Source organism: Blastocatellia bacterium (assembly GCA_035275065.1).
GTDB lineage: Bacteria > Acidobacteriota > Blastocatellia > UBA7656 > UBA7656 > DATENM01.
On sequence record DATENM010000142.1, the window covers coordinates 1 to 57,671 of the forward strand.

Genomic DNA, 57,671 nt, shown 5'->3' on the forward strand with positions numbered 1-57,671 from the left:
GCGCACTACCTGCGGGGGCAGGGGGCGGGGCCGGAGGCGGTCGTCGGCATCTGCCTGGAGCGCGGGGTGGAGCTGGTGGTGAGCCTGCTGGGGGTGCTGAAGGCGGGGGCGGCTTACCTGCCGCTCGACCCGGCTTACCCCACCCAGCGGCTGGTAGGTATTGCCCAGGCTGCGCGGCTAAAACTAGCCATTGCCAACGCCGAGACGGCCCGCGTACTGGTTACCTGTGTAAAGGACGTCATCGACCTGGAAGAGCGAGACGCGGCGATTGCTGCTGAAGATTCGACCAGCCCGATTACCTCGCCGGTGCCGCAGAATCCGGCTTACGTTATTTTCACCTCGGGCACGACGGGCAAGCCGAAGGGGGTGACGATAGAACATCGACAGTTGGTCAATTACGCGCTTGCCGCGGTCGAACGCCTGAACCTTCGACAGATCACTCGATTCGCTACCGTTAGCACGCTAGCAGCTGACCTCGGCAACACGGTCATTTATGGCTCCCTGATTACGGGCGGAACATTGCACCTGATCAGCGAAGACCTGATTAGCGACGGCGAAGCGATGGGCGAATACGTCGATAGGGAAGCGATTGAGTGCATAAAGATAGTTCCGAGCCACCTGGAAGCCCTCGTCGGCGTGAGCCGCAAAGCCGTGGCGACCAGGAAGGTCATCCTCGGAGGCGAAGCCGTGGAGTGGGAGCTGGTCGAAGCCCTCAGAGAAGCCAGAGAAGGGGTGGAGATATATAATCACTACGGGCCTACAGAGACCACTGTGGGGGTCATTGTCGGAGAAATCGCGGCGGACGAGGGCAGCCGGGAGGGATCGCCAAGAGAGCGCATCACGTTAGGCAGGCCGCTGGCGAACCTGCGGATGAGCATCCTTGACGAGGCGCACAGCGAGGTGACGGTCAGTGTCATCGGCGAGCTGCACATCGGCGGGGCGGGAGTCGGACGGGGTTACTTGAACGAGCCCGGGCTGACTGCCGAACGATTTGTGCCGGGCAACAATGGCCGGGCCGGCGAGCGGCTCTACCGGACGGGCGACCGCGCGAGATGGCGTGCCGATGGCCGAATCGAATTTTTCGGACGCTCCGACGGCCAGGTGAAGCTGCGAGGCTATCGCATCGAGCTTGGCGAGATCGAGTCGGCATTGATACAGCACGAAGCGGTGCGGCAGTGCGCCGTGGTCGTGCGCCAGGATGAGGCGGGCGAAAAGTATCTGGCTGCCTACGTCGTGGGTCCGGCCGAAGCGCGCGAGGTCGCGGCGACCTTACGCAGGTATCTGCGAGAAAAGTTGCCCGCCTACATGGTCCCGTCGAGGTATGTGGCGCTGGAGGCCCTGCCGTTGACGCCTAATGGCAAGCTGGACGTGCGAGCCTTGCCCGTCCCCGGCCCCGAAGGCGGCGGCCTTGCGACCGGCAAGCAGACCCCGCGCACGGCGACCGAGGAGGTGCTGGAAGGAATCTGGTGCCAGGTGCTGAAGCGCGAACGCGTTGGCGTCGAAGACAACTTCTTCGAAATCGGCGGCCACTCGCTGATTGCCACGCAAGTCATCTCGCGTGTGCGGCAAGCCTTTCAGATAGAGCTGTCCGTACGCCGCATATTTGAATCGCCGACGATAGCCGGGCTGGCCCAGGAGATCGAAGCCGCTGGCCGCGAACAGCAACCACATGCGCCGCCGCTGCTGCGCCGCGCTCCTCACCAGGGGGCCATGCCTCTGTCCTTCACCCAGAAAGGGCTCTGGTTTTTTCACCAACTCGAACCGGAAAGCAGCTACAACAGTCAGGTCGCCATTGGCTTCACGGGGCGACTCAACCTCCGTGCGCTGGTGCAGAGCCTGAACGAAATAATGAGGCGGCACGAGACACTGCGCACGATCTTTCCGGCCATCGACGGCGAGCCTGTACAGTTCATACAGCCCTACGACGCCGCCGCGTCGTTCCCGCTGATCGACCTTGGCGGGCTGCCCACGCCACAAGCGGAGGAGCTTGCTCAATCTCTGCTCCGACACCAATCCTCTCTGCCGTTTGATCTCGCGAAGGGGCCGCTCGCGAGAACCTTCATCGTGCGGTTAGGGGAAAGCCGGCATCTGCTGCTGCTGACCATGCACCACACCGTGTCGGACGGCTGGTCGGGAGGGGTTTTATTTCAGGAGCTGTCGGCGCTCTACTCCGCCTTCGTTGCCGCGGAACCGTCGCCGCTCCCGGAGCTGGCCCTTCAATACGCGGACTTCGCTTGCTGGCAGCAAGAATGGTTACGGAGCGAAGCGCATGACAACGACCTTCGGTACTGGCGGGATCAACTCGGGGGCATCCCGGCTGAATCGGGTTTTCCCACCGACCGGCCCCGCCCGGCCGTTCTGGATTCCCGCGGCGCACTTGAACCCCTGAAGCTCTCGCACGAATTGAGCGACGCCCTGCGCGACTTGAGTCGGCGCGAGAACGTCAGCATGTATATGACGCTGCTGGCGGCCTTCAAGGCGCTGCTGCATCGCTACAGCGGCACGACCGACATCGTCATCGGCTCGCCTATAGCCGGGCGCAACCGGGCCGAGTTGGAGCCGCTGATCGGTTTCTTCATCAACACGCTGGTGCTGCGGAGCGACCTGTCGGGCGACCCGAGTTTCAGTGACTTGTTGAAGCGGGTAAGGGAGGTGACGCTGGCGGCTTATCTGCACCAGGACATGCCATTTGAAAAGCTGGTCGAGGAGATGGAACCGGAGCGCAGCCTGAGCCGCACGCCGCTGTTCCAAGTGATGTTCGCCTTACAGAATCTGCCGGCGCGGACGCTTCAACTCGCCGGCGTTACGGCCGAGCGGCTGCTTTCCGAACCCGCCACCGAACGTTTCGACCTCAGGCTGGTCATGATGGAAAGGCCGCGGGGGTTGGTAGGGGTAATCAGTTACAACACTGCTCTCTTCGAGTCCTCGACCGTTCGACGGATCATACGCCACTACACGCGCCTGCTTGAGGCGGCCGCAGCCGCGCCGCACCTGAAGCTGTCGCAACTGGCCTTGTTGAGCGAGTCGGAAGAGCATCAACTCATAAGGGAGTGGGATTCTGCCGCCGTGCAAGGCCGACACTCAAGCGCACTCATACGGCGGGAGGAGGAACGAACGCCAGAAACGCTGGCGGCGTTGTTCGCCGACGCGCGGGTGTATGTGCTGGATCGGAACTTGCGCCCCGCGCCCATCGGCGCCGTCGGCGAGGTCTACGTCGGCGGCATCCGCTTCGGCGGCGGCCATGCGGGCGACGCGGCGTTGGCGGCGAACCACTTCATCCCCGACCCGCTGGCCGGGCCCGCTCGCGCCTGGATGCGAGCGACCGGCGTGACGGCACGGTATCAGGCGACCGGGGCCATCCAGCCAGTAAGTCATTCGGGCCAGCCTGGGCAGCCGCAAGCCTGCATGCCGGAGGCGCAGGGGCTGGCGGATTGCGCGGCCAGTGCGGCCGGCGCGCCTGTCTCTCGCACGGGCATGGCCGAGCGGCGGGCGCAACTCGCCAGCCGGCGGGCCAGGCTCACGACCGCGAAAGAAGATTTGCTTAAACAGTGGTTACAAGAGCCGCGTTGATTGACGCGCCGGAGCGACCGCTCCAGGAAAAGGAGTCATCATGGAAAACGAATTACTCTATCTGCGGCCCAACATCCAGGTCGAACCGCTGTTCGACCACTGGTACGCCTGGTCGTATTTGATTCCGCCGGCGACCGCCGCGCGCTACCTGACCGAACGCCACCTGAAGATCATGAACTCCTACATCAGCGCGCCGCAGGTACACGCGACCGCCGTCAAGAATCCCAGACTGCTCGGCGGCCCCTTTATCGATTACGGCGGTGGCAGGGTCGAGGAGATCGAGAGGCTGCGAGAGCAGACCAAACGCCGCTACCCGCACCTGATGGAACTGTCTGCCGCCATCGCGGCGCTCGAAGAGATGCTGCGGACCCTTGCGACAGGCTATTCGCTTCACCCGCTCTATGACAAAGTGCCGGACATTCTCAAGGGCTATGTCGAATTGGGCTACGACCTCAACAATCATCCCGGCTATCGGCTGATCGAACCGCTGCTTTACAAGAGCAAGTATTATGACCGGTCCGCCCAGAGCCTGATGTTATCGACGATCAGCGGCGACGACCGCCCGTTCGTCTTCAGCACCCCGCGACTGGAATCGGATTCGCTGTTTCACCTGCGCGTTCCATTCGACGACGAGGTCGTTGATCGTCTATTTGAATTGAAATCGTCGCCGCGGCCCTGGGGCGAGATTGCCGAGATGTTGAAGGTGCCGCAAGCCGCCGCGCCGCTTGTGCGCTCCTTCTTCACGCCCAGCCCGCCGCCGCCCTTTTCGCCTTATCGCGGCAAAGGCGTGCGCTGGCGCTATTTCGGCCACGCCTGCATCCTGTTAGAGACGCCGGAGGTCAACATGCTGTTCGACCCGGTGCTGAGCTACACCTACGAGTCGAACGTCTCGCGTTACACCTACATGGATTTGCCCGACCGCATCGATTACGTCATCATCACGCACAACCACCAGGACCATGTGATGTTGGAGACGCTGCTGCAAATCAGGCACAAGGTCAAGAACATCATCGTGCCGACGAGCTCCGGCGGCTCGTTGCAGGACCCCTCGTTGAGACTCACGTTGAATAACATCGGCTTCAAGAACGTCATCGAGCTGGATGACCTGGAAAGCATCAGTTGGGAAGATGGGGCGATCACGGCCATCCCCTTCCTCGGCGAGCACTCGGACCTTAACATCCGCTCGAAGACCGCGTACGTCGTCCGGCTCGGCAGCCGCTCGATTCTATTCGCCGCCGATTCCTGCAACATCGAGCCGCGCATGTACGACCACCTGCAACACGAGTTCGGCGACCTCGACGCGCTGTTCTTGGGGATGGAGTGCGACGGGGCACCGCTGACCTGGCTCTATGGCCCGCTCCTGACCAGGAGCCTGGACCGCTCGATGGACGAATCGCGCCGGCTCAACGGGTCGAACTTCGAGCAGGCGATGGACCTGGTTCGACGCTTCAACTGCCCGAACGTTTACGTCTACGCGATGGGGCAGGAGCCTTGGCTCGGTTACGTCCTGAGCCTGAAGTACACGGAGAAATCGCGCCCCATCGTCGATTCAAATCGGCTTCTGAGCGAGTGCTGCGCGCTGGGGATTGCAGCCGAGCGGCTCTTCGGGGAGAAGGAGATTCTCATCGAAGAGACCTACTCGCCGCTCTACGAAAGGCCGGCCAGCCGCGCCCGCGGGGATGGTCAGGCCACCGCCGGGCTTGAATGACCGGCCTTCACGATTACACAACGGCTCAAGGTTGGCCGGGAGGTGTTTGATGAGATTAGAGACTATCGGCGTGATCGGCGCTGGCGTCATGGGCGTAGGGGTGGCGCAGAATCTGGCGCAGTCCGGGTTTGAGGTCATCTTAATTGACATCAGCCGTCAAGTTCTGGATGAAGCCAAGGCCCAAATCAGGCAGAACCTGCGGCTACAAATGCTGCTCGGCAAAGAGGCCGCCCAAGCCTCAAGCGGCGAGGTCATCAAGCGCATAGACTTCTCCGAAGAGCTGTCCCGGCTCGAAAGCGCCGACTACGTTATTGAGAATGTGACCGAAAAATGGGAGATCAAGCGCGAGCTCTACAAGCGCATCGAGGCGGTCTGCCCGCCGCCGTGTGTATTCGCCGCCAACACGTCGGCGATACCGATCACGCGCATTGCTTCGGCCACCGGGCGGGCCGACCGGGTCATCGGCATTCACTTCATGAACCCCGTGCCGATGAAGAAGACGGTCGAAGTCATTCGCGGCTTCCACACCAGTGACGCGACCATAGCGACGACCGCCCACCTGCTCGCCGCCATGGGCAAAGAATGGGTGATGGTCAACGACGCGCCGGGGTTTGTCTCCAACCGCGTGCTGATGCTGACCATCAACGAAGCCATCTATCTGGTCCAGGATGGCGTGGCCACGCCCGAAGCTGTGGACCAGATCTTTCGCGACTGTTTCGGTCATAAGATGGGGCCGCTTGAGACCGCCGACCTGATCGGCCTGGACACCATCCTGTTGTCGGTCGAGGTCCTATACGAGAGCTTCAGTGACAGCAAGTACAGGCCCTGCCCGCGCCTGCGGCAGATGGTTGACGCCGGCTTGCTGGGTCGCAAGAGCGGCAAGGGATTTTACACCTACGGGCCCGGACAAGGGCTGGGCTGACGTTCAAGGAGGACGGCACGGCATGGACAATAAGGCCAGGATCAAAGAGTTTCTCGCCAGATTTTTCCGCGTCGCCGAGTTGCGGGATCAAGACGACATCTTCGCCTTGGGCTTTGTCAACTCACTTTTCGCCATGCAACTGGTTATGTTCATCGAAAGCGAGTTCGGCGTCGGGGTCGAAGACGAAGACCTTGAGATCGCCAACTTCAATACGGTCGATCATATCAACGCCTTTGTCGCGCGCAAGCGCATGGCCGCCGGCGCTTGAGGGGCGGCTTCGGAACCGGCGGCGAGGTGGCCCGATGGATTTACAACTCAGCGATCAGCAGGAGCAACGGCGGGAAGACGTCCGGCAGTTCTGCCTTCAGGAGATCGTCCCGCATGCGGATCAGTTCGACCGCCAACAGAGGCTGCCGCCTGAACTCATCGACAAGCTGGCAGGCCGGGGCTACCTTGGCTCTTTCCTCGCCGAGTCGTGGGGCGGCAGCGGATTGGACCTGCTCACCTATGGCCTGTTGACGGAGGAGATCGGCAAGGCGTGCTCCTCGGTCCGAAGCCTGCTGACGGTCCACGACATGGTGGCGACGGCCATCCTGCGTTGGGGCAACCAGGAGCAGCGCGCGGCCTGGCTTCCCCTGCTCGCCAGCGGGCAGAAGGTCGCCGCCTTTGCGGCCTCCGAGCCTGATGCCGGCAGCGACCTGCGCAGCGTCCAGACCACTGCGGTCAGCACGGCGAACGGGTATGTGCTGAATGGCCTGAAGAAATGGATCACCTTCGGCCAGGTGGCCGACCTCTTCCTGGTGCTCGCCCGGCTCGACGACAAGCCCTCGGCCTTCTTAGTCGAGCGCCACCGTTCCGGCCTTTCGACGCGGCCCATCGGCGACCTGCTCGGGGTAAGGGCCTCTATGCTGGCCGAGGTGGAATTGACGGACTGCCGCGTGCCGGCGAGCCACCTGCTTGGCCGCGCGGGCTTCGGGCTGGCTTCGGTGATCTCTACGGCTCTGGGCATGGGAAGGTACAGCGTGGCCTGGGGCTGCGTCGGCATCGCCCAAGCTTGCCTGGACGCTTGCGTGCGGTACACGAGCCAGAGAAGGCAGTTCGGCGCGCCATTGAAAGAGCATCAGCTCATCCGGCAGATGATCAGCGACATGGTGGTCAACGTCAAGGCCGCGCGCATGTTGTGCTGCCGCGCCGCCTGCCTGAAAATCAGCGGCGACCCGCGCGAGGTGATGGAGACGCTGATCGCCAAGTATTTCGCCTCGCAGGCGGCCATGAAGTCGGCGAGCGACGCGGTGCAGATTCACGGCGCGAATGGCTGCGGCGGCCAGTATCCCGTGCAGCGTTACATGCGCGACGCCAAGATCATGGAGATCATCGAAGGCAGTAACCAACTCCAACAACTCCTCATTGCGGATTACGGATACCAGGAAGGCACCCGCTGACCGGGCCGCGCGCCGGCCTCAGGCGAGGGCCATTCCTCCCGCTCTGGCTTAACGGCACAATCCGATGAACGTGAAAAACGACGCGAAGAAGCCGCTTATCAAGTGCGTGGTTTGGGACCTGGACCACACGCTGTGGGATGGCGTGTTGCTCGAAGGCGACAGCCTGGCCTTGCGACCGGGCGTGCTGGAGGCCATTACCGGCCTCGACCGCCGGGGCATACTGCAATCCATCGCCAGCAAGAATGACCACGACCTGGCTATGGCGCGGTTGGAATCTTTCGGCATCGCCGAATACTTCCTCTACCCGCAGATCAACTGGAAGGCCAAGTCCGCGTCCATTCAGGCCATCGCCGAAGCGATCAATATCGCGACGGATTCGCTGGCCTTCATCGACGATCAGGCGTTCGAGCGGGACGAGGTGCGCTATGCCCACCCGCAGGTGCGCTGCATCGACGCGAGCGCGGTTGGCCGGCTGCTAGAGATGCCGGGGATGAAGCCGCGATTCGTCACCGCCGATTCGCAGGCCAGAAGGAAGATGTATCTGAGCGACGCGGCCCGCAAGGCCGCCGAGGCCGACTTCAGCGGCGCACACGAGGAGTTCCTCGCCGGCCTCGACATGCGTCTGTCGATTGCCCCAGCCGGGCCGGAAGACCTGCGGCGGGCCGAGGAGCTGACCGTCCGCACACACCAGTTGAACACCACGGGCTACACCTACTCCTACGAGGAGTTGCATGGCTTCGTCCAATCCGACGGCCATGACCTGCTGATTTGTGAATTGCAGGACAAGTACGGGACGTATGGCAAGATCGGCCTGGCCTTGATCGAGCGCCGACCGGATCAACACTTGCTAAAGCTGCTGCTGATGTCCTGCCGTGTGATGTCGCGTGGCATCGGCACGATCATCCTAAACTACCTCATGGCGAGAGCCCGGGCCGCCGGCGTCAGGCTGTTGGCGGAGTACGTTGCCAACGACAGAAACCGTATGATGTACATCACCTTCAAGTTTGCCGGCTTCCGCGAGCTTCGGCGCAACGGCGACGCGGTCATACTCGAAAGTGACCTGAGCCGTTTGCAGCCGTTCCCCGCCTATGTCCAGGTCAACGTCTCGCAGGGGGCGTACGGGTCGCCTCACGACTGTCTGCCATCAATCTAGTGCCAAGGCGACCGCCGCAGGCCGTGCGGCTCAGGGCGGTCGGCCGTGCATTGAAGGGCTGAGCTCACGCCGGCAGGTAATCAATCTTGCGCGAAAGTATCTTAAACGCAATTGGCCGCACGCCGCTTGTTCGGCTCAGGCGCTTTTTCGGTGACGATGGCTTGCAATTATTCGCCAAGCTGGAGACGCTCAACCCCGGCGGCAGCATGAAGGACAGGCCGGCGCTGGCCATCCTCCAGCAGGCGCTCGCCAGCGGGGCCATCGGCGCTGATTCGGTCGTCATCGAATCAAGCTCCGGCAACATGGGCATAGGCTTGGCGCAGGCCTGCTCATACTTCGGCCTGCGCTTCATCTGCGTGGTCGATCCCAAGACGACCTTGCAGAACCGCAACCTGCTGAAGGCTTATGGCGCTGAAGTCGATATGGTCGAATGCGCGGACGGGGAAGGCCGCGGTTATCTGCAAGCGCGCCTTGATCGCGTCCGCGCCCTGTCGCAGTCGATTGAGAATAGTTTTTGGCCGAACCAGTACGCCAATGAGGCCAACGCCCTGGCGCATCGGCAGACGATGGCCGAGATCGTCAGCGACCTGGGCGATAGCCCCGATTACCTGTTCTGCGCCGTCAGCACATGCGGCACCTTGAGGGGCTGCGCCGAGTATGTCGCCGCGCAACAACTGAAGACCCGAATCTATGCCGTCGATGCCATCGGCAGCGTCATCTTCGGCGGCGACAAAGCCAAACGGCTGATCCCCGGTCACGGGGCCGCCATCCGGCCCGGCCTCTTTCGCGAGGGGCTTGCCGAGCGCCACGTTCAGGTTTCGGATAAGGACTGTGTGATCGGCTGCCGCCGCCTGGCCCGCCGCGAGGCCATTTTGGCCGGCGGCTCGTCGGGCGCGGTGCTGATGGCCATCGCCCGCGTCAGGGAAGAGCTGCCGGCGCACTCGACCTGTGTGGCCATACTGGCCGACCGCGGCGAGCGTTACCTGGACACGATCTACTGTGATCGGTGGGTGCGGGATCATTTCGGAGAGATCGACTACCTATGGCAATAGCCGGCGGGGGATTGCGACGACGGCAATCAGGCCGCGCCTCCATGATCCATCAATGTGTCAGCCAAACTTCGACCCGATGTCAGAGATTATAGATTCATACGATCTATCGCCGATGCAGGCCGGGATGTTATTCCACAGCCTGTATCACGAGCACACGGGCATCTATGTTCAGCAGATGGTTGCCACGCTCGACCATGCACTGAACGCCGCCAAGTTTCTCGAAGCCTGGTCGCGGCTGGTCGAGCGCCACGCGCTGTTTCGTACAAGCTTCCACTGGGGCAGCGAGGGCAAGCCGGAGCAGCGGGTCCACCGGGCGGCAACGCTCGATTGCCTGCAAGAGGATTGGCGAGGCCAGCCGCCGGCGGAGCAGGCCCGCCGGCTGACCGCTTACCTGGACCATGATCGCGCGCGCGGGTTTGACCCGGAGACGCCGCCGCTGATGCGGCTGGCCCTCTTCAGGCTGGACCGCAACCGTTACAAGTTAGTCTGGACCGGCCATCACGCGCTTTTCGATGGCCGCTCGCGGGTGCTGGTGCTCAAAGAGCTTTTCGCCATCTATGACAGCCTGGCAGGCGGAAAAGTGCTCGCGCTGGATGATCCGCAGCCGTTTCGTGACTACGTTGACTGGCTGAAAGGGCTAGACCTGGCGCAGGCCGAAGAGTTTTGGGGGGACCTGCTAAAGGACTTTGGTGCGCCGACGCCGCTGCCGTGCGCCTGTGGGCCGGGCCGACCCGACCACCGCGGGTCACACGCGGAAACGACCTTCCATCTGTCGGAAGCGTTGACGGCCCGGCTGTCGAGCCTGGCTAGACAGGAAGGCTTTACGCTCAACACTCTGCTCCAGGGCGCTTGGGCGCTGCTGTTGGCTGCTTATAGCAATCAGGATGATGTCGTCTTTGGCGCGACGCGGGCGTGCCGGCACTCGGCCCTTGAAGGGGCGAAAGCGATGATCGGGCTTTTCATCAACACCGTGCCGGTGCGCGTGAAGATAAGGCCCGAAGCGACGCTTTCGGAATGGCTCAGAGAACTGCGCGCCCAGCACATCGCGGTGCGAGCCTTTGAGCATACGCCGCTGGTCTCCATAAGCGGATGGAGCCGGATGTCAGGCGGCACCAGGCTTTTCGACAGCATCGTTGTATTCGAGAACCATTCGCTCGACGCCGCCATGAAGGCTCAAGGGGGCCAATGGGAGAAGCGCACCTTTGAGCTTCTCCAGCGGTCCAATTACCCGATCACCCTGGCCGCCTGCCTCGACCGGGGATTATCAATCAAGCTCGAGTACGATGCCGACCGCTTCGCCAGCCACATCATCGCCCGCCTCGGCAACGCGCTGAAGCAGACATTGGCATCAATGCCCGACAACGCGCGGGCGAAGGTCGGCGAGCTTGAGCTGTGCGGCCCTGAGGAGCGTCACCAACTCCTTGTCGAGGGCAATGACACGGCGGCGGCTTACCCCGCCCAGCGGCTGATCCACGAGCTGATCGAGGCGCAGGCAGCGCGGCGCGGCGACGCCGTGGCGGTCGTCAGTCAGGGGGCGAGCCTGAGCTACGCAGAGTTGAACCGGCGTGCCAACCGGCTGGCGCACTACCTGCGGGGGCAAGGTGCGGGGCCGGAGGCGGTCGTGGGCATCTGCCTGGAGCGCGGGGTGGAGCTGGTGGTGAGCCTGCTCGGGGTGCTGAAGGCGGGGGCGGCTTACCTGCCGCTCGATCCGGCTTACCCTGCCGCGCGGACCTCTTTAATGCTCGCCTCGGCTGGTGCCAAACTGCTGATAGCCCGCAGCGGAACGCCGCCACACGGGGTCACACGAGTGGACCCGGAAGCTGAGGCCCAGGCGATCAGCCGTCAGCGGGCGAGCAACCCGGACAGCAGGACAACCCAGCAAAATCTCGCTTACGTCATCTACACGTCCGGCTCGACCGGCACCCCGAAAGGGGCGATGGTCTGTCATAGCGCCGTCGTCAACCTGCTGAACGCTCTGAAGGAAGCCGTATACGCGAAGGCACCGCAGCGCCCGTTGCGCGTCAGCCTGAATGGGCCAGTCGCCTTTGACACGTCGGTCAAGCAGCTCGTTCAACTGGCGTCAGGACATGCCATCCACATCGTGCCGCAGGCGGTTCGGGAAGACCCCGAGGCGCTGGTGAACTTTATCCGCGAAGCCGCGCTCGATGTCCTCGATTGCACGCCATCGCTGTTTCAGGCCCTGATCGACTGCGGTTTCTACAGCCAGGATAATTTGCCCGCCGTTGTATTGCTCGGAGGCGAGGCGATTGACGATAAGCTGTGGCGGTTGCTGGCCGCCGAGCGCGGCACAATCTCCTACAACGTCTACGGCCCTACGGAAACCACTGTGAATGCGACGGCCTGTCACATAACCGCAGATGTCGGCTCGCCAGTGCTCGGGCGACCTCTGGCTAATATGGCCGTCTATGTATTAAACGGGAATCTACAGCCGGTCGGCAAAGGCGCGGTCGGTGATCTCTTTATTGCGGGTGCCGGCGTGGGTAGAGGCTACATGGGGAGCGCCGCACAGACGGCTGAAAGATTCCTGCCATCGCCTTACGGAGATGGCCCGGGCGAGCGCATGTACAGGACCGGCGACCTCTGTCGTTACGCCGAGGATGGCCGTGTCGAGTACCTCGGCAGGATGGACGGGCAGGCCAAGATTCGAGGCTATCGCGTCGAGCCGGGGGAGGTGGAGGCGGCGCTGATTCGTCAGCCCGGAATACGGCAGGCGGCCGTCGTGGTAAAGCAAGCGGCCGCCGGGGGCAGGCAGCTAGTCGGCTATGTCGTCGCCGAACCAGGAATCACCGGCGCGGCGGCGAGAGAATCCGTCAGGGGGGAATTGCCCGAATACATGGTGCCGCAGGCGATTGTGGTGATCCCTGAGATGCCACGGACGACCAACGGCAAGCTGGACCGCCAGCGCCTTAAGTGTCTGCCCGACGCAGAACCGGAACCGCCGACGACCGAGCCTGAGCGCGCGGCGACGGACGTCGAAGAGATCATTGCCGGCATATGGAAAGATGTATTGAGACGGCCATGTGTGGGGCTGAAGCAGAACTTCTTCGACCTCGGCGGCCACTCCCTGCTCGCCACACAGGTCATCGTGCGGGTGCGGAAAGCCTTTAATCTTGAGATCGAATTACGGCAGCTGTTCGAGCAGGCGACGGTTGAAGGACTGGCACAGGCCGTCGAGCAGTTGCGATGCGAGGGGACAGCCGGCCACCTGTCGCCCATAAGAAAAGTGCCGCGCTTGATCGCGGCATCCGCACAGGCTCACAAGAACCACGAGGAGAGTTTCTAACCCCGAACGCTGCCGGGAGGCGTGTGGCACGCCACCCCTTTCACAGCCTCCGGCAGACACCCTGAATACTGCATCGAACGCGCATTCGGACTGACCCGATCTACCGCGAGGCGGCAGGGTTCGGTTCAGTACGCTGGCCGAGGAGGTCCACCATGTCAAAGAATACGGTCTATGTGCTTCCGCCATCTTATGCCCAGCAGCGTATGTGGCTCGCCTGCCAGATGGACAAGACGAGCAGCGCTTACAACATCGTGAAGGCGTCCCGCATCAGGGGGCGTCTGAACGTAGAGGCCCTGGAGCGGAGCCTGAACGAGGTGATTCGGCGGCACGAGGTGCTCAGAACAACCTTTGAAGAAGAAGACGGGCAGCCAATGCAGATCATACGAGAGGCCGCCGAACTCCGAATCAACGTTGAGCCGGTGTCCGGCAGCACACTTGAGGAACGCCGCAAGCACGCCGAAGCCGAGGCGAACCGGGAATCCGGGCGCGGCTTTAATCTCTCCAAATGGCCGCTGCTGCGGGTGCGGCTGCTGCGGGTCGAAGAAGACGAGCACTTGCTGGTGGTGGTGCTGCACCACATCATCGCTGACGGCTGGTCGGTGGGGGTGATGATGCGCGAGCTGGACCGGCTCTACGGCGGCTACGCGCGCGGCGAGGCGGTGCGGCTGGCGGAGTTGGAAGTGCAGTACGCCGACTACGCGGCCTGGCAGCGGGAGTGGTTGGAAGGCGGCGAGATGGCGCGGCAACTCGGCTACTGGCGCGAGCAGTTGCAGGGAGCGCCGCCGGCATTGGAGATGCCGACGGATTACGCGCGGCCGGCGCAGATGGGGTACCGCGGGCGAAGCGAGAAGGTGGAGGTGAGCGAGGCGGCGGTCGAGGGGCTGCGGCGGCTGGGGCGGCAGGAAGGCGTGACGGCGTTCATGGAGATGCTGGGAGGGTTGGCGGTGCTGCTGTGGCGGCAGAGCGGGCAGGGCGACATCGTCATCGGGACGCCGATAGCGAACCGTAGCCGGGCAGAAGTCGAAGGGGTAATCGGGTTCTTCGTCAACACGCTGGCGGTGCGGGTGCGGGTGGAGGGCAGGGAGAGCTACCGAGGGTTGTTGAAGAAGGTGCGGGAGGCGGCGCTGGGTGCATACGCGAATCAGGACGTGCCGTTCGAGAAGCTGGTCGAAGAGTTGCGGCCCGACAGAGACTCAAGCCGCTCGCCGCTGTTCCAGGTCATGTTCGCTGTACAGAATCAGCCCAGCGACGAGATCCAACTGCAAGGCTTAAACCTGGAAGCCCTGTCTTCCGAATACGACACTTCGAAATTCGACCTGACGCTGACGCTGACCGAACGAGGTGATGTCATTCGGGGGGCGATTCGCTATAACACGGACCTGTTCAGAGCGGATACCATCAAGAGGATGGCGCGCCGCTTCGAGCGTCTGCTCGACGCCCTCGTCCGCTGTCCGGACGCCAGCCTGCATGAGCTTGAGATGATCGGAGACGAAGAAGCGCACCAGTTGCTCAGGGAATGGAATGACACCAGGGCGAGTTACCCGGCGAGTCCGCTCGCGCACGCTTTGTTTGAACGAGAGGCGGCCATAGCCCCTGACGCCATCGCGGTGAGCGACGCCTCGGGCACGCTGACCTATGGTGAGCTAGACAGACAGGCGAACCGCCTCGCCCACTACTTAAGAGAAAGAGGAATCGGGCCGGAAAGGGTTGTTGGCATCTGCATGGATAGGAGCCAGGACCTGATCATCAGCGAGCTTGCCGTGCTGAAAGCGGGCGGCGCTTACCTGCCGCTCGACCCGGCCTACCCGCCTGACCGCATCGCCTATATGCTGGAGTCGTCGCAAGCCCCTTTGCTGTTGACCCGGCAGGCGCTCGGCCTTTCATTGGACGGGCTGGCTGCCGAGGTGATCGCCGTCGATTCCATTCGGCATGATCTGGCGCATAGAAGTTCAGCCAGCCCACACGTAGAAATCGCTCCTGAGAACCTTGCGTACCTCATTTACACCTCCGGCTCGACGGGCCGGCCCAAGGGAGTTGGGGTGCCACATGCGTCCTTATTAAACCTGATACACTGGACCCGGGACACTTATCAGGTGACGGCGGCTGACCGCGCCACGCTGTTGGCCGGGATAAGCTTTGACGCCGCGGTCTGGGAAACCTGGCCTTACCTGACGGCGGGGGCAAGCCTCCACATACCGCCTGAACAGAATCGCTCCGACGTCTGGGGCTTGATTCAATGGCTCGGCGAATCGTCGATCACCAGAAGCTTCATGGCGACGCCCATGGCTGAGCTGGCCCTGGCGCAACCCTGGCCGGAGACGAGCCCTTTGAAGAGCTTGTTCACGGGCGGCGAAAAGCTCCACTGGCCGTGCGGGGCGCAGTATCCTTTTCAAGTCGGCAATCATTATGGCCCGACTGAGAATACGGTCATCGCCACGTCGTCGCTCATCACGCCGGATGGGCGGGGCCTTTCGGCTCCGCCCATTGGTCGCCCTATAGGCAACACTCAAGTCTACGTGCTCGACCCTACGTTGCGCACGGTGCCGGTCGGCACGAGGGGGGAGTTGTACGTCGGCGGGCTCGGCCTCGCGCGCGGCTACATCGGCCAGTCGGACTTGACCGCCGAGCGATTCATCCCGAACCCTTGCGCCGAGCAAGCCGGGGAAAGGATGTATCGAACCGGCGACGTGGCACGGCACCTGGGCGAAGGTGACCTGGAATTCTGGGGCCGCGCCGATGAGCAGATTAAGATCAGGGGGTACAGGATCGAGCCCGGCGAGATTGAGGCCGCCTTGCTCGATTACCCGGACGTCAGGGCGGCGGCGGTAGCGGTTTATGAGCCGCCGGACGGACAAAAACATCTGATAGCTTACATGGTTTGTCGAGAGCCGGCAGACGGGGATCTGCGGGAGAGTCTGAAGGACCACCTCAGAATGAGACTGCCCGCCTACATGGTCCCGGCGCAGTTCGTCTTCCTCGACGTGCTCCCCTTAACCCCGAACGGCAAACTAGACAAGCGGCGACTGCCGGCCCCTCAGCTGGAGACGGGCGAACGAGCGGTTGATGTCTTCCAGTCGCCTATTGAAGAGCAACTGGCCAGTTTATGGTCGGAGATCATGCGGCTCAAGCGGGTCGGCAGACACGATAACTTCTTTGAGATCGGCGGCCACTCGTTAGCCGCGATGCAACTGGTCGCCAAGGTGCGGGAGCGATTTTCCGTCGAACTCAACATCCGCCACATCTTTGAAGCGCCGACCCTGTGCGGGCTTGCCGATTTAATTTCCAAGAAGAATAGCGAAGGAGGTGACAAGGATTCGGGGAGAATCCGTAAGCTCAGCGAGCGCCGAATGGCGGCGAGGCTGGAGCAACCGGCTGACGATGAGATTGAACAACGGTTAGGCGACAGGCCCTAGAGCGCATCGGGCCGGAAGACGCCAGCCCCTCACGGTTGTCATGTGATCGCGCCATAAGCCAGCGGGTCTGAAAATCCCGCGCGGCAGAGCGCCTTCGACAGATTCACTTCGCTGTCGAGATACTTCATCAGTCTATATACACCCACCCGCCCCATCACGACGCCGACCAAGGCGAGCGCCATTCCCTGCCGCAGGATCAGCTTGAGGATGTTGCTACAGGCGACGCCGACCGCCATGCGAATGCCAATTTCGCGCCCGTTATTCGTCCTGTGTGCCCATGTTGCTGAGCGGCAGGTTCCCGCCCACCTGGCGCACGGCAACGCGCCCGAGACTATATTGCCGAGCCCCTCGCATCGTCGAGAGGGTACGCCTGAAAGTCAGAGGTAGCTATGCAGCGTATGACACGGTCAAATCAACGCGGCCAATCTGAATCTGTGGCCCGCCAGGATCGCCAAACCCGTCCGACCGCAAGCCCCGCGAGGGGTGTGAATCCAAGCATCTTCGCCGTGAAGATGTTTGTGCTCGTAGTTCTCGTCTTCGGCTTTGAAGTCGCAATCATCAGGATGGATGCAGCCATTAAATTACTCTGCCAGTTCGTCGTCGGACTTCTCTTTGCCCACGCAACCGAGCTTGTCCATCAGTGCATCCACAGGACTGCCACAGGTAGCGCGCCTGTGGACCACACCTTAGGCATCCTCTTGGGGATGCCCTCGGGCACATCCTTCTGGCATTACTTATGGTTCCATTTCCGGCATCACAAGTTGACCGGCTCTTTCGAAGACATTGAGAGCTTCGGCTACTCTTATCAGCTGATGGAGTCGCCTTCCAGGCGGCGAAGGATCTTAGGCTTCCTTTGGCATCTGTCGATGGTGAGTCATTACCTGACAGCACTCAAACGGATGCTTCTTGCAACAGCCGGGCGTCTGTCCGCAAAACTCGCGGCGGACTTCCCGGACATTCACCCTCGCGTCGCCGCAAACATCCAGCGCGACTATGCCATCATGGCCGTCCTGCTCGCCGCGGCGCTGCTAGCCACCGTCGCCTTCGAGACGAAACTGTTTGTTGATTTGTGGTTGGTACCGTTGTTGATCGGGTGGGGGCCATCACATGCCCTGATCGAACTGCCCGAGCACTTTCAATGCGACAAGCCGGCAAGCGATGCCTGGCTCAACACTCGAAGTATTCAGGCGGGCCGCTTGGCGCGCTGGCTCACAAACTTTAACTGTAATCACGTTGGTCATCACCACAACATGGCCGTTGCGATGGAAGAATTGCCGCGCTACGAGCAGACTCTCGCCGAACAACACCCGTTCAAACACCTTGAGCCATCCTACCCGCAGTTTTACCTGCGCTTCGCGAAGTTCCTCTTCACTGGAAGGTTCACGAAGAATGGTGCAGGGCACGGCTCCTCGGTATGAAGACCTTTGCAACCACTTGCCTGAGCCGCACCCGAACCCCGTGCCAACCCCAAGATTAATAATCCTGCTTCATTCACCCCTCGCGTCCTTCGCCAACTCTCCTTAAAAGCCTACGGCGTCTGGTTCCGCAAGGCGCTGTGCGGCCTCGCCTCACTGTACTCCTCCTGAAACTACACAACGACTAGAAAGTCTTTCCAAAAAGGCAGTTGGTCAGGTATGGGAAGCCGAAATAAGCCGCGCTTGAAAGCGTAGAGGCTCTGGCGTGGGAACTTCGTCAAACCCAAGACCGAGGCGAGCGAGCGGACGCTGCCGCTGCCGACCGTGCTGCGCGATGTTCTGTTCGGTCACCGACAGAAGGCCCGCTCCACGGGCGAGGCAGACTTCGTCTTCTGCAAAGCCGATGGGGGCACCTGTGATCCTGACCATCTTCCTCAATCGTTCCCTAATTGTTCCCTTCGTTCAATGATGTTAAAGAGCCGGGTGCGATTTAAAGACGCTGGAGGGGCCATATTCAGGCCCTTTTTCATCGGTGGTTTCTTCTTTTTCTCTGAGAATTAAATGGCCCTGGAATTTAGATGTGCTCGCCTTGGCTTTGAGCAAAAGTGATTTACAAGTGTAACCATGTAGGGTATAGTTTGCGGGCCTTGACGGGTTGTGCCATCGATAGTAAGCCATCTTGTTCTCAAGGCCCAAGCGGAACGGCCGTTTTCTTATCTGAATAGAAAAACCGAGGAGTTTTTTAGAAAGCCAATCTGCGATATACTCGGCTTTCCTCCTATAGGCTGAATTTATTTTAACGTGAGTTCGACATAACTACAGGGCTGCTGGCAGCAGCTTGTCGAGTTCTTTGACACGCAGATTCAACGACGGCAGCTTCTCCTTGTATGTGTAGGCAATCAGCGCTGCGACGACGTTGACCAAAAAGTTCGCCGGGCTGCGATGCCGGCTATGCTCGATCTGACAGATGTTCTTCAACTGATCATTGATCGTCTCGATCAAGGCTCGCTTGCGCAACAGGAGTTGATCCCACACCGACAGCAAACGCTGCTTCATATTCTTTTTGATCTTGGTGATCAGTTGCAGGCCCTGCGCGCTGAGCACCGCTTGCAGCGCCTGCGAGATGTAGCCGCGGTCGCCGAAGAGTTTGCCGTAAAGCCCGCGGGCCAGCCTCGCCACCGGCTTGCGGTCATCGACGTTGCCGGGCGTCAGGTGAAAGGCCAACAACTCGCCCTGGTCATTGACGATCAGGTGCAGCTTGAAGCCGTAGAACCAATCGACACTGGATTTGCCGCGTTCGGCGACATGGGCAAAGACCCGGTGTGAGGGGATTCTGCGGTTGTGGCAGACAGCAATCGGCAATGAGTCAATGAAGGCAACCCCAGCGGTCTGGCCTTTGCGAGTCTGCAAGTAGAAGCATAGCGGCACAAGCGCCGCGGGCATCAGCTCGACGAAGCGGTTGTAGCTGACGAGGTTGGGGAATTCCGAGCGCAGGTGAAGGCAAATTTCTTTGCGGTAATAGTCTTTGAAGGTGCGATAGCCGGATTGTTGAAACCAGACGATGATCGTCAGGACTTCGCTGAGGATGAGCGTGGTGTGGCGCTGGCGTCGGCGCGTCCCCGCCTCTAGCTGTTTGGTGTTGAAGGTCGGCTCGAAGGACTGGCAGAAATCGTCAAGATCGGAGAAAAGCGGTAGAATGGAATGGTTCATAGGAACTCCTTGAGGTTGAAAGATTTGTTGGTTAAGCATTTCAATCATACCTCAAGGGTTCCTCCCTTCTTATGTCGAACTCACGTTATTTTATGGCCTGCTTAAAGCCCATAAAGCCAGGTTGTTCATCCGGCAAATTCAGACCACTTTTTCAACGGCATCAATCCTAGACAGCCGCTTCATCATGGGTAGTGGTCAGCAAGGCCCATCGCTTAAATTCTTTGTAGCGCATCAAATATGTGGGGAAATTCTCAACACATTGGTCAATCCTGGAGGCCGTGAACCTTTAGGTCTAGACTCCAGCACGAGAGCGCTCGCTACCGTTTGAAAGATTGCCTGGATAGCCATGGGGTAAGCTAATATGAGTAGCATAAAGCAGGACCCAAACACTCTCTCTGACGAGAAAGAAAACTTTGCTGAATCATTGGGCATCGAGGCTATTGAAAATCTGGCCAGGTTGCTAAAAGAGCAGGCCGGAAGGCCACACAAGCAACCTCTTGATACAGGGAATCTGCTGGATGGAGATATTAAATCTATAGAGACTCAACTGGATGCGACTATGTTTCCGGGTTTGATCTTTTTGATGCGCTTGACGAAGTATTAGAGCGAGTGGCAACCGTCATTGAAGGGGAGATTCAAAGGACCCACCAGCAGCATGCCATTTTAATCGTCGGCGATTCCCCGCCTCCGCCCTCAGGATTTGACGACGTGCTATGGCAGCATCTGGTTGATAAGCCTGTCCGCACGAACGCCCGTTGCTCGCCGCACTTCGCCGAAGCCCTGAAGACCTTAAATCGTCTGGCTGTCCCGGTCGGGTGGCTTTTCATCCATTCAAAAAAATCTCCAGGGAGAGGAACTGGCTATTCGGATAATGCCGAACAGTTTCATTCGCTTTCTGTCTTCAAAGAGGAAGTTTTCCTGGCGCTGCGGAAGATAGACGGTATCAGCATCGAAGGGTGCGCCGGGCTGGCCGACATTCGGCGGGGCCTCTCTAACGTATTCAGCCGGATGGCGCATGGTCAATCGGCCATTCCAGGATTGCAGATCATTAAAGTTATTTCAGGTGGAAGGACGTTCTAAGCATGAACATCAGTAAGTTACGCACCGTCTTATCGGAAAAGACCTTATCGCATAAAGCCTGCGCGCTTGCCATCGTCGAGTTGGCGCGAGATTCTTCGCAAAATGACATCGAAGACGCCTTCGAGGTGGCTTTGCGCACAGGGATTCTCGACCAGGTCCGCGCCAATCGCCTGATTGCGCTCTTTGAGTCGCTGGCGAGTAACGAAAGCGGGCAGGAGAGAAGTTTGACCGCTCATCCGGAAATTGTTTCTCTCAAAGAAGAAATAGACCGGCTGACTGCTCAGCGTCACAGCCTCGAAAGCCGGCATAAAACAGCCGCAAGCCTGCAAGCCGACATCCAGGCGCTCAAGGTCGAATTGCAGGAACGGCAATGTGAGGCTAGCTCCCTGATGGAGGCTGTGAGCGCGATAAAGCGACAGCGCGGTCGGCTGAATGCGTTGATGCAGGAGGTCAAAGAATGAATCTTGCTGAGAAGCTTGCCAGTGCCGTACTCAACGCCCAGGCGAATATGAGACAGGCAAGGGCGCTAACCATAGCTGAACTGACCAAACAGCGTAATGAATTGCGGCGGCTAGGTGAAATGGTTATTGACTCAAGTCAACTTCAGCAGCAAAAACTAGAACTTGATCGCTCCTTAAACCTTGTCACGTTAGAAATAGAAAAGCTTATAGCTGAACGCGATAAAGAATCAGCGATTCTCAAACAGGAATTGCAAACTGCCTGGGAGCGGCTTTCCAAGATTTACAATACAAAGCTGAAGGAAAATCATGCTCAGCAAACGGTAATTAATTTCAACGATGCGATAGAGGCATACGCCGTTGACCTTGAGAAACTGGGTATTGACGTTCAGCAAGCTACGCCTGCTCAACTTCGCAAGCAACTTCCCACACTGGCGCGTATAGCCGCATTGACGCGTAAAAAAGCTGAAGAAATAGCGGGAGAGGCTTCGAAGAGGCTGGAAGCCGGGTCTGCTCTGAGCCAACAATATAGAGCATTACAGGAGGAGCAATTCCAGATCGAACAGCAATGGAATGAGTTGCGCCAAGCACTGCGCCAGCACTATAGATCGGGCGAAACCGGAATCATGGCAGACCTCGAAACTATGGACAAAAGTACGGCAAAGCGGCTACGGCAAGAGATTCTGGCCCCCCAATTGAATGACGCGCGCATCGAACGTGAGAAAGGGCTGACAAATGCCGACCCCCTCAAGGAGCTCGACTCTTTAACCTCTCACTCATAATGACCATCTGCTTCAAGTAGGCCATCTGAGCTGTGCTCGGTCAGCAGTTCCAAATATGCCCGGGCCGAGCATCAGGAGCCCGCCCGGGGTTGTCTCAAGATGCCGTTCTATTTCGAACCGCATCCATAACCGCACCGGAAAGAAAACGGGTAGATGAGTTCTCTATCCGAAGGGTATGTAACAATCACAGAATCGGGTTCAGCCATCGGGGCATTCTCCTCGTGAGTGCCTTCAATTTCCGGCCACCGCGCGCACCGGCCTCGGCACCTGAAGGGGCCGATTGCGATGGCGCAAGTACAGGTTATTGAAGATCAGGGCCATGCCGGTCAGGACAGCGCCAATCACCTGAACTTTCGATGGGAGGACGCCGCCAACTGCCGAGATCAAGAAAGTTGTGATGGGCACCACATCCATAAACAGAACTCCGTTCAATGGCGTGAGGCATCGGTTGCCCAGGTTCCAGCTTAAGACGCCGATAAAACCTGCGCAGAAAGCCATGTATGCCAGGTGCGGAGTGATGAAAGCCAAGGTGTGCAGCGAGGGTACAGAGATCACTCGCGTGCCGAGGAGGATCGCGTTTAGGGCGAAGACGCTGGAAAGACCGAGGAGCGTCGTGCCGGTGGTGTACTGAAGCGGCGACAGTTGCGGATAGTAAGCGGCACCCACCGTGTAGATCACCCAGCACAAAGCGCCGAGAATAATCAGCGCATCGGCTCCATAGTGCTGGGGCTGGTGAATGACACTGAGGAGGTCGCCCTTGGTGATGACCAGCAAGACGCCGCTTAACGACATCAGGATGAACAAGACGGAGTAAAGCGGCGGGGCGATTTTTCTGAATGCCCAGTTCACTAGGAGACCCAGCATCGGCTGAGTCGCCATCATGATGGAGGCGGTTAATGCGCCTTCTTTACCAGCAAGCTGTTGCCCGAGAAACACAAGAAACTGGAATCCCGCAAATCCAGCGGTCCCGAACATCCAGAGCCGGATGATGTCTCGTTTAGTCAGATTCCACGCCCGCTCACGTTCCTTGATCAGCAGCGCGACCAGAAAGGCCATCCCCGCAAGCGAGTATCGCATGACTGTGAAGGTGAAGGGGTCAATCTCTGTAAGCGCACTAGTCATGACGGGAAACATAGCCCCCCAGGAAATCGTGGCGATCAAACAATAGAGAACCCCCTTCGAATATTGATTCGGTGAGATCATAGTCGGCCTCCTGCCCCTCAAGGGGTAACATTGATTCTAGTTGAACAACTTGTGAGAATCCCTGAGCCGCAAACACTCGTGCTAATTCGACCGCATTGTGCCTGCTCGTCAGTAACAGGGAGTACGAGGGGGAACGCTGCTTACGGGCGAGCGGCGAGAGATCCCGGCGCACAGCGGCCGCCACTTCGGCTGCCGGGTCTAACCAAAATCGCACGTTCGTAAACGCTTCGCTCAACTCCGGTCGCAGTAAGGGAAAGTGCGTACAGCCTAAAATAACGGTCGTTACTTCGTCGCGCACGCTGGCTGGCATCAGGACTTCGAGCACGCCGACGAGTCGCTTACCATCGATTAGCTGGCGGTTGGCCATCTTCTGCTCCGCCATATAGACCAGGTCCAAACTTCCGATGGCCGAGATTTGCCCCTGGTTGTGTGTGGCGATGAGGTCCTTCACGATGCGACGTTCGAGCGTGGCGGGAGTGGCAAGCAACACCACTCTGCCGCCAGCGCTGACGCTTATCGCACGCATGATCGGCGGGATCACGCCGTAGATCGGTACAGGGTTGTGATGATTCAGCCGGTCGGCGATGGCTGTCGACGCGGTATTGCAAGCCACCACGATTGCCCTGGGTTCAAAATGATCCTCTAAGATCGAGAGCAGCTCGTTAACGCGTCTGGCGAGCAGCCCTTCGTCTTTATTGCCGTAGGGGAACCAACCGTTGTCGGCTAAATAGATCAAGTCGTGGCCCGGGCAATACTTCATGAGTCGCCGAGCAACGGTCAGTCCCCCAACCCCTGAGTCATAAACGATGAGTGGACGGTAAAGCATCGAATTCCCCTATGCCGCAATGGCGCGGCTGAACTGGCTTTGGCGCAACGTCCGAGATTTGCGAAGGTCGTTGGTGAAGACGACCCGCGACAGCCACCGGGCACTAGGCCCGTACCGCGCCTTGAATGCTTCGCGCGCGTGGACGCAACGATAGTTGTCAATAAACACACAATCACGCGCCCGCAAGGTGATGGATATGCGGTTGGCAACGAAGTGATCGAGCAGCTTTTCAAGCGCCCGTCGCTCAAGCCCGCCATAATCTTCAAGCTTCAGCAAGGTCGTATTGATCCGCACATAAGGCTTGTCTGAGCAGCCGAACAGAATCGCTTGTGCTTCTTCATTGACGACGCCCGAAGTCGCGTGAATCGGGTTGTGGGCAATTCGGAACCGGGGTTGGAACAGGGCGTCGCGCTCCTCATCTGTGAGCGCGACACCATCCACGCAGGAGATCGTCGTTGTCACGCGCTCGACATTGCGCATACAAGCAAGACTGATGTAATCCGGACGAGAAGGATGGAAGGCATCTTCTGTGTGAAAGCCGAATGCGAGACGTGATCCCGCGCTCGAATTGCCCATCACCTCATGTTCACGCCGCGGAATAATATTGTTGTAAACGCTACCTTGCCGTTGGCTCGTGAATCCTATTGCCTCACCGAGAAGGCTGCCATACAGCCCCTGTAGAAGCTGCAAATCGTTAAGCTCGTATCCCGGTTCCATCTCTGGATAACCTGAGGGCGTTGGCCCTGGCCCTTCAGCCAGCACCGGATTGTCACGCACGAGCAATACAGGCGCTTGTTCTTCCCGTTTGAAGCGATAAAACGCCTGCCTGATTCGCTTCGGCATCTCCTGCGCAAAAACGGTGGCTTCTTCCAAAAAAGAATGTTGATTCAGCAGCCGTTGATCGGATCGAATCTCGGCAAGTAGTGATCGGATCTGGCTTGCCTCCTCCGGCATAAGCTCTATTTGTGTTACCGCTGTCGTCATGTTGACCTCCTGGAATCTATTGCATCTTCAATTAGAGATGCACGCCTGCTTTCGCAAACAGGGCGGGGACCAGTCGAAAGCTTTCGAGCCGCGCTTCATAAAAGGGCAACACGTGATCATCGACTGGAAAGTCGCTCGTGAGATCATGATGTCCACCAGTCCCGCTATCGAACTGGATGTGTTTCTCCAAATAGTGACGGAACGCGTACAAACCCGGGGCTGACCAGTCAGGTGCGTCCAATATCCGTGCGTAAATCCCTGAAAGCTCCAGTTCACGGCTGAACACAGTCATTGCCCTGTCGGCGCCGGACAAGTTTCGGCAGGCGTTCAGATATTCAACGCCATGCTGAACCAAGGCCTCGTCCATCTGATTGATGACATCATGCTTTTTCAGAAAATGTTCGAGAAATTCGTGGTGATCTCCCGCCTGGCGATAATCATCAAGGAAGAGATTCTTGGTTTTGAGCTCTCCGCGAGCCATTTTTGCTAACCCACGATGATCGGGATAGAGGTCGAGCGCGATCCGCAGGGCCTCGGCAAACTCTACGGCGGCGACCCACGACAAGTACCAGACCTTCGTGAGCTCGGACGTATCGAGATTGGACCAGCTGAGCTGTTTGATCTGTTCGACCACCAGCTTATAGTCAGGTTGGTCGCTCATCATTGGAACCGAATTGTCAGTTAAGGTTGTCATCTGTTGCCTCTCCTTTTTGTCAAGTTCTGTAGTTGTCAAGTCCGACGTGTTTCAGTCGTGTTTCAGTTAGGCAAGCCACAGACCGTTTCCGGCATCTCGCCAAGTAGGAGTCGTTGCGCGACTTACGAGGTTTTCGCAGATGGCTCGCCCGCTTGATCGCGGTGCGCGGCGGTGCGCCGCGGTGCGCACCGCTCGCCGGGCGACGCCTGACGAATCCTTACTATGCTCAGGGCAACTTCCATTTCTAACGTCGCCTTCGGTTCACTTTTGAAGGCCAGGAGCGGTTAATCGCTGCAATCCGCATTCGCCCTTGAACCGGTCTGTGATCAAATTCACATTCAGCGAACAGCTCGCGGCGATGCCGGAATTTGCTCATTGAATGTGGCGCGTTCGTTATGCAAAAGGTGATAAATCGGCAAGAGTGTGGTCTTGTCGGAGGGGGGGCGACGATCAGTTTTGCGATTTGAAAAATTTCTAGGCGAGGCCAGCCTCTTTCGTTAGTCTGTACTTAGACTCTCATTAGGTGTGTCCAAAAGCATTATTGCCACCCAATTCCAAACGAAAATCCTGGGAACAGCAAGAGGAGAGGACGTGCCTGGCTTGCACGTAATCGGCGGTATTATGGCCCTCCGCAAACCAGCCCAGAGCCTGCAATAGTACCTTCTTCGCCTCGTCTTCTCTCCGGCATGAAACCAACATTCGACTAAGACTCACAACCGCGCGCAACTCCAGAGACCTACCCTCCTGGCTATGGGCCAGCTCTATGGCTTGCCTGAAGGAGCGCTCAGCTTTATCCAAGTAGTCCTCCGTCTTCGTTGGATTCTGTCTGGCACGAAGAACAAAGAGCTCCCCCTCGACCCGATAAAGCTCGGGCCTGTAATAGTTCTCGTTGTGATCCGTCGATATACTCAATCCTTCCTCCACGAGACCTAATGCCTCGCCAAGCAAGTGGGGCTTGTCACTCTCTGTTGTCCTCTCAATTGCTTTCGCATATGCGTCTGCGAGCCTGGCCAAAAAGTTCGATACCCCGAGCTTTGCGCTCGCTGCCTCCCAAAGCCCCAAGCCACTACGTATCCGTTCAATACCTTCCGCAAACAACCCGTGCATTACTGAGGCACAGCCCTGAATAACGGTTCCGCAGGCGAGCCAATGTACGAACCCATACTTACTCGATATTTCTAAGAGCTCATTGGCGTACCCCTGAACGGCCTTGCCATCTCCAGAACATTGTGCGAGGCCAGCAGAAAAATGAAGGGCTAGCGCGAGCGTATGATGGTCTAATAGTGTTCTTGCCCTTGCTAGCGCTTCTTCACATCGGCTCGACGCCGTGTCTGGATAACCCAAGTACCACATAGTCCACGCTGCATAGGAAAGGGAAGCAACCCGCACGTCGAATCCCCCCATGCCGGAGTGTGGTTCCTTTGCGCCGTAAGTCGCAATGGCGATTTCTAGATGTTCGCGAGCCTCATTGAATCTTCCCAGGTAAAACGCAGTGGCACCCATTGCGAAATTGGCTTCAGCAACATGGAGTGGCTGTCTCGTTTCTTTGGAGCACTTGATGAGGCTACTTGCGACTATCCAGGCATCTTCGTATTCCGCGGCGACGTGGTGACATCTCCACAAGCCGCGGAGGGCCAAGAAACGATCTGGGGTACTCCCGGATTCTTCGGCCTCCCGTCTAGCCAGCTCATAAGCCAGCCTTGCCTCTCGAGCCGGAAAGCCCTTGGTGACCGACAGATGGAATCCTGCTTGATTAAGCACATAAATCCGAGCGTTCTTACTAAGGTTATGGACGGGCCGAGTCCAGTCTCCGTGCTCGAAAAAGTGCGAGAGTGCGGACAGGAGCGGACCGAAAGCGGCCAGCTTGCTTGTGGCGTAGCGACCATCCCCCCTCATGAGACGAGATCTATAAATCTCATCAAGGACCTGCTCATGCAAGCCGGCCTTGCAACCGTGAGCCACTGCTGCGAAGAGAGGCCCCATTTCCGGGATCGTTTCCGGGTATTGCCTGGCTTTTGTCCTAAGATGCTCGAAAAGGCGCCTGTGGCCTTCCTTCCACCCCTCCGGGTATAATTCCCGGAATTGTGATCCAAAATACTCACGCACGAGGGGATGAGCTTCGAGGACGGTTGTCTGATCTAGCAGGCTATCTGCCAACAAGGCGGCGTCGCGAAGGTTCGAAATTGTAAGTTCCCAGTCGCCTTCGCTCAACTGCTCACTAGCGTCAGTCAAGCCGGGAATGGCCGGCAGCGCGCGAAGCTTAGCTATCGATGCCCCATCGGCCGGACGGTCGAAGAGGCCTATCATGCGTAACACTGCCTGTTCCGGCCCCTCCCCCAGCCATTTAGCATACGATTCCATAACTCGAATAGCATGTGCCCCTTGCTTGGCGTCGACCTCCAGCAGACTGAGTTCACTCGCGCGCCGGGCATCACCGTGACATGCTTTCCTCAAGTACGTACCCAACAGCGCGAGCGCAAGTGGATGCCCCCCAAAACACAGACTTACTTGTTCAAGCTTGTCGTCGCTCCCTCGAACACCCAGCGCCATAAGTAACTGCGCGCCCGCTTTGCTTGAGAGGTTATCTAGTTCGAGAGTCTGTACAGTAGGCGCAGTGCTGTCTTCGAAGTCCTGAAGATCGGCCACCCGTACGCGCGTAGAAATGACGCATAGACCTGGACTCGATGCGGCCAGCTCTCTTAGGAGGACACGAAGCCCCTCGTCTCTCAGCTTGCCCTCTTGGGATCCAGGAGGGAACTGAACGACCTCAAGCCCGTCGAGTACCAATAAGGCGCGCTGTGCCTTGAGCACATGGGCTAGCCGCTCCCCTCTTTCGCCGGGGTAACGTGCCTTGGTAGCATCCGAGTCGCTAAACCAATTCAACGCTTCTGCAATAAAACCATCGGCTGACAGTGTCCGCTCGTAGGTATTTTGGTGATAGAAAGACCTGGCATAAACCCGATGCGCGCCGCGGTAGTTGGCGGTACTCATCGACTGCAACCAGTGAGTGAGCAGAGTTGACTTCCCGACTCCGCCGAAACCCACGAGAACGATGATATGCGTATTTGCCTCCTCCCATGCTCTGTTCAAGAACTGTAATGCCTTTTCGCGACCGAATAAGTGCTGGCCGGTTCGGGGCAATAGAATGGAAACATCGCGAGCCGATAGGGGGGGACGTTCGCCAGATTGTGGTGGAGGCGCATCCCCGTCAGACAGGAACGGCCCTAGTATGCTTGGGCTTTTGTGGGAGCCGGCCTCTGGTCTCCGTCCTTCACGAATGTCGAGAAGCCAGGCGAGGCTGGCCGGGTTTAGAGCTTTGAATGCTTGTTTACCCCGAGGTTCGCTCTTCAATCCCTTTCGAATATATCTGGCAATGGAACGGGCGTCCCGGAACGGAAGTCCGAATGCTGTGAGTGCGGCCGCCCGAACACAATCAGAGAGATCATCCGGCGCGCTATCGCCGACCCTGGCATTGAATTCGTTCACGAATCTAATGAGGTCTTCAAGCCTCGGTGGCGTCCTTAGAGGACACGGTTCTCGGCCGCTATTGGTCCGAAACCGATTCTCGGACGATGGAATCAAATCCTCGCGCTCAAGGATGTTCCCCTTTGCCCTGCCGACCGCGCGTGTGATCGCATTCTTCAGCTCGCGTACGTTTCCGGGCCAATGGTAGGCTTTCATCGCCTTGACGACGTCCGGCTCAATGGTAAAGGCCCTGTCGCCGATGAAATGGCGTGCGAGAAGCGGTATATCGTCAGGACGATGGCGGAGAGTGGGGAGCACGATCTCCAGGACGTTGAGGCGGTAGAAAAGATCAGCACGGAACTTGCCTTCATCAACCAACTTTTGGAGGTTCACCTTGGTGGCGGCGATCACGCGGACGTCAACTTTGACTGTGCTCTTGCCCCCCAGCCGTTCCACCTCGCCGGTTTCGAGCACCCGGAGCAGTTTGCCCTGAGTCTGAAGAGGCATGTCGTCGATGTCATCGAGGAAGAAGGTTCCGCCGTTTGCGCGCTCGATTTTGCCTTGCTTGAGTTCTCTGGCGTCAGTAAAGGCCCCCCTCTCATGACCGAACAGCTCATCTTCGATCAGGTTCCCGCCTCTGGGGCACGAGAACACTTCCATAGGTTTACCGCATCGGCTGCTACGGTTGTGGATCTCGCGTGCTATAACTTCCTTTCCTGTTCCGGTTTCCCCTTCGATGAGCACGGTTGCGTCTTGCTTGGCGCATTTCTTTAAGTCGTCAACCACTTTTTGCATTTCACGCGAGCAGTGAATGATAATTGGGTCGAGTGTGGAACGAGTGGGCTCATCTAATTCTTTGATGCTCATTCGACGCGCCTCCTTCTTACGCTGCTCTCATTCCCTAAATTCTTGAAGCCCCTTGACCTGGGGTATCAAGGAGTACCTCCTTCGTGGAGGTGACTGCACCTATACCATCGGCATGCTACAGGAAACTCGATCAAGGGTTTGCTCCGTCTTGCCCATACCTGTAGAAGGCAAAAGCGATGCCGCGAGCTTCCGGGTTAACTTAAGTGGCTGATGTTAAAGGAAGGATGCATGCTGGAAGAGTGGCTGGAAAGGTAAACTCAGAAGGAAAATCCACTGAATATTGTGGCAATTCCATTTTGCCTGTCTGGCTGGATACGCGACTGTGGGATTAACATAAGATGGAGGTTAACTGTCGCCCGATTTTGTACGAGGTTTGGGCCGCTGCTTGGATTTGCCTTGAGGTTTGGGCCGCTGCTTGGGTTTGCCTTGAGGTTTGGGCCGCTGCCTGGGTTTGTCTTTAAGAGTGTCAAACGCTTGCCGGCCGATTTGCAGAAGTTTCATAGCCTTTGCCCGGCCCACCTCAGCCTCGAAGACTTGGATAAGAGTTTTATCCACCATTTTTCGTGTAAAGGGCGTCTTGTCGACCGCACCTTCGCGAAATAAGGCATGGAGCCGACTGACGATATCGTTACCCCCCAGATGGTAGGCCGGATCGAATTTGATGGCGCTATCAATATCTATGGCGTCGATGACGGTATCCGTTGGGTGGACGCTTCTGACAACGCGGTGAATGACGTTTTCCAACTGTCTGAGATTGCCCGGCCAATTGAGTTCTCGCAATCGGCTCATCGCCGATGCTGACAGCACAAGGGATGGCGCATTGGGGGATGTCCCTACTGCCTTTGCAAGGTACCGCTTCACCAGCTCATCCAACACTTCATCGCCCTTGAGCTGATCAAGGGCGCGGAGTTCAATCACATACGATCCGAGACGATAGAAGAGCTCAGGCAGGATGCTGTTATAAGGCGGCGTCAGCGCGGCCACATACCAGACATCTAGATTTTTGATCTGGTGTTTCTCCATACCACCCAAAGGGAGGAAGGCGCGGTCCTGAATGGTCGTCAGCAGTTGCGCCTGTACAATCGGCGGGACATATCTCAATTCATCGATAAAAAGCATGCTCTGGTTGGCCAGGGCAATGCGGGGGAACCTGAAATCTACAGTCGTAAACACGCCCGGTAAAACGCCGAATAGTTCAGCGGGCGCCGTGTCCGCGCTGGCCCCGACAAGATTCGTAATGACAGGTTTCTCGGGAAGCTTTTTTAAGTCAGGAATGCTTTTTTTATGTTTCTCTATGATGGGGTGATATTTGGGCTCAAAGTTCTTCTTGTTCAACATGGCCTCGAACATGCTTTCGCGAGCCTCTTCTCGTCTATCCTTTTCTTCTTGTTCTAAACCGTTCAGCCATCGTGTATACAGATCCTGCGCTTCACTTGATTTGCCAGTCCCCGTCTCACCCAGGAAAACTACGTTTGAAGGGCGACTCGAGAGGCTTCGCTTCAGCAAATCAGTCTCGATCTCACTACATTTAGAGTACGGAATCGGCACACGAACTTTCGGTTTATCGTTTTGCGATACAGCCATCCCGCGCCTCCCACTCTATCGCCGGATTGTGTTCCGTTACAGTTGATCCGAATCTTTCTCGCTTAGTACGCTTGCGCATGCTTTCCAAAGACGTTCTGGGCCATGCACGGACGAGAGTACCCTATTCGGAGAGATTTTGTAAACATTAACGATCTCATTACCTAACAACTGACCGTTAGGTAATTTTTTGTCGAGATACTCGGACAGAACGACAACCTTGCGCCGTTGCTGTAGGGTAAGGGCCTTGAGTATCTTGAGACCTCCACCCAGAATGTTTCCATAAAAGTCCATGTCGAGGACGATTAGATGGAGATCAGAGCCAGCTTCTCTGATCTTTTTCAGAACCTCATCCACGTGTGCGCAGGTCGTTCCCTGGGCGATCTCAAACTCCTTTTCAATCCTGGTTTGCAGGAAACCCTGAATTGAGTTTCTTAAGTTTTCTATGTCGTTGGCTACTATGTAATGAATCACCTTATTCTCTCTCCTTATTCTGTTGCTGCAATAGCTTCTGCGGAAGCCGGTGCGTTTGCGGGCAGTTCGATGCGGAAGACCGTTCCATCCTTATTGCTTGATTCCAATTCGAGGTTACCTCCTGCGAGTTGCATCAGGTACCTTGCGACCCAGGTTCCATTGGGTTTTTTGAACAGCATGATATTCGGCGGGATTGGAGGGCCATTGTTTATCATACGTACAATCACGGCAGATTCGTTACCCTCGTTATGACCCTCCTTCAAGTCTATATAGATATCAGGGGCCTCTGCGGCTTCGCCGTTTTCGCGGAGGCGATCAACTGCCCACTCCAGAAAAAGCGGGGGAACCCAGGCGATGTATGGATCATTTTCGCTGGCTTTATTTAGCTTGAACTGCCGCTCCTTAAAAAAGTCATTCAAAATCAGGGGCGTTGCTTTGAGGCGCTCCGGCCAATGATTGAAATAGTCTCTGGCATATTTTATGGCCTTACGTGTAGGGCTCAGTAGCTCGTCAGACGGTGCGTGGAGGGCATAGGATAACCTGGCAACATTCAGGTCCAGGGATGTGAGGGGCTGTCTCAGGTCGTGTCGCAGAGTAGAGCTGAGGGCTATTAGTAAGTCAGTGACATCCCTGCGCTCTTCTTGCCGCGCGATGGCCGCATTCTTGACCATCGTACCGAAGCTGAACATCGTGAGAATCAGGGCAAATTTAAGAAGAATGGCCAGGATGTAGCCGTCGAAAAACAATTCCTCTCTGTACGCGGTGAGTTGTACCGCGCCGTAGAATAACATGCTGACCGCCGACGCCAACCCCACAAATTCTCGACGCTCGCGGTTCAACTCTCTTAGGAGCCCGAGTCCGAAAGTCATGTGCGCCACGCAGTTTCCCAAGATGTCTGGACCCCAGGGCAGTGGTTCAGATAACGTCCATTGGAGGCATAATGAGATCAATGCGAACAATATGTAGAAGGCCCTCGCGAACCGGTTGCCGAGAATTCGCCTGAGCGTCTTTAAGTCTATGCCTCGGTCCGTCGGGCCTCGAAGACTGCTGTGGAAGCGGCCCTCAAGCTGTAGCAGGTATGATCCGGCAAAAAAAAAGCCGACGCTCGCTAGCCCACTAAACACCGGAATTCCATATATCGCGAGTTTTGACTTCTCGTCAAAGTAACATTCTGACGTAGGATGGAAAGTACTGAGATCGCTCGCGTACTGGAGCATCCAGCCGAATAACGCCACGCCTAGCCACGGTATAATCTGCCGCGCTTCTGGGACTATTCCCCTGCGGAATTGCCGGCGTAATCCCCACGCAAGAACGCAGATGAGCGCCACGATCATGACCAGGTTGAGACTGTAAACTGAGAATCTCAATTGCTCGTATACGCACTGACGTTGGCTGTACCAGATCCAGCGGCCAAAGTAGCTAGATATGAATTCAGACATTGAACTCTCCTTTAGCTTGGCTTTGTCGGAATCCCTTTCATACAGCCCTTGAGCGAGCGATTGTCGAACGCTTAGAAAACTGCTTACTTTTCATAAGAGCAAGACTGGCCTGCGAGGGCACAAAATTGTTTATCGTGCATTCATTGTGCCATATTTGAAATAATCTTCAAGCGGTTCTTTATCATCACTTTGCAAACTCATTATCCCACGGACACCCCCTTCCCCAAGCGGAAGAGCCACGCGCAGTTGTGGAACTTCCACTCGACCTATTTGGGAATCCGTGCGCACATTCTGCCGGAGTGTTACTCCAAGAGTTTCCCATGCTTTGCCCATCGTGTTTGCGGCTGCCTGTTTCCTCAAGTTTCAGTGGAATTGCGAGATCAGCGCCCACGATCCCGAAGGGGTCGGTGTCCGTATTTACCGGCCGGCAGGGAATAGGCGGCCGGTTCAATGTTGCGACTCGTGAGCAAGCGACGACAGTGGTATTTCAGGCCGAAGGCTCGCTGGGGTTCGCGCTGGCAATTGGCAACTACAACATACCAGAGAATGCCGATACTGTTGCCGACGTCGCAGTTGGAATTCCAGGGGCCGGACGTTCGCAGCCGATCAGGCGCGCGGGACGTGGCAGGGCAGTTGTATATTTTGGCGGCCCAACGCTGTTGAGCGTCACAACGCGACCGCGCTCTGCCTTGACCCCCCGCCTGCGCCAGAACCGTGAAGCTTGGCCAACCCAGATCTGGAATATGAGGCCAGCTTGGGATTCGCGCTAGCCTTAGATCATCGGTCGCGTTAAGCTGTGCGATTCACACAGATACTTTCAATTTACTTAGCTCCAAATCCACTCGGTGATTTTAGTGCTGTATCCGCTCTTTTCCAGGGTCGCACAGCGCCTCAACTTCATCTGTGAACAGCGTCTTCAACTGATCGGATCGTAGATGAGGCCAAGAGAAATGTTGTTTTAATTTATTGGACAGGAGTATAATGCCGGTTCGATTCGGTTCAGCCGAAATATTTCTGCAAAGCAAATTGCTTATCTAAGACCAATGAAAATGCCTTCAAATTACTCTAACCATCTGGTTCAGCTAAAGGAGAATGAGCGATGAAGCCACCGCCGATTTTCGGCAATTGGAAATCGCTCCCGTCTTAGCGAAGATCAAGAAACTCCAGTGCGATGGCGGCTATCGTGACAAGAATGGACTGTTCTTCGTCGAAGGCATACGCAACTTCGTTTCGGCAGTCGATGGCGGCTTCTCGATAGATGCCCTATTTTACTGCGAGAAACTTCTTACCTCCCCCATCGCCAGAAAGATGGTGCGCCGCTTGAAACGGGCCGGCGTTCCCTTCGCGCGCGTTTCTCCAGAACAGTTTCGACAAATTTCCCAGACCGAACGCGCATCTGGGGTGGGAGCGATACTTCGCCAACATGCCCAAAGGCTCGATCAGACAAATCCCAACGAAAGCCTATGTTGGGTTGCCCTCAGTCGAATCCGCTCGCTTGGAAATCTGGGTTCGCTGATGCGAACATCGGCAGCCGTCGGCGCCGCCGGGTTTATCTTCATCGGTGACGGCGTAGATCCTTACGATCCGAATGTCGTCCGAGCGACGATGGGTGCAATATTCAACCAGAGGATCGTGAGAACAAATGCCGAACAGTTCCGAGACTGGATAAAATTACATAATCTACAGGTCGTCGGGGCTTCTCCCGATGGACAATTGAATTACGACCAAATTGGTTACGCACGTCCGACGATCCTTCTACTGGGAAATGAGCGAACCGGACTGACCGAAGGCGAGCGGTTAATATGCAGATATATCGTTCGCATCCCAATGAAAGAAGGCGTAGATTCGCTCAATGTCGCGGTAGCGGGCAGCCTGCTTCTGTATGAAGTTTTTCGATCATCGCTTCATCAGTAACAGCTGATGGATATATTGAAAGGAGGTCTATGAATCGCACAGTTAAGCTGCACGCCGACTCACACCATTTCCTCGAAGCGCAGAAGGTCTACCCGTTCTCGGGCCTAAATTTTCCGCTCGATGGCTTGGGATGATCCTCACACGAGAGTGTTGAAGACCTCGACACGATTTTCCGATGAGTCGCGGTCGAATGGCAGGCCCCCTACAGCACCGCCGATGTGGCAAGCGATAGCCGCCCAGACGGGCGCTGATGGGCGATCAAATGGAGAGTCCCCCGTAAAGCAAGGAAAGCCCGCACAAAGCGCGGCCATTTCGCGAAATGGCCGCGGCTGGCAGCGTCCGCTTAGCGCCTTAGAATAAACACGTTTGATTCGACTCCATTCCTGATCACCTGAATCGTGTTGTCACCCGACTTGAGCTTGAGCTTCTTGGCTTTGCCCTGGAGTTGAATCGCCGTGTCGGAGGCGCTGACCACAAAATCACTACGGTTCGAGCCGTTGATGATCACCTCCGGAAAGACGCCGAAGTTGCGCCCTGAAATGGTTAATGTCTTCGGCGCAGTAAAGACGGCTGAGCCAATCTCCGGGAAGGTAAAGTTAAACTCCCGCCGGAATACGCTGCTGCCGAGTGTCCCGGCGTAAACGAGGCGAGGATTTCCCGGATCGACCGCAACCGCATCAATCGCGGAAGGCCGCAGGCCGTCATTCATCGGCTGCCATCTTGCCCCGCTGTCGGTGCTCACGAATACGCCATCGCCATGAGTTCCGGCATACAGGACGTTCGGGTGGGACGGGTCAACAGCAAGGCAATACACGTTGAGGTCCGTAATCCCGGCCCTGCTTGAGACCCAGTTAGCGCCGCCGTCCGTGCTCTTGAGGACCCCGCCAACCCCAGCCAGATAGAGCGTCGTGGGGTTGGATGGGTCTATGACTAACACGCGCGCAGAGGTATCATGGCCGGCAAAGTCGAGCTCGGTCCAACTCGCGCCGCCGTTCGTACTCTTGAACAATCTCTCGCTCGCGGCGTAAATGGTATTACCATTGGACGGATCAATCGCCAGGTAGTGGGGAGAGGTGCCACCCAATCCATTGTTAATGGCGAACCAGCTTGCGCCGCCATCGGTGCTCTTAAAGGCGCCTTCATCATCATAAGCAGATCCGGCATAGACGATTTGTGGATTTGACGGGTCGACGGCGATGGCGGGTGCCTCCGTATCAAACACCGCGGTGTTGATGTTGTTCCAACTGGCGCCGCCATCCAGTGATTTGTAGGCCCCGTAATCGGTCCCCACGTAGATGATGTTGGGACTTGACGGGGCGATTGCAATGATCCGCGCGAATCCCACAATCCCGCTATTGCTGAGACCCCAACTCAAGCCAGCGTCCGTACTGCGATAGAGCCCCTGAGAAAACGTCCCTGCATAAATGATGCGCGAGTCCGCAGGGCTGATCGCCAGGGAGTGGATGTCCGCGCTATAGATTCCGGCATTGACGGCGGCCCAGCTTGCGCCGCCATCTGTCGATTTGAAGACGCCGCTGATTGTCCCTACGTATAAGACGTTCTTGTTTGTCGGGTGCAACGCCATAGTAAAGCTGGTCAGATTGCCGAGTCCGCTATTGATCGCCACCCAGTGGGCGCCGCCATCCGTGCTCCTGATGACGCTAAGGGAAGCCACTCCGGCATAAATGGTGCTCGGCGCTGCCGGGTCAATCGCCAGCGCATACGCGTGGGAGCCTACGGTTGCGTAGGGCAGCCTGGCCCAGTCGGCGCCGCCATTGGTCGACTTAAAGATGCCATTGTCAGCCGCCGCATAAATCGTCGCCGGGTTTGAAGGGTCGAGGGCGATGTCGTTGACGGTCGTCAGAGGCGACGTCGGCGGCGGGAGGTCCCAATGGCCTCCGCCGTCCGTGCTCTTGACGATGCCGCTTTCCGTCCCCAAGTAAACGATGTTGGCATTCGACGGATCGATGGCCAGGCGGAAGATGCGATTTCTCAGCAGCCCATTTCTGATGCCGGTCCAGCTCGCGCCGCCGTCGATGCTCTTGAAGACGTTTTGTGTGTCCCTTTCGTCCGCGCCGGCATAGATGGTGTTGGGGTTTGTCGGGGCGATGGCGAGCGCGATCATCGAAGCGACGGGTGGTTTCGCTACCGCCCAGGTGTCGCCGGCATCAGTACTCTTGAGCAGCCCGCCATCGCCCGCGCGAAAGAGGATGCGAGGGTTGGTGCTATCGATCACCAGCGCGCGGACCCCGCCATTGTAGGCAGGCCTTGGCGCGGCCCAGGTCGCGCCGCCATCCGTCGATTTGAAGACGCCGCTGACCGTCCCGACATACAGCGTGCTGGGCTGCGACGGGTCGATGACCACACTCCGAATGATTCCGGTGTAAGGGCCGATGCTTGTCCACCGATCATCAGCGGCTTGGGTCACGCCCCCGGCAACATGGCAGAGCATGCCTAATAGGAATAACGGTCGAAGCATGGAGCGGGGGTTGAGATACATATCGCTCCTCCCGGCTGAAACCTCATGAACAGTCCCTCGAAGAATCGGGCACAAGGGGAAGGCCCAATTCGATCAGGTTATAGGATGAGACTGAACTCGGGGCTGCTTTTTGGAACTCAGGTCAAGATAGTTTGTAGCTTAGGCGGTAGTCCTCAATAGCCCGAGTCATCATGCCAAGTTCGAACGCCACTCATCTTACGCTTGCGCTCATGCCTTGTCAATATCGCGAAGTTCGGTCTAATCCTAAACACTCGCATCGAGTTTGGCACCGCACTGAGGGCGACGGAATCTCCAATTCCATGATTATCGGGAAATGGCACTTGGATACATTTGCCACTAAGTGTTGTCTACTGACGCGATGTGCAAGTTAAAGGGTTAATGCTTCAGCCAATCGCAGCGAATGACCTTTGCCAAAACCGGCTTGGCCGCGAAAGCCTTTGCAGCGCGGCGCGCGGGCAAAGTGGCAGACCGGCACCGGGAACGAGTCGAGCAAGGCGAACTGCGGGTCGGCATAAAATGATTTCAAGCTCATTTTTCTTTTATGACTCGGCGCGTTGATGGAAGCGGCGTCGGACGATTGGCTGGCGGACTTCGATGGCGACGGCGTCGCGGAGTTGGCGGTTGGGCGCTTGCCGGTGCGCAGCCCGGAAGAAGCCGCGATGATCGTCGCGAAGCTCATCGGCTACGACAAGGCCGCGGCAGCCGAGAGCATGTTGCTGGTGGCCGATAGCAACGACGGGGCGGACTTTGAAGGCGCGAGCCAGCAGTTGCGAGGTTTGATCCCGGCGAACTTGCGAGTCGAGCAACTCAATCGCGGGCGGTTGGATGCGGCGACCGCAAAAGCCCGGTTGCTGGAGGCGATCCAACGCGGCCAGAAATATATCAACTACGCGGGACACGGCTCGGTGAATCTATGGCGCGGGAATTTGCTGACCAGTGAGGAGGCGAGAGAACTGACGAACAAAGGTCGACTGCCGGTGTTTGTGATGATGACCTGCTTGAACGGGTACTTCAACGATCCGGTGCTGGATAGTCTCGGCGAAGCCTTGCTGAAAGCCGAAGGAGGAGGCGTGGCGGTGTGGGCGTCGAGCGGGATGACGCTGCCGGACGGGCAAGCAACAATGAATCAGCAGATCGTTCGGCTGCTCTTCCAGAGCCAAAGCCCGCAGCGGTTGGGTGACGCGACACGAGCCGCGAAGCTGGCAGTCAGTGACAGCGACATCCGGCGGACGTGGATATTGCTCGGCGACCCCACCATGCAGTTCAAGTAATCAGCTATTCCTGTGCAGATGAAGGCGGCACGAATCGCCGTTGCGTTGGCTGATTCCAACGTCAACGGCGATTCGTGCCGGTCAGGCGCAATCGTCCGTCCTCATGATTTGCTACTTGGTTGAGCGGACGGGATGATTAGTCCTCATCCTTGATCGGCACCCGTTGCACGAGCGCGCCCACCCATTGTCCAGGGTTTTGCGTCTGGGTGAAGAACTGCGTGGTGAAGTTCGAATGGCAGATCACGCAACTCGTGTGGAAGGTGTTGCTCAGGGGAACCGAGGTTCGATAGTACCAGCGACCGTCGACGCGCTCGACGGAGGTGTTTCCTTCGCCCTGGAGCGCTTTGGTCAGCGACCGCCGCTCGAACGAGTCGCTGGGAAGGTCGTTGAGGCCGCCCTGAAGCGGGGGAAAAACGCCGATCAGCCGGATATCCCTATTCGCATTGTTGAAGATCAACGAGATCGCCTGCTTGCCCTGCTCCGCGTTTTCTGCGGTGGTCTCGTTGAACTCCGTGAATAGCGCCGCGATCAACTCATTGTGCAAGAATTCGTCTGTCTTCTTGGCGGAAGCCACTTCCTCAGTCGAGGGCGGATTGTCGGGGCGTCCGAAGCCGACGACGCCAACGATAGTGAGCAGAATAACCAGCGCGATGCCGCGTTTAATTTTCATGTAGCGCATTAACGTTCTCCTTTAATTGAATCTGTTGTTTCCGGTTTTTGTTAAGATGAGATGAGCGGCAGGGTGCGATGCGCGCAAGCTCTCCTTGCTGAAGTGGCTCATCGTTGTTCGAGGCCAACCTGACAACCAGGGGAGCGAGCAGATAGAAACCCTACCATCTCCACTTATCCTTCTCATCGAATCGGCATTCAAAACTGACTGCCGAAATGGGAAGTTGCTGAACTTTGCACGATATTACTGCCACCACAAATGCCGGACATCAAAAAGATCAAGTTATAGTCCTTGCTTTTTCAGGCAGATGGATTAGACTTCAGCCCTGGCAGCAACTCGTGTACGGGAACTTACACTACAGCTTTTCAAACACCCAAAGAGGAGAAGTTGCTGAACTTTCGATCATATTACTGCCGACCCGATTTTTTTGGTGCATAGTGTTTGGTTCTCTGCAACTTGAAGGGAGGGTGTCGCAATGCCGCTCGCGTTCCGCGCGTCGCTTTGTCTTCTGGCTTTGAGCTTGAGCCTCATCAATCCGGCCTCAGCGCAGCTTCAGTCACTGGCTTCCATATCGCGTTCGCCTCAATCGTCGGATGAAGAGACCCTGCGCCGGATGACTGAACAATACGGCCTGGCACTCGCCGCAGGTGATCTGGAGAAGTTGCGGCAGTTCTGGAATCCGCAATCGCCCAACCTGGCGGCACGCCGCAGATATTATAAAGACCTGTTCTCAGAATCGCGGATCGAACTCATCAGCTCAAAGGTGACGCGTCTGGAAATCACCAGCGACAAGGCCGTCTCACGCCTGACCACGGACGAACGCCGGCTGGACAAGAAGACGGGCGCTGTGTCACTGACCTACGACCCGCTGCGCGGGGCCTGCCGCTCGTTTGAGTGGGTCAAGGCCGATGGCGGGTGGCGGCTTGAGCGCGAGTTCCTGGTCCAGGACGAACTCGCCGCCCGGCTTAACGCGATGGCTTCAGAGAAGGAGCGCGACGAGCTTTTGGTAAGCGAGAGCGTCCTGGTCACCAACGTCCTCGTCCTGGCTTTGTCTTCCAGAGGGATTCGCCTTAACGAGCGTGGGGACACCGACGCGGCGCTGCGCTGTTTCCAGTTGCAGCAGGCGGTGTCGGAAAAGATCGGCGACCGGGTGGGGAACGCCGGGGCATGGATGAACATGGCGATTGTGAAGATTTCACAGCACGAGTACGAGAATGGTTTGCCGGTGGCGTACAAGGCGCTGGCGCTTTATGAGGCCGCCGGGTCGAAGCATGGCATGGCGCTCACGCTGGAAAAACTGAGCAAACTTTATCGCGGGCTCGGGGATTACCGGCGGGCCTTTGACTGCGTGCAAAAATCACTCCGGCTCTTTGAAGCGGAGAATCACCGCAGGGGGACCGCCCTGACGCTGTCTGAGGTGGCGATCATTTATGGGAACCAGAACAACCCCGAGCAGGCGTTGGCCCATCTGGAAAGAGGCCTGGCGATTGCTCAGGATATCGGGGACACCATTATGACGGCGACGCTGCGGCACAATATGGCTGTCGAATACCATAGATTGGGCGATTACAAACGGGCGCTCGAAATCTATCAGGGACTCCTTAAACAGACCGAAGGCTTCGGCGACAGGGTCGGGGCAGCGATGACCCGCGATCAGATTGGCAGCGTGTTGGCGGCGCAAGGCAGGTATGGCGAGGCGCTCGATTATCACAGCCAGGCGCTCGCCGCACTTGAAGCCGCGAAGGAGCCGAGCGTCGCTGCCACGCTCAACAACATGAGCGGCGTCTATCTGGCGCAAGGAAAATACGCCGAAGCCTTGGCGCTGGCGGAACGCGCGGTGTCGCTGTCGCGTCAAACCCTACACCAACTGGAGCTATGGGGCGGGCTTACGACGCTGGGTTATAGCCATCTCGGATTGAATCACCCGTCGGAGGCCCGGCAGGCGTTTGACGAAGCGGTCTTGATCATTGAAAAGCTACGCACCCAAACGGCGGGCGGGGTTGAAGAGCAAGTCCGTTATTTTGAAAACAGACTGAACGCCCATCACGGCATGCTCAGCCTGCTGGTGAGGGAGAACCAAATTCGGGAAGCGCTTGTCTTCGCCGAACGCGCCAAAGCGCGGGCGCTGCTGGACGTATTGCAACACGGCAGAATCGGCCTTCAGAAAGCAATGACCGTTGAGGAGCAGGAAAAGGAACACCGGCTGAAGGCGGAACTGATCCGGCTCAACACGCAAGCCGACGTGCCGGGTCCGCAGCAGGCAGGCGAGCGCAAATCCCGACTGGAAAAAGCCCGCCTCAATTACGAAGCCTTTCAGGATTCGCTCTATACCTTGCACCCTGAGCTGAAAGTCCAACGTGGCGAAGCCCCCGTCATCAACGCTGCGGAGCTGACCGCCCTGCTGCCCGACGCCACAAGCGCCCTGCTCGAATACGTCGTGACGGACGATAAGATTTATCTCTTTGCCGTCACGAAGGTGGCTGAGAAAGCAGAAACCGAGGTTCGGGTCTACACCCTGCCGATCAAACGCGATGATCTCGCCAGGCAGATCGAAGCCTTTCGGTTACAGCTTGCCAGCCGCGACCTCGGCTTTCGTGCCTCGGCAATCAAACTCTATGACCTGCTGCTCAAACCCGCCGCGCCGCAGCTTCGCGGCAAAACCAATCTCATTCTTGCGCCGGATGACACCTTGTGGGACCTGCCGTTTCAAGCCCTGCTCACGGGCGCGAATCGATTCTTGATCGAAGACGCGGCAATCGCTTATACGCCATCATTAACCGCGCTGCGTGAAATGATGAAGCGACGGAAGCAGCAGAACGCGAATTCCTCCTCCACAACTTTGCTGGCGATGGGCAACCCGCAGCTTGGGAATGAAAGCGTTCACCGCGCCGTGCTGACGCGGCGTGATGAAAAGCTCGATGCGCTGCCCGAGGCCGAGCAGGAAGTCAAAGCCTTGAGGCAGTTGTACGGTGTGTCGCAAAGCAAAATCTATATCGGCGCCGAAGCCCGCGAAGACCGTGTCAAGCGTGAAGCCGGTCAGGCCCGCATTCTACACTTCGCCACGCACGGTATGCTCAATAACGCCTCGCCGATGTATTCACACCTGGTTCTCGCCCAGGGCGACGCGGGTGAAGACGGCTTGCTCGAAGCCTGGGAACTGATGCAGCTTGATTTGAAAGCCGACCTGGCGGTGCTTTCCGCATGCGAAACGGCGCGCGGGCGCATCGGCGCCGGCGAAGGCATGATCGGGCTGTCGTGGGCAATGTTCATCGCCGGCGTGCCCGCCACCGTCGTCAGTCAGTGGAAAGTCGAATCTGCCGGCACCCGCGACCTGATGGTGAATTTCCATCGCGGTCTGCTCTCACAGCCAGCAGCCGGGAAAGCAAAGCCGACAAAAACAGAAGCCCTGCGCCAGGCCGCATTGAAGCTCATGAAAAACGCTGAGAGCCGCCATCCGTTTTACTGGGCAGGATTCGTGCTGATCGGCGACGGCAGGTGATGGCAAGGCCGCCGGCCCGGCTGACGGTTGCATTGAGAACCATCCGGCGCTGACAACGCCTAGCGCGATGATGGCCGCGCACACTGCGACCCGCATGACTGGTTTGTAATTCAAAATATTCTCCTTTTATCGGCTGTTCCCGCGTCCGCGCGGGCACAATTATTGTTCAGACTGCCGACTGGCGGACGCCTGACAATCAAGCGCAGCGGCAGCTTCAATCCGTCACGTAAGCGCCGGACTGATGTCGATTTCTTTAAGTGGCCTCCGTTTACCTGGCCATAAACGAGCTGGTCAATAAGCAGCTCTATAGGCTGGGCCGCAGACCTTGCGGCCTGACGATGAGGAATTGATCAAGAAGCCGTTTTATCAGTCTATTGGCTTCCTGTGAGCATTCAACTTTTGAACACCTGAACGGGAAGTTGCCGAACTTTCCGATATATTACTGGCCGCTCGATTAATTTTGGCGAGTGTTGGGTAATACCCGTCACGTGAAAGAATAGGTGTTCCAGACGGTTCGCGTTTCGCGAGTCGCTCTGGCTGGCTTGGCGGGATTCGTGCTGGTGTGTGATGGGAGATGAAGTCGACTGCGACTACCGGCTCGCAAGGCCCTGCGGCTAACCGTTCATTCGCTTTGGCGTCGTAAGGCCCGAACCTGACCAAGCAGGCTGCGGGCAATCTCCGAGTCGGGGTTTGCTTTTTGCACCGCGCGCAGTTCTTGTTCAGCCTCTTTCAACAACCCGGCCTCCGCGTACAGCAGCGCCAGGGTCAGGTGAGATGAGGCATAAGCCCGCTGCGCGTTCGTCAGCTCGTTGGCTTTCGCTTGATCCAGAATGCGGAATCTCGCCTGCGGCGCGGGCGGGCGCGGCGCTTTGAACTCTTGCCCGTCTTTGATGGCTTTCACCTGCCAGGCATAGACCTGACCGCGCGCGAGTGGTTGCGGCGCCGTCCACGATTGCCCTGTGAGTTGCGGGCTGGTAGCCACGAGGTTGAACTTGCTGTCGTAAACCTCAACGACAGTGCCGGTCGCCCCTGCCATCGGCGACCAGCGGAAAGTCGGGTGATCAGTTATTAGCACTCTTCCAACCGGTTCGATCACTGAAAATGCGTCTCCCTGTTTGTCCGTGCTCATCAGCGAGCTTGGCGGGCGGGTGAGTCCCTTGAGCTGTGTTGACCTTTCAATCCGCTGGTTGGCGAGCGCTCCCTTTAGCATGTTCTGGTAAGCAGCCGGCAGGTCATCAGCGCCCGAGAGCTTGCCTTCCCGGTCCAACGTCAACTGACCTTCACCGTCATTGAGCTGCGCGACCACAGGCGCGGGTGCGGGTGCAGGTGCAGGTGGTGCCTGGGGAGGGGGTGCCACGACGATCTCCGGTCTCGGCTCTCTATCCCGTGGCGTCCGCCAGATCAACCAGCCGGTCAGTGCCAACAAAATGATCGCCAGGGCCGCGCCAAAGGCCAATCCCGGAGACCTCTGGAAGAAGGTCGGTAGAGAAGCACGGGTTCGCTGCCACCAGCCTTCAGTTGGAGAAGGGATCGAAGCCGGATGATATTCGCGCTTAAGCGAGGGCGCCGTCTGATCTCTGAAAGCGTGCAGGTCATCAACGGCCAGAGCGCACGGCTCGCAATGGGTCAAATGATCGCTAACCGTTTGCAGCTCTTCGCCGGACAGGATTTGATCGACGTATCCAGCCGTCTGTTCAGCAGTCAGATGCGCGCGTGCCGGGTGCGGTGCAGCAATCTCTGCCGCCTCGCTAAAAACTTCGGCGTGCAGGGCGAGGAAAGCCGCGTCGCCGTTCATCGCATATTCGATCTGTTGCCGACAACCTTCACACTCGCCCAGATGATCAGACACCGGCAGCAGTTCGCCGACGTTTAGCTGTTGCCGGCAGTAATCTTCAACCTGTTTTGCGGTCAGGTGTTCGGCCAAGGCTCTTTATCCCCTCAGTCTCAACTCAAGCTGTCTGCTTACCTGAATAAGTTGACGAAAGTCGCCAATTATTAGCACTGACGTTTCAAATAAACCCTTTCAATCGGCGCGTCAACCGTTCACGTCCCGATTTGCGCGCATTGATCACCTGCTGCCGCGTCAATCCCAGCACCTCAGCTATTCTCGCGTCGTCTAGCGGCAACTCATTCCACAACTTGGCAAAACTGTCCGCGCTCATCTCCAGTGCATCCGCCAATTGGCGCAGCGTCGCGATCCCTGTGGCGGGAAACAGGGCAATACAACCGCGCCCATCCGCGTCTTTCAAATTCAACAACAAGGCGGCGCGCTGATTCAGCGGAAGCAGTTGCAGTTCTGCCCACAGCCTTTGCAGAAAGATCCGTTTTTCAACCTGCCATGCCGGGTCTGGTTCTCCGGCCACGGCTTGAAACGCGCCGGCGTCTTCGTCCTCAGCAAGCGATTCAATCGGTTGATCCCTGATTCCGAGCAGCGCGGCTAGCGTGCTCACTAGTTCATCGAATTCAACGGGGCTGCCGAGGTGATTGAAAATCGCGGCCAGGGCGTCGCCCAACTCCTGCGGTCGGCTGCTTTTGAGCCTACGGATGTGAGCCAGCAGCCTCTCATCCTTTGACAGACCACCGAGCCGCTCGGCAGTCACCGCTTTCTTTTGTCCTTGCCACACGCCAAAGCCGGCAACGAGTTTCCTGTCCTCGTCCTGCCAAAGCGCAAAACCAGGTTGGCGCGTCAGCAGGTATTGAAGTCGGTTTTTGAGCGCGTGCCGTTCTGGAAATTGGCGTCGCATCCAGCGGGAACAGGTTCGATGCGCAATGATGGCTGCCATCCCGCGCACGTCAGTGATGGGATGCTTGTCGGGCTGTTTGCGAAGCTGGTGCAATTCCGCCAGCAATTGCACCAGCACTTCCTGATAAATGTCATCCGCCTCAGCTCGTCCGTCTGCTCGATGAGAGATGAGATGGAGTTTATAGCGAATGATCCCTTTGATCACCGGCTCCGCATGGACAGTAATCAGTCGTAAGAGGCGTTCGTCAGCCTGCTCGTCGTTGGTCTCCAGCAAGAGAGGTTCGAGCAGGATGTCGATCTTGGGCGACGACTTTTTCACCATTCATTCGTTGCCGCCTTGTGCAGGAATGTGCGCGCAGTGGCGCCACTGCCGGATGCGCTAGTTAGTAAGCTATGGAACGACGGCCGGCAATGAAAAACCTCAGTCAGCCACTCGTACTACAAAACATTCGCAGATGGCAGCAACAATCTAAACCAGCAATACGAAATCGGCAATACGAAATCATCTGAATAGGCGAGCCGAACAGCCCCGCTAAAGGCTACTTCGTCGGCCCGCCTCGCTCACACGATGAGCAGTCAAGATTGCGCTTCGCGGCCTCCACCGGAACGAGTTGTTAGCGGCGCGATTTCACGAACGCATCGCCGGACCAATAATCTTACGAAACACGGTCGCGCCGCTCGCGCCCAACGATTTGTTGTGCCCGCCGGGAAGTTGTGCATTCAACGCGCCGTGTGGCGGCAGCTTCTGCAAACGCCGAAGACTGAAGCAACCGTCAGGACGTTGCACATCCCGCGTGAACTGGTTGACGTGCTTTGCGCCCACAGAGAGCAATCCAAGTGGGCTGCGGAAGATGATTTCATGTTTGCGCGAGAGGACGGAACGCCCTATGACGCTGACCACCTGCGCCGGGTTGTGCTGTATGAGGTGAAGCGCGGGCGGCGCATCCGGCATCAAGGGGCGCACGGGCTGAAGGGCTGGTGCGCCCACTGTTTCTTTAGCGCTTGCCATCGAGATTCGCCCACTCGCCCGACTCCATGAAGCTCGCTCAGAGGTAAGGATGTTGATAGCGCGGACTGCCGAGCCTCTTCAGTTGCACCTGACGGAGTGCTTCGCAACCAACTGGCATTTACTCAGCGGTGTCCTTGGCTCGTTGGGCGGCGCGGCGCTCTACCCACTCATATACCATTGGTAGAATCACGATTTTGAGCGGGCGCGTCACGAGCCCGCCGACCACCACAATTGCTAAAGGCTTCTCGATTTCGGCTCCGGTTCCCGAAGAGATAATGAAGGGAATGAGGCTAATACTGCCGATCAACGCGCTCAACAACTCGGCCCGCAAACGCACGCTCGCACCGGTAATCACGGCGTCGTCGAGATTCATGCCACCATCGCGGAGTTTGTTGATGTAAGACACCATCACCATGCCGTTTTGCACCGCCACCCCGAAGACCGCAATGAATCCGACAATCGCCGGAACGCTCAGCGGGAAGCCTGAGATCAGCAAAAAGGTCGTGCTGCCGACCAGCGCGATGGGGATGTTGAAGATGATCGTCAGCGTGTTGCGCAGCGAATTGAAGCATGCATAGATCAAGACGAACACCAGCAGCAGCGAAATCGGTATCGCAACTAGCAGTCTGCGGACTGCCTGCTGCTCGTTCTCGAATTGCCCGCCCCAAGTGATGAAGTATCCAGGCGGCGTCTTGACCTGCTTTGCCACCATTTGCTGTGCGTCATGAACAAAGCTGCCGATGTCCCGCCCCTTCACATTGCACATCACGACGATGCGGCGCAGCGAGTTCTCGCGGCTGACAATCGATTCGCCGCTCGACAGTCGTAAGGTCGCTAACTGTCCGAGCGGCACACGCCCGCCGACTGGCGCGGTGATCAAAATGTCGTTGAGCTTTTCAACCTGATCGCGAAAGTCTGCTTGCAGGCGAACGAATATGGCAAAGCGGCGCTGGCCTTCGAGCACGTCGGTGGCCTCGTCGCCACCGATGGCGATCTTGACGACTTCGAGCACGTCGGCAATGTTTAATCCGTAGCGCGCGATATGGTCGCGATCCAAAGCGATTTCCAGGTGCTCCTCGCCCGCGACCTGCTCGACGGCTAGGTCTTCGACGCCGCGAATGCCTGACATGGCGTCACGAATCGCATCGGCCACTCTGGTCAAAGTCTCCTGATCTTCGCCAAAAATCTTGACGGCAATCTGCGCATTGATGCCCGATATGAGTTCGTCGTTGCGGGTTTGGATAACCTGCGAAAAATTGAATTTGACGCCGGGAAACCCTTCCACACGGTGGCGCATGGCATCGACCAGTTCGTCTTTCGTCTTGGCGGTTGTCCACTGCGGCTTGGGCTTCAAGCGGACGTACATTTCGTCGTTGCTGACGCTTTCAGGATCGCCGCCCAGTTCGGCGCGTCCGATCTTGGCGACGACGGTTTCGACTTCGGGGAACTCACGCAGTGACTTCTCTATCTGCGATGAGACTTCGATGGCGCGCGTCAGCGAGATGCTCGCCGGCATCGTCGCCCGCACCAGCATATTGCCTTCGTCTATCGTCGGCAAAAATTCGCTGCCGAGGATGAAGACATCAGTAACGCTCCAGACGATCAATCCAATGGCGATGGTGATGGTGATATAGCGGTGCGCGATGGTCCACTTGAGCACCGGAACATATATGCCTTTGATGAATTTAATGATCGGATTGGCGCGCGGCTCGCCTTTCTTCAATCGCAACCACAAGGCGCAGAGCATCGGCGCGATGCACAGCGCCATCAACATCGAACCGATCATCGAATAGGTGACGGCATAGGCGAGCGGCTTGAAGAGCTTGCCTTCGATGCTCTGTAGCGTAAAGACCGGCAGAAAGACGGCGATGATGACGATGATGGCAAAAAACATGGGCCGCCCGATTTCCTGGGCCGCGGCCAGTATGGCGTCCCGCGTCGAGTGTTCGCGGTGCTCTTCCAGATGGCGGTAGATGTTTTCAACCATCACCACCGTCGCATCGACCATCATGCCGATGCTGATGGCCAAGCCGCCGAGCGAGGTGAGATTCGCCGAAAGCCCTGAGTACCACATCAGGATGAATGCCACCAACATGCAAAACGGGATGGCGGCAGCGGTGATCAACGAACTGCGGAAATCACCGAGCAGCAAGAGGAGAATCAGCAACACCAGCGCTTCGCCCTCAATTAACGATTCGACGACGGTGTGTATGCTGTTATCGACCAGCTCCGATTGATCGTAATAATCGACGATACTCACGCCTTCGGGCAACGCCTTGTTAATCTCGGCGACTTTTTCCTTGATCCGCTCGATCACCTGCTTGGTGTTTTCGTTGATGCGTTTCAGGACGATGCCGGTGACGACTTCGCCCTTGCCATCTTTGGTGACTGCGCCCTGACGTATCTCGTTGCCGACTTCGACGCTGGCTACATCGCTGACATGAATCGGCGTACCGTTGCGCGAGTCGAGCACGATGTTCTGGATGTCTTGAATATCCTTGACCAGTCCGATGCCGCGAACGATGTATTGCTCATCGCCGTGCTCGATGAAGTTCGCGCCGGCGTTTTGATTATTTGCCTGAATGGCGTCGAAGAGCGCTTTGAGTGGAATGTTGTAATTGACCAGCGCCTGCTGATTGGCGATCACCTGATACTGTTTGACATCGCCACCGAAGCTCAACACATCAGCGACGCCGGGCACGGTACGAAGTTGCAGCTTGACGATCCAGTCCTGAATCGTACGCAACTCCTGATTGCTTTTGCCGCGACCGACGATTTCGTAAAGATAAATCTGGCCGGTGCCCGTCGTGATCGGCCCCATCTCGGGCTCGAAGCCTGCTGGGATGCGGTCTTTAGCGAGCGACAGCCGTTCAAGCACCTGCTGGCGCGCGAAGTAGATATCGATGTCGTCGCTGAAATAGACCGTCACCACCGACAGGCCGAACTTGGAATCCGATAGCACGCGCACGACTCCCGAAATCCCGTTCATGACGTTTTCGATGGGGAAGGTGATGAGCTGCTCGACTTCCTGCGGTGCAAGCCCCTGCGCCTCTGTATCGATTTCGACCTGCACGGGCGTCACGTCGGGAAAGGCATCGACGTTCAACTTGTAAAGCGCCAGGATGCCGCCTGCTGTAATCAGCATCGAGACGACGGCAACCAGCAATCGCTCGCGGTAAAAGAAGGCAATGAAATTGTCGGTCATAATCAGACCTTAATCGCTATATGCGAGGACTAGACAATCGCCCGCGGCCTATGAGAAGTCATCGCTCCAGGTTATTGTTCGGGCTTGCTCTGTTGCAGCAGCAGGTAGTTCCCCTTCACCACGACTTTGTCGCCCGCCTTCAGCCCGTCACGAATTTCAAATCGGTCGTTGCTTTGTATCCCCACACTGACGACACGCTTTTCGTAGCCATTGCCGTTTGCGACAAAGACCACTTTTTGCCCGCCGTCATCAAGCACCGCCGATTGCGGGATCGAAATGGCGCTGTGATTCATGTCGATGATGATTTGCACATTGGCGAACATATCCGGCTTGAGGCGGCCAGCAGGGTTTGACACTTCCGTGCGAACCTTGAGGCTGCGAGTCTCCGGGTCAACGACGCTGGAAACCAGAATGACCCGGCCTAAAAAAACCGCTTCGGGAAAGGCCGGAACTGTAACTTTAACCTCCTGGCCGAGCTTGATGCGCTCAAGGTCTTTTTCAAACACATTCGCATCGATCCAGACGCTCGCCAGATTGATGATCTTGAAAAGGCTTGCATCGGTGCCGACGGTTGCGCCGATGGTGGCGTTGCGCTCGACGACCGTGCCGTCAATGGGGGAGGTGAGAGAAAAGACGGCGGTAAAGTCCGACCGGGTGGTGAGCGCGGCAATATCGGCCTCCTTCAAGCCGAGGATGAGCAGGCGGCGGCGCGCGGCTTGAAGCGCGGCTTTCGTCGATGCGACCGAACTGGCGGCTGACGCTTTCGCAACATCAAGATCGTGCTCGGCGGATTGCAGGTTTTTGCCCGCCGTGATGGTCTTCTCGTAAAGCATCTTGGTGCGGTCATAGGTGGACTGGGCGAGCTTGACCTCGGCTGCCGAAGTGCGGCGCGCGTTCTCATACTCAGCAAGTGCCTTGAGATAATCCGCCTCGGCCTCATCAATGTCTGGCGATTCAAGGTCGGCGAGCTTCTGCCCTTTTTTCACGATGCTGCCTTGACCCGCGTAAAGATGTACGATGCGGCCTTCATGAACCGGGCCGATGCTTGCCATGCGATCTTCAGAGACGAGTATCTTCCCGGTCGCCGCAATCGCCCCGGCAATCAGTTGTGGGGTGACTGTTTCAGTCTCGATGGCATGACTTGCGGAAACCTCCGAGGAGGTTGCGCCTGTCTTTGTGGCAGAGTTTGTGGGAGCCTCGGTCGCCTTCTTGCAGCCGCCATAAATCATCAACACGAGCAGCAGCGCAAGCCAGCGCGCGTGAGCAGCGAGTCGGAAAAACATAAGCAACACCCTTTCGCTAACGCCTCTACTTTTGCAGCGGCGTCGCGGTCGCCATCTCAAGGTCGAGCAGCGACATCTGGTAATCAAACAGCGCCTGGTAATAACTGGCCAGCGTTTCGCGCCGCGTGCGAATCGCATCCAGCAAGTCAAGCGTCGAGCCTTCGCCCGCCTTCAACGAAAACTCTGTGAGCTTCTGAATGTCATCGACTTTCGTCAATACGCCACTGCGGTAAAGCTCAACGCGCTTCTTCTGAATCTCGAAAGAGGTTAAGGCTTTGTCGACATCGTTCAGCACTTGATTGGTGAGCGCCTGCTGATCGTTCTGCGCCCGCTTCTTTTGAATTAGCGCCTTGACCCGCTCGCCCTGATTGCGATCAAACACCGGCAGGGCAATGCCGATGCCTATGCTATAGGTTTTATCAACAAAAACTTGCTTGACGCCGACACCGACATTGAGATCAGGGATGCGCTGCGCGTCCTGCAGGCGAATGGCTGAATCGGCGGCGTGCTCGCTGATTTGCGCGGCTCTGAGATCGGGCCGCGCGGCCAGCGATTTGTCGCGCAGATCGGCAAACGAGAATTGGTAAGGCTGGTAGTCGAGCGTCCCGGCAACTTCTATATCCGTCGCTTGATAATCGCCGCCGAGCGCCAGCCGCAAATCGCGCACGGCGAGCTCGTAATCCTTTTGCGAATTGGCGACGTCGGTGTCGAACTTGAATTTTTCGATTTCGAGCCGGCTCAGGTCTAACCCCGAAATCTCGCCCAGTTCTTTGAGCTCGGTGGCGTGCTTGAGGGTTTCAGCCAGAGTTTGCTGGTTCTCTTGCGCCAGCTTCAGCAGCGATTGCGCCAACACGACCGCATAGAATTTTTTCTTCAGATCGCTGGTCAACTGCCACATGGTCGTTTGAAATTCGGCGCGGGCCAGTTCGGCATTGACGTTAGCCACATCGATGCGTTTGCGCCGTTTGCCGCCCATCTCGAATGTTTGGGAGATGCTGTAGGTGATTTCCTGTTCCTTAAAAAACGGGCCGCTGAAATCCAGCGGCAGTTGGTCCGTATTAAAGCTGAATTCCGGGTTCGGACGGAGTCGCGCCGTCAACTTTTCCGCCTCTGCTGTTTCGATATCATAGCGGCCTGCAACGAGTTGTAAGTTATGTTGCAAAAAAATCGACACCGTATCCGAGAGCGTAACGGATTTTTTTGTCGCCGTCGCGGGCGGTTGCTGCCGGGCACGGAGCAACTCGCTGAGGGTGCTGTTGAAGCCCTTCAAAGCAGGTTGCGGCGGTTTGTCTTGTGCCAGAATGGCAGGCGTTGCGAAGGCGAGCAAAAGCAAGCCGGCGAGGCATCGCATTTGGCGGCTCGCTTGCCGTCGGCAGCTTCGCGTGCTGCCGAAGCATTCCAGCCAAAATATAGAATCGCGCCGCTCACCGAAACGGCGCAGAGGATTGTTCGTGCGTCGAGACATCCGTTCACCTTCACGTTCATCGGCTGGTTGAGTGATTGTTCATTGCGCGAGTGCGATTAATGCCCCGGCCGCCTCGATCCCACGCAGCCTGATCATCCATCATCGGCAGGAAAGGCACGACCGCCCGGGCTGACCACTGATCTTTGGTAATGTTTGGAGCGGGCCGGCAGATGAGCCGCGCCATTGTCGCCTTAGCCGAGAGGCGGCGCGCGATTGGAGAGAATGAGGAACACTCCGTTAGAGGTGGGCTCTGAAATGAACATTTTCAGACTTACAGGCTTGGGACAGAGATCGGAAGGTATCGAGACGGGCCCTATACCGGCAACCAGATTGTGCTGCAAGCAGCACGACATGCAGCACGTACCGTTGTTGGCCCCAGATGGTTTGCTTGAGTCGCCACCGCGGCTTGCCTCAACGCTACAGGCTGCGAACCTCGGAAGGCGTTGCTCGCTGCCGTGATGGTGGGTGATGGTCACCAGAATGGAGTGCGCCACAAGCAGCAGCAGCAAGATCGCTCTTGCCAACGACCTGGCTTTGCTGGCCCTTGCATATTTGCCGAGCACTCTCAAAATTGGTGTCCTCTTTGATTCGGGATGGAAAGTCAATTAAACAGCAAGGCGGTTGTGCCGTCAATGAAAGGCAGATCGGTAAGCTGTAGCGCCGGGTTGCTCAGAATCAAAGACCGGTCAAATTTGCCGGGGATAGTTCCTGAGGCGCGACCATTATTTCCCCGTTCTATCCTTTCATTTCTTGATCCCGAAGAAGCGCACATGCTCGCGCTTCGTTACTTTGCCTGTCTGCCCTTTACTATCTGCAAACTGTAGTTCGCCCCGCGCCACATCAGCCTCCGTATCCTTATTCGTCGAAACCCGAACCCGATAGCTACCTCGCTTAGTGACGGTTAGCAGAGCGTATGGCGTGTCGATCTCAAGCACCGTGCCCCTCTCGAACGTGCCCACGATAACGAACACCTCTCCCTGTGAAATGTCGAAATGCATCTGGTCGGGACTTTCTTCATAGACACTCACCTGAGAATGAGCGGCGACCTGAAAGTATGAACCCACATTAAGAGACCATTCGGCCCGCCCCTGGTCACCCGTCACCACGACATCACCTGAAGAGAGCCTTTTACCTATTCGCAACGGCAGCAGAGATGATTCGCCGCGTCGTTTGAGCCACACGTTGCCATCAACACGAGTGACATCTCCTGCGCGGGCGGAGACGATCAATGAGGGCAATTGTGACTGCGAATGATCGGGGCTTTGACCATATCCTCTCAGTGAAACGAGCAAGTCAAGCATGGCCAGTAATAGGATTGGGTTCCTTGCGCCTTGCAACATATTTACTCCTAGATTTTAAATCATCTTTGGCCCCGAGCGGCTGCGGATAACTTCATTACAGCACCAGCACATAGAAGATACCTGCCACTTACTATTGATCTACTTCATTCTTGAAAGTTAGCCGGGCCTCGACGATGCTCTTTGGGTTGATGGCATCCGAGAGGTGAAGCGTAGGCAGCGCATCCGGTATAGAAAGGGCGCATGGCCTCTTTGACCATGCGCCCCGCTTTGTTTGGGTTGCACCGACCCGGGCGGCGCCAACCATGCCGGCGCGAACTGCATTCAATAGAGCGTGTCGCCACCTAAACCTTCAGGCGTTCCTACTCTATACTTGGCCTACTACCTTCTACGGCTTGACCTTTGCCGTAAAGACTTCCTCCATCCCTAGTCCTCGGCTGCACCCGCTAATTCTATCGAGCTGACGACGGCTGTCAGTCCAGACGGGGTACGAAATGCCCCCGTATGACACAAGCCCCTCATAGTCTCCTTGCTGATTCCCATAGTTAATCCCCTGGCACGGAAACACGCCACCGCAGTCATGTTCGTTTGAACTCTGCGTTGATACACGCACGTTTGGCGACAGCCATGAACGCCCGCCGTCTCTCGACTGCGAGAGGTATACGTCCGTCATATAGCGAAAGCCGGTCGTGTCATTGCGTGTATCATAGAACGAAACGTTCACGTCGCCGGTGACCGGATCGACCGACATCCAATGATTGAAGCGATCCACAGCTATTGGCAGCGTGTCGGCTACGGTGCGAGGCTGCGACCATGTTGATCCTTTATCATCAGAGTAGGAGAGGTATATATCGGTCGTGCCAGTTGGCGTCTTATCTATCCAGGAGCAGTATAGCCGGCCACGGAAAGGTCCCTGCGAGCGGTCCACATCCAGCACCGGGTACACCAGCGCGGCACGGAATGATTCAGCCGGAATTGCAATATCGAACGGAATGACTTTCGGCGCGACGACGCGCTGTTGATCCCATGTCTTCCCGCCGTCGAACGAGCGGTTGAAAGCAATTACGTTGGCGCTGTAATCGTTCCAGCTGACGTAAAGTTCACCGCTAGTCCCGACCGCAGGCGACGCGCCAATTGAACGGCCCGGGCCTGAAGGATCATCGGCGCGGGTTACATTGAAGGAGGCTCCATGATTGGTTGAGCTTCCTACGCGAATGCCGCCGCCCGCCGAGCCGCCCGCCGCCGCGTCCCAGGCAATGTAGACATTGTCCCTGAACGGACTGCCGAGATTCGTGTCCGCTGTGATCATCGGCTTGTCGTTGAAATGATTGCTGCCGTTCTCAAAGGAGAAGAAGGTGACTGCCGAGTAAGTCTTGCCGCCATCGGTGGAGCGCGCAACTGCCATTTCGCTGCCATTGACGCCGCTGCCATTGCCAAAGTAGACAACGATATATCCATAGAAGAGGTTGTTCTGGGTATCAAACGCGAGAGTCGGGTCGGAGCCGAAGTCTATGCCATTGGCCCCCTTTGGTGGCGGCAGTGGCAGGTCTACGCCGCCCCAGCTCGACCCGCCATTTGCGGAAAAGTAGCTAGTACGGCTTAATACGATTTTGTGACCTAAATTGTGACCCGATCCAAGCCATTGCCTGCCGCAGATGATTAATTAACGGCTCAATGGCTAAGGATGCGGCGATCAGCTAGCATTTCAGAGCCTCCCAAGTATGAGGTTTGGTCACTGAAATACTTCCGAGGCCGCCGCGCTGTGGTCAACTCCGCAGCGCGGCTTTTCACTCAAACCAGATCATTTCGATTTATGACCACGTCTTGATTAATTCTGGATCAATATTGTAAAAGCCGGTCACGTCGTAACGACTCACGTCCGTTCGCATCAGTCGCAGAGTTCTATTCAGTCGGAAGTAGGTTGAATGGCTTTTGAAGAGTGAAAATAGCATCGTCCAGTGATCAAGATAGTTGGTGAAGACGGCGTGAGCCAGCTCTCGAAACGATGTGGCTAGGTAAAACCGGGAAGCCTACATCCATACCTTTCTAGTGGCTGGCCAATGTTCTTGTCCCGGACTTCTTGATGTGGCAGCTATTCTCTTTAAGTAGTATTTCCCACTTTTAATTGATAATTATTTTATCAAAGAAATGATTTCGCTTGACAGCCCCTACCTCCCGTGAGAGAATTATCAGGCCCTGTCGGAAAGGGAAAGATGGATTTTTTCCGACAAGATGACCTAAGTGCTAGTGAAATCTCCCAACGCTGTACTTGAAATAATAACTACCAAGCTTTCAGCCTATCCAGGCCTGCGTTGGACGCGTATTTTCATTACATGAATCACTACGTTAAATTCTATCCTCGCGAATCGCTGTGCGTATTTGCTAGCTAATGCTTCGATGGTTGCTAATATCTGTCTGCGAAAGCCTTGCGAAAGTGGCTGGTCAAGCGAGTTCCCTGCGAGGCCGTCAAACAGGTAGGTCAGAAGAGGCGTCTATGCTACCTTCATAAGCGTTGATAAGAAACCTGAGGAGAAAGCGCGGTAGACAGGTGTACTTGTCGGCACGTCCTGTCTACCGGTTAATCACAGTCCATTTCTGGAGCGTGACGTATGCCCACTATACCTCAGATCATATCTGCTTTTCAACTAATACTTTTCCAAGCCTTTACGGAAAAACGCATGGCCAGCTATGCGTTGGCTATCTGGTGTTTCACGCAGAAGCTAAGCCTGCGCGGGCCTCCCTAAGGCGCTAAGTCCACAATTCACACCCACAATTCAATTGCTGCCAAGTCAGCTTCCCAATCAGGTTTAAATATTTCATAGGCGTAGTGTGCGCGCATAATCCTTCACCCTGACGTGATGTCAGATGGTCTTTATACAACTCTGGGTGCAAAGGTAAGTTATGGAAAAGGACATGCTGCTCCTCAAGGGAGATGAAGTCGAGTTCTTGCTCAAGGATCGCGAGGTGGAGTTGATTGAAAAGGTAGCTTTAGCCTACCAAGCACACGCAAACCAGTTGACATCACTGCCGCATTCCGTCTTCTTGCGTTTCCCCGGCAATGACAAAAACCGAATCATCGCCCTGCCGGCGTTCCTCGGTGATGGATTCGGCGTGGCTGGCATCAAATGGGTTTCCTCCTTTCCCGGCAATGCAGAGCTAGGCCTTGAACGGGCGTCGGCTGTCTTGATCCTAAATTCTATTAAAACCGGGCGTCCGGAAACCATTATCGAGGCGTCTATGATCAACGCCAAGCGCACCGCGGCGAGCGCGGC

General features: G+C 57.3%; 39 protein-coding genes and 1 pseudogene (1 of these 40 running past the window's edge). 19 read left to right on the forward strand and 21 right to left on the reverse strand.

What is annotated here, in order from left to right; translation table 11 throughout:
* From VJ464_26345 to VJ464_26385, 9 genes are all read left to right on the forward strand, one after another.
* A partial coding sequence (locus VJ464_26345; protein HKQ08670.1) for an amino acid adenylation domain-containing protein occupies positions 1-3,570 on the forward strand: 3,570 nt, incomplete at its 5' end.
* A gap of 40 nt (positions 3,571-3,610) precedes the next feature.
* Positions 3,611-5,278, forward strand: a complete 1,668-nt coding sequence (locus VJ464_26350) for an MBL fold metallo-hydrolase (GenBank protein ID HKQ08671.1) — start codon at positions 3,611-3,613, stop codon at positions 5,276-5,278.
* Between the two features lie 49 nt (positions 5,279-5,327).
* Positions 5,328-6,200 (forward strand): 3-hydroxyacyl-CoA dehydrogenase NAD-binding domain-containing protein, encoded by an 873-nt coding sequence (locus VJ464_26355; protein HKQ08672.1) that lies wholly within the window; start codon positions 5,328-5,330, stop codon positions 6,198-6,200.
* A gap of 22 nt (positions 6,201-6,222) precedes the next feature.
* On the forward strand, positions 6,223-6,468 hold the full coding sequence (locus VJ464_26360; GenBank protein ID HKQ08673.1) for an acyl carrier protein: 246 nt from the start codon (positions 6,223-6,225) through the stop codon (positions 6,466-6,468).
* A 34-nt stretch (positions 6,469-6,502) separates the two neighbouring features.
* Positions 6,503-7,642: an acyl-CoA dehydrogenase family protein gene (locus tag VJ464_26365; protein HKQ08674.1), complete on the forward strand. Its 1,140-nt coding sequence runs from the start codon at positions 6,503-6,505 to the stop codon at positions 7,640-7,642.
* 64 nt (positions 7,643-7,706) lie between these two features.
* The gene (locus VJ464_26370; protein HKQ08675.1) at positions 7,707-8,795 is read left to right on the forward strand and encodes an HAD-IIIC family phosphatase; all 1,089 of its coding nucleotides are present in this window, start codon (positions 7,707-7,709) and stop codon (positions 8,793-8,795) included.
* A gap of 86 nt (positions 8,796-8,881) precedes the next feature.
* Positions 8,882-9,847, forward strand: coding sequence for a 2,3-diaminopropionate biosynthesis protein SbnA (gene sbnA / locus VJ464_26375; protein HKQ08676.1), 966 nt, complete (start codon positions 8,882-8,884; stop codon positions 9,845-9,847).
* A gap of 52 nt (positions 9,848-9,899) precedes the next feature.
* Positions 9,900-13,151, forward strand: a complete 3,252-nt coding sequence (locus VJ464_26380; GenBank protein ID HKQ08677.1) for an amino acid adenylation domain-containing protein — start codon at positions 9,900-9,902, stop codon at positions 13,149-13,151.
* 152 nt (positions 13,152-13,303) lie between these two features.
* The gene (locus VJ464_26385) at positions 13,304-16,564 is read left to right on the forward strand and encodes an amino acid adenylation domain-containing protein (GenBank protein HKQ08678.1); all 3,261 of its coding nucleotides are present in this window, start codon (positions 13,304-13,306) and stop codon (positions 16,562-16,564) included.
* A 38-nt stretch (positions 16,565-16,602) separates the two neighbouring features.
* Here the strand turns inward: VJ464_26385 and VJ464_26390 are convergent, their stop codons facing one another.
* Positions 16,603-16,800, reverse strand: a complete 198-nt coding sequence (locus VJ464_26390) for a hypothetical protein (GenBank protein ID HKQ08679.1) — start codon at positions 16,798-16,800, stop codon at positions 16,603-16,605.
* 249 nt (positions 16,801-17,049) lie between these two features.
* Between VJ464_26390 and VJ464_26395 the strand changes: the two genes are divergently transcribed.
* Complete coding sequence (locus tag VJ464_26395) at positions 17,050-17,982, forward strand: fatty acid desaturase (GenBank protein HKQ08680.1); 933 nt, start codon at positions 17,050-17,052, stop codon at positions 17,980-17,982.
* A gap of 813 nt (positions 17,983-18,795) precedes the next feature.
* Here VJ464_26395 and VJ464_26400 read toward each other — a convergent pair.
* A pseudogene (locus VJ464_26400) lies at positions 18,796-19,733 on the reverse strand (IS982 family transposase).
* Between the two features lie 317 nt (positions 19,734-20,050).
* On the opposite strand from VJ464_26400, the gene VJ464_26405 reads away from it, so the two are divergent.
* From VJ464_26405 to VJ464_26420, 4 genes are read left to right on the forward strand one after another with little or no spacing between them, the layout of a single operon-like run.
* Positions 20,051-20,293, forward strand: a complete 243-nt coding sequence (locus VJ464_26405; GenBank protein HKQ08681.1) for a hypothetical protein — start codon at positions 20,051-20,053, stop codon at positions 20,291-20,293.
* A 5-nt stretch (positions 20,294-20,298) separates the two neighbouring features.
* Entirely contained in the window at positions 20,299-20,769 is a 471-nt protein-coding gene (locus VJ464_26410; protein ID HKQ08682.1) for a hypothetical protein, read from the forward strand.
* 2 nt (positions 20,770-20,771) lie between these two features.
* The gene (locus VJ464_26415) at positions 20,772-21,230 is read left to right on the forward strand and encodes a hypothetical protein (GenBank protein ID HKQ08683.1); all 459 of its coding nucleotides are present in this window, start codon (positions 20,772-20,774) and stop codon (positions 21,228-21,230) included.
* Entirely contained in the window at positions 21,227-22,009 is a 783-nt protein-coding gene (locus VJ464_26420; GenBank protein HKQ08684.1) for a hypothetical protein, read from the forward strand. The genes VJ464_26415 and VJ464_26420 overlap by 4 nt, the downstream gene beginning before the upstream one ends.
* Positions 22,010-22,240: 231 nt before the next feature.
* Here the strand turns inward: VJ464_26420 and VJ464_26425 are convergent, their stop codons facing one another.
* The 8 genes from VJ464_26425 to VJ464_26460 form a co-directional block, all read right to left on the reverse strand.
* Entirely contained in the window at positions 22,241-23,212 is a 972-nt protein-coding gene (locus VJ464_26425; protein ID HKQ08685.1) for a DMT family transporter, read from the reverse strand.
* A complete protein-coding gene (gene murI / locus VJ464_26430) occupies positions 23,124-24,038 on the reverse strand; it encodes a glutamate racemase (GenBank protein ID HKQ08686.1) in 915 nt (304 codons plus the stop codon). Before murI ends, VJ464_26425 begins: the two co-directional genes overlap by 89 nt.
* A gap of 9 nt (positions 24,039-24,047) precedes the next feature.
* Positions 24,048-25,022 (reverse strand): TauD/TfdA family dioxygenase, encoded by a 975-nt coding sequence (locus VJ464_26435; GenBank protein ID HKQ08687.1) that lies wholly within the window; start codon positions 25,020-25,022, stop codon positions 24,048-24,050.
* 31 nt (positions 25,023-25,053) lie between these two features.
* The gene (locus VJ464_26440; protein HKQ08688.1) at positions 25,054-25,716 is read right to left on the reverse strand and encodes a hypothetical protein; all 663 of its coding nucleotides are present in this window, start codon (positions 25,714-25,716) and stop codon (positions 25,054-25,056) included.
* Between the two features lie 519 nt (positions 25,717-26,235).
* Positions 26,236-30,048: a sigma 54-interacting transcriptional regulator gene (locus VJ464_26445; GenBank protein HKQ08689.1), complete on the reverse strand. Its 3,813-nt coding sequence runs from the start codon at positions 30,046-30,048 to the stop codon at positions 26,236-26,238.
* Positions 30,049-30,393: 345 nt separating this feature from the next.
* On the reverse strand, positions 30,394-31,632 hold the full coding sequence (locus VJ464_26450; GenBank protein HKQ08690.1) for a sigma 54-interacting transcriptional regulator: 1,239 nt from the start codon (positions 31,630-31,632) through the stop codon (positions 30,394-30,396).
* A gap of 36 nt (positions 31,633-31,668) precedes the next feature.
* Complete coding sequence (locus VJ464_26455; GenBank protein ID HKQ08691.1) at positions 31,669-32,103, reverse strand: hypothetical protein; 435 nt, start codon at positions 32,101-32,103, stop codon at positions 31,669-31,671.
* A 14-nt stretch (positions 32,104-32,117) separates the two neighbouring features.
* Positions 32,118-33,542: a hypothetical protein gene (locus VJ464_26460; GenBank protein HKQ08692.1), complete on the reverse strand. Its 1,425-nt coding sequence runs from the start codon at positions 33,540-33,542 to the stop codon at positions 32,118-32,120.
* A 1,092-nt stretch (positions 33,543-34,634) separates the two neighbouring features.
* Between VJ464_26460 and VJ464_26465 the strand changes: the two genes are divergently transcribed.
* Positions 34,635-35,456, forward strand: coding sequence for an RNA methyltransferase (locus VJ464_26465; GenBank protein HKQ08693.1), 822 nt, complete (start codon positions 34,635-34,637; stop codon positions 35,454-35,456).
* 343 nt (positions 35,457-35,799) lie between these two features.
* Here VJ464_26465 and VJ464_26470 read toward each other — a convergent pair whose 3' ends face one another.
* Both VJ464_26470 and VJ464_26475 read right to left on the reverse strand, forming a co-directional pair.
* Positions 35,800-37,956, reverse strand: a complete 2,157-nt coding sequence (locus tag VJ464_26470; protein HKQ08694.1) for a hypothetical protein — start codon at positions 37,954-37,956, stop codon at positions 35,800-35,802.
* 367 nt (positions 37,957-38,323) lie between these two features.
* Complete coding sequence (locus tag VJ464_26475) at positions 38,324-38,488, reverse strand: hypothetical protein (GenBank protein HKQ08695.1); 165 nt, start codon at positions 38,486-38,488, stop codon at positions 38,324-38,326.
* A 25-nt stretch (positions 38,489-38,513) separates the two neighbouring features.
* Here VJ464_26475 and VJ464_26480 point away from each other — a divergent pair, with 25 nt between their 5' ends.
* A complete protein-coding gene (locus tag VJ464_26480) occupies positions 38,514-39,227 on the forward strand; it encodes a C25 family cysteine peptidase (protein ID HKQ08696.1) in 714 nt (237 codons plus the stop codon).
* A 136-nt stretch (positions 39,228-39,363) separates the two neighbouring features.
* Here the strand turns inward: VJ464_26480 and VJ464_26485 are convergent, their stop codons facing one another.
* Positions 39,364-39,906, reverse strand: coding sequence for a hypothetical protein (locus VJ464_26485; GenBank protein ID HKQ08697.1), 543 nt, complete (start codon positions 39,904-39,906; stop codon positions 39,364-39,366).
* Between the two features lie 604 nt (positions 39,907-40,510).
* Here VJ464_26485 and VJ464_26490 point away from each other — a divergent pair.
* The gene (locus VJ464_26490) at positions 40,511-43,396 is read left to right on the forward strand and encodes a CHAT domain-containing tetratricopeptide repeat protein (protein HKQ08698.1); all 2,886 of its coding nucleotides are present in this window, start codon (positions 40,511-40,513) and stop codon (positions 43,394-43,396) included.
* Positions 43,397-44,018: 622 nt separating this feature from the next.
* Here VJ464_26490 and VJ464_26495 read toward each other — a convergent pair.
* From VJ464_26495 to VJ464_26520, 6 genes are all read right to left on the reverse strand, one after another.
* On the reverse strand, positions 44,019-45,320 hold the full coding sequence (locus VJ464_26495) for a hypothetical protein (GenBank protein HKQ08699.1): 1,302 nt from the start codon (positions 45,318-45,320) through the stop codon (positions 44,019-44,021).
* Between the two features lie 85 nt (positions 45,321-45,405).
* Positions 45,406-46,461, reverse strand: a complete 1,056-nt coding sequence (locus tag VJ464_26500; protein HKQ08700.1) for a hypothetical protein — start codon at positions 46,459-46,461, stop codon at positions 45,406-45,408.
* Positions 46,462-46,767: 306 nt separating this feature from the next.
* Complete coding sequence (locus VJ464_26505; protein HKQ08701.1) at positions 46,768-47,148, reverse strand: hypothetical protein; 381 nt, start codon at positions 47,146-47,148, stop codon at positions 46,768-46,770.
* Between the two features lie 118 nt (positions 47,149-47,266).
* Positions 47,267-50,353, reverse strand: a complete 3,087-nt coding sequence (locus tag VJ464_26510; GenBank protein ID HKQ08702.1) for a CusA/CzcA family heavy metal efflux RND transporter — start codon at positions 50,351-50,353, stop codon at positions 47,267-47,269.
* 71 nt (positions 50,354-50,424) lie between these two features.
* Entirely contained in the window at positions 50,425-51,636 is a 1,212-nt protein-coding gene (locus tag VJ464_26515) for an efflux RND transporter periplasmic adaptor subunit (GenBank protein HKQ08703.1), read from the reverse strand.
* A gap of 25 nt (positions 51,637-51,661) precedes the next feature.
* On the reverse strand, positions 51,662-52,810 hold the full coding sequence (locus VJ464_26520) for a TolC family protein (GenBank protein HKQ08704.1): 1,149 nt from the start codon (positions 52,808-52,810) through the stop codon (positions 51,662-51,664).
* On the opposite strand from VJ464_26520, the gene VJ464_26525 reads away from it, so the two are divergent.
* Entirely contained in the window at positions 52,790-53,161 is a 372-nt protein-coding gene (locus tag VJ464_26525; protein HKQ08705.1) for a hypothetical protein, read from the forward strand. The genes VJ464_26520 and VJ464_26525 overlap by 21 nt on opposite strands.
* 683 nt (positions 53,162-53,844) lie before the next feature.
* Here VJ464_26525 and VJ464_26530 read toward each other — a convergent pair.
* Positions 53,845-54,441, reverse strand: coding sequence for a FecR domain-containing protein (locus tag VJ464_26530; protein ID HKQ08706.1), 597 nt, complete (start codon positions 54,439-54,441; stop codon positions 53,845-53,847).
* A gap of 346 nt (positions 54,442-54,787) precedes the next feature.
* Entirely contained in the window at positions 54,788-55,804 is a 1,017-nt protein-coding gene (locus VJ464_26535) for a sialidase family protein (protein ID HKQ08707.1), read from the reverse strand.
* Positions 55,805-57,300: 1,496 nt separating this feature from the next.
* Between VJ464_26535 and sbnB the strand changes: the two genes are divergently transcribed.
* A protein-coding gene (gene sbnB / locus VJ464_26540; GenBank protein HKQ08708.1) for a 2,3-diaminopropionate biosynthesis protein SbnB crosses the window boundary here: on the forward strand, positions 57,301-57,671 show its beginning. The gene runs 652 nt beyond the window's last position; only the first 371 of its 1,023 coding nucleotides appear in the window; the start codon lies at positions 57,301-57,303; its stop codon lies beyond the right edge, outside the window.

What these genes read in the sequence shown, in the direction of transcription:
- VJ464_26350 (HKQ08671.1), top strand. Translation starts at nt 3,611, where the DNA reads ATGGAAAACGAATTACTCTATCTGCGGCCCAACATCCAGGTCGAACCG.
- VJ464_26355 (HKQ08672.1), top strand. Translation starts at nt 5,328, where the DNA reads ATGAGATTAGAGACTATCGGCGTGATCGGCGCTGGCGTCATGGGCGTA.
- VJ464_26360 (HKQ08673.1), top strand. Translation starts at nt 6,223, where the DNA reads ATGGACAATAAGGCCAGGATCAAAGAGTTTCTCGCCAGATTTTTCCGC.
- VJ464_26365 (HKQ08674.1), top strand. Translation starts at nt 6,503, where the DNA reads ATGGATTTACAACTCAGCGATCAGCAGGAGCAACGGCGGGAAGACGTC.
- VJ464_26370 (HKQ08675.1), top strand. Translation starts at nt 7,707, where the DNA reads ATGAACGTGAAAAACGACGCGAAGAAGCCGCTTATCAAGTGCGTGGTT.
- VJ464_26380 (HKQ08677.1), top strand. Translation starts at nt 9,900, where the DNA reads ATGTGTCAGCCAAACTTCGACCCGATGTCAGAGATTATAGATTCATAC.
- VJ464_26385 (HKQ08678.1), top strand. Translation starts at nt 13,304, where the DNA reads ATGTCAAAGAATACGGTCTATGTGCTTCCGCCATCTTATGCCCAGCAG.
- VJ464_26390 (HKQ08679.1), bottom strand. Translation starts at nt 16,800, where the DNA reads ATGGCGGTCGGCGTCGCCTGTAGCAACATCCTCAAGCTGATCCTGCGG.
- VJ464_26405 (HKQ08681.1), top strand. Translation starts at nt 20,051, where the DNA reads ATGAGTAGCATAAAGCAGGACCCAAACACTCTCTCTGACGAGAAAGAA.
- VJ464_26415 (HKQ08683.1), top strand. Translation starts at nt 20,772, where the DNA reads ATGAACATCAGTAAGTTACGCACCGTCTTATCGGAAAAGACCTTATCG.
- VJ464_26420 (HKQ08684.1), top strand. Translation starts at nt 21,227, where the DNA reads ATGAATCTTGCTGAGAAGCTTGCCAGTGCCGTACTCAACGCCCAGGCG.
- VJ464_26425 (HKQ08685.1), bottom strand. Translation starts at nt 23,212, where the DNA reads ATGATCTCACCGAATCAATATTCGAAGGGGGTTCTCTATTGTTTGATC.
- murI (HKQ08686.1), bottom strand. Translation starts at nt 24,038, where the DNA reads ATGCTTTACCGTCCACTCATCGTTTATGACTCAGGGGTTGGGGGACTG.
- VJ464_26435 (HKQ08687.1), bottom strand. Translation starts at nt 25,022, where the DNA reads ATGACGACAGCGGTAACACAAATAGAGCTTATGCCGGAGGAGGCAAGC.
- VJ464_26440 (HKQ08688.1), bottom strand. Translation starts at nt 25,716, where the DNA reads ATGACAACCTTAACTGACAATTCGGTTCCAATGATGAGCGACCAACCT.
- VJ464_26445 (HKQ08689.1), bottom strand. Translation starts at nt 30,048, where the DNA reads ATGAGCATCAAAGAATTAGATGAGCCCACTCGTTCCACACTCGACCCA.
- VJ464_26450 (HKQ08690.1), bottom strand. Translation starts at nt 31,632, where the DNA reads ATGGCTGTATCGCAAAACGATAAACCGAAAGTTCGTGTGCCGATTCCG.
- VJ464_26460 (HKQ08692.1), bottom strand. Translation starts at nt 33,542, where the DNA reads ATGTCTGAATTCATATCTAGCTACTTTGGCCGCTGGATCTGGTACAGC.
- VJ464_26465 (HKQ08693.1), top strand. Translation starts at nt 34,635, where the DNA reads ATGAGCGATGAAGCCACCGCCGATTTTCGGCAATTGGAAATCGCTCCC.
- VJ464_26470 (HKQ08694.1), bottom strand. Translation starts at nt 37,956, where the DNA reads ATGTATCTCAACCCCCGCTCCATGCTTCGACCGTTATTCCTATTAGGC.
- VJ464_26475 (HKQ08695.1), bottom strand. Translation starts at nt 38,488, where the DNA reads ATGAGCTTGAAATCATTTTATGCCGACCCGCAGTTCGCCTTGCTCGAC.
- VJ464_26480 (HKQ08696.1), top strand. Translation starts at nt 38,514, where the DNA reads ATGGAAGCGGCGTCGGACGATTGGCTGGCGGACTTCGATGGCGACGGC.
- VJ464_26485 (HKQ08697.1), bottom strand. Translation starts at nt 39,906, where the DNA reads ATGCGCTACATGAAAATTAAACGCGGCATCGCGCTGGTTATTCTGCTC.
- VJ464_26490 (HKQ08698.1), top strand. Translation starts at nt 40,511, where the DNA reads ATGACTGAACAATACGGCCTGGCACTCGCCGCAGGTGATCTGGAGAAG.
- VJ464_26500 (HKQ08700.1), bottom strand. Translation starts at nt 46,461, where the DNA reads ATGGTGAAAAAGTCGTCGCCCAAGATCGACATCCTGCTCGAACCTCTC.
- VJ464_26505 (HKQ08701.1), bottom strand. Translation starts at nt 47,148, where the DNA reads ATGGCAAGCGCTAAAGAAACAGTGGGCGCACCAGCCCTTCAGCCCGTG.
- VJ464_26510 (HKQ08702.1), bottom strand. Translation starts at nt 50,353, where the DNA reads ATGACCGACAATTTCATTGCCTTCTTTTACCGCGAGCGATTGCTGGTT.
- VJ464_26515 (HKQ08703.1), bottom strand. Translation starts at nt 51,636, where the DNA reads ATGTTTTTCCGACTCGCTGCTCACGCGCGCTGGCTTGCGCTGCTGCTC.
- VJ464_26525 (HKQ08705.1), top strand. Translation starts at nt 52,790, where the DNA reads ATGTTGCAAAAAAATCGACACCGTATCCGAGAGCGTAACGGATTTTTT.
- VJ464_26530 (HKQ08706.1), bottom strand. Translation starts at nt 54,441, where the DNA reads ATGTTGCAAGGCGCAAGGAACCCAATCCTATTACTGGCCATGCTTGAC.
- VJ464_26535 (HKQ08707.1), bottom strand. Translation starts at nt 55,804, where the DNA reads ATGGCAGTTGCGCGCTCCACCGATGGCGGCAAGACTTACTCGGCAGTC.